This window comes from Kitasatospora sp. NPDC033851 (assembly GCF_055576085.1).
The window spans coordinates 161,560-216,886 of the sequence record NZ_JBVIRL010000015.1 but is presented as its reverse complement, the minus strand read 5'-3'; the positions used below and the strand labels follow the sequence as shown (position 1 = coordinate 216,886).

53 protein-coding genes and 1 pseudogene (2 of these 54 running past the window's edge) are annotated in these 55,327 nt (G+C 73.2%); 27 read left to right on the top strand and 27 right to left on the bottom strand.

Going from position 1 to position 55,327, the window contains the following annotated elements:
• Positions 1-24: the 5' end (the start) of a M20/M25/M40 family metallo-hydrolase gene (locus ACZ51D_RS26950; RefSeq protein ID WP_396289119.1), read on the bottom strand. 1,203 nt of this gene lie to the left of the window's left edge; only the first 24 of its 1,227 coding nucleotides appear in the window; it begins with the start codon at positions 22-24; the stop codon falls past the left edge of the window.
• 180 nt (positions 25-204) lie between these two features.
• Here ACZ51D_RS26950 and ACZ51D_RS26945 point away from each other — a divergent pair, with 180 nt between their 5' ends.
• The 5 genes from ACZ51D_RS26945 to ACZ51D_RS26925 all read left to right on the top strand — a co-directional run bounded on the left by ACZ51D_RS26945 (position 205) and on the right by ACZ51D_RS26925 (position 4,875).
• Positions 205-747: an ArsR family transcriptional regulator gene (locus ACZ51D_RS26945; RefSeq protein WP_465615225.1), complete on the top strand. Its 543-nt coding sequence runs from the start codon at positions 205-207 to the stop codon at positions 745-747.
• 242 nt (positions 748-989) lie between these two features.
• A complete protein-coding gene (locus tag ACZ51D_RS26940; RefSeq protein WP_465663739.1) occupies positions 990-1,661 on the top strand; it encodes an NAD(P)H-binding protein in 672 nt (223 codons plus the stop codon).
• 461 nt (positions 1,662-2,122) lie between these two features.
• On the top strand, positions 2,123-3,391 hold the full coding sequence (locus ACZ51D_RS26935) for a helix-turn-helix domain-containing protein (protein WP_465663738.1): 1,269 nt from the start codon (positions 2,123-2,125) through the stop codon (positions 3,389-3,391).
• The gene (locus ACZ51D_RS26930; protein ID WP_465615221.1) at positions 3,388-4,203 is read left to right on the top strand and encodes a class I SAM-dependent methyltransferase; all 816 of its coding nucleotides are present in this window, start codon (positions 3,388-3,390) and stop codon (positions 4,201-4,203) included. Before ACZ51D_RS26935 ends, ACZ51D_RS26930 begins: the two co-directional genes overlap by 4 nt.
• 9 nt (positions 4,204-4,212) lie before the next feature.
• Positions 4,213-4,875, top strand: coding sequence for an O-methyltransferase (locus ACZ51D_RS26925; protein WP_465615219.1), 663 nt, complete (start codon positions 4,213-4,215; stop codon positions 4,873-4,875).
• A 114-nt stretch (positions 4,876-4,989) separates the two neighbouring features.
• On the opposite strand, the gene ACZ51D_RS26920 is transcribed toward ACZ51D_RS26925, so the two are convergent.
• From ACZ51D_RS26920 to ACZ51D_RS26880, 9 genes are all read right to left on the bottom strand, one after another.
• Positions 4,990-6,084 carry an HAD-IIIC family phosphatase gene (locus tag ACZ51D_RS26920; protein WP_465615217.1) on the bottom strand — a complete coding sequence of 365 codons (1,095 nt, stop codon included), beginning with the start codon at positions 6,082-6,084 and terminating at the stop codon, positions 4,990-4,992.
• A complete protein-coding gene (locus ACZ51D_RS26915) occupies positions 6,081-7,217 on the bottom strand; it encodes an acyl-CoA dehydrogenase family protein (protein WP_465663737.1) in 1,137 nt (378 codons plus the stop codon). Before ACZ51D_RS26915 ends, ACZ51D_RS26920 begins: the two co-directional genes overlap by 4 nt.
• Positions 7,210-7,506 (bottom strand): acyl carrier protein, encoded by a 297-nt coding sequence (locus ACZ51D_RS26910; protein ID WP_360497305.1) that lies wholly within the window; start codon positions 7,504-7,506, stop codon positions 7,210-7,212. The genes ACZ51D_RS26915 and ACZ51D_RS26910 overlap by 8 nt, the downstream gene beginning before the upstream one ends.
• Positions 7,503-8,360, bottom strand: a complete 858-nt coding sequence (locus ACZ51D_RS26905; protein WP_360497308.1) for a 3-hydroxyacyl-CoA dehydrogenase family protein — start codon at positions 8,358-8,360, stop codon at positions 7,503-7,505. Before ACZ51D_RS26905 ends, ACZ51D_RS26910 begins: the two co-directional genes overlap by 4 nt.
• Positions 8,339-10,843, bottom strand: a complete 2,505-nt coding sequence (locus ACZ51D_RS26900) for a type I polyketide synthase (protein WP_465663736.1) — start codon at positions 10,841-10,843, stop codon at positions 8,339-8,341. The genes ACZ51D_RS26905 and ACZ51D_RS26900 overlap by 22 nt, the downstream gene beginning before the upstream one ends.
• A 73-nt stretch (positions 10,844-10,916) precedes the next feature.
• On the bottom strand, positions 10,917-15,281 hold the full coding sequence (locus ACZ51D_RS26895) for a MupA/Atu3671 family FMN-dependent luciferase-like monooxygenase (RefSeq protein WP_465663735.1): 4,365 nt from the start codon (positions 15,279-15,281) through the stop codon (positions 10,917-10,919).
• Complete coding sequence (locus ACZ51D_RS26890) at positions 15,278-20,272, bottom strand: amino acid adenylation domain-containing protein (protein ID WP_465663734.1); 4,995 nt, start codon at positions 20,270-20,272, stop codon at positions 15,278-15,280. Before ACZ51D_RS26890 ends, ACZ51D_RS26895 begins: the two co-directional genes overlap by 4 nt.
• Before the next feature lie 14 nt (positions 20,273-20,286).
• The gene (locus ACZ51D_RS26885) at positions 20,287-20,511 is read right to left on the bottom strand and encodes an MbtH family protein (protein WP_360497320.1); all 225 of its coding nucleotides are present in this window, start codon (positions 20,509-20,511) and stop codon (positions 20,287-20,289) included.
• A 433-nt stretch (positions 20,512-20,944) separates the two neighbouring features.
• Positions 20,945-21,805 carry a LysR family transcriptional regulator gene (locus ACZ51D_RS26880; protein WP_465663733.1) on the bottom strand — a complete coding sequence of 287 codons (861 nt, stop codon included), beginning with the start codon at positions 21,803-21,805 and terminating at the stop codon, positions 20,945-20,947.
• A gap of 140 nt (positions 21,806-21,945) precedes the next feature.
• Between ACZ51D_RS26880 and ACZ51D_RS26875 the strand changes: the two genes are divergently transcribed.
• Entirely contained in the window at positions 21,946-22,455 is a 510-nt protein-coding gene (locus tag ACZ51D_RS26875) for a nuclear transport factor 2 family protein (protein ID WP_465615204.1), read from the top strand.
• Between the two features lie 106 nt (positions 22,456-22,561).
• Here ACZ51D_RS26875 and ACZ51D_RS26870 read toward each other — a convergent pair whose 3' ends face one another.
• Entirely contained in the window at positions 22,562-23,413 is an 852-nt protein-coding gene (locus tag ACZ51D_RS26870; protein ID WP_465663732.1) for a LysR family transcriptional regulator, read from the bottom strand.
• An 81-nt stretch (positions 23,414-23,494) separates the two neighbouring features.
• Here ACZ51D_RS26870 and ACZ51D_RS26865 point away from each other — a divergent pair, with 81 nt between their 5' ends.
• Positions 23,495-24,391, top strand: coding sequence for an MBL fold metallo-hydrolase (locus ACZ51D_RS26865; RefSeq protein ID WP_465663731.1), 897 nt, complete (start codon positions 23,495-23,497; stop codon positions 24,389-24,391).
• A gap of 106 nt (positions 24,392-24,497) precedes the next feature.
• Here the strand turns inward: ACZ51D_RS26865 and ACZ51D_RS26860 are convergent, their stop codons facing one another.
• Positions 24,498-24,992: a hypothetical protein gene (locus ACZ51D_RS26860; protein WP_465615198.1), complete on the bottom strand. Its 495-nt coding sequence runs from the start codon at positions 24,990-24,992 to the stop codon at positions 24,498-24,500.
• Positions 24,993-25,124: 132 nt separating this feature from the next.
• Positions 25,125-25,565 carry a VOC family protein gene (locus ACZ51D_RS26855; RefSeq protein ID WP_360497336.1) on the bottom strand — a complete coding sequence of 147 codons (441 nt, stop codon included), beginning with the start codon at positions 25,563-25,565 and terminating at the stop codon, positions 25,125-25,127.
• Between the two features lie 98 nt (positions 25,566-25,663).
• Here ACZ51D_RS26855 and ACZ51D_RS26850 point away from each other — a divergent pair, with 98 nt between their 5' ends.
• Positions 25,664-26,185 (top strand): hypothetical protein, encoded by a 522-nt coding sequence (locus ACZ51D_RS26850; protein WP_465663730.1) that lies wholly within the window; start codon positions 25,664-25,666, stop codon positions 26,183-26,185.
• Complete coding sequence (locus tag ACZ51D_RS26845; RefSeq protein WP_465663729.1) at positions 26,176-26,661, top strand: DUF3592 domain-containing protein; 486 nt, start codon at positions 26,176-26,178, stop codon at positions 26,659-26,661. The genes ACZ51D_RS26850 and ACZ51D_RS26845 overlap by 10 nt, the downstream gene beginning before the upstream one ends.
• 85 nt (positions 26,662-26,746) lie before the next feature.
• Here the strand turns inward: ACZ51D_RS26845 and ACZ51D_RS26840 are convergent, their stop codons facing one another.
• From ACZ51D_RS26840 to ACZ51D_RS26830, 3 genes are all read right to left on the bottom strand, one after another.
• Positions 26,747-27,838, bottom strand: a complete 1,092-nt coding sequence (locus ACZ51D_RS26840) for a VWA domain-containing protein (RefSeq protein WP_465615192.1) — start codon at positions 27,836-27,838, stop codon at positions 26,747-26,749.
• 387 nt (positions 27,839-28,225) lie between these two features.
• Positions 28,226-28,951 (bottom strand): VOC family protein, encoded by a 726-nt coding sequence (locus tag ACZ51D_RS26835; protein ID WP_465615190.1) that lies wholly within the window; start codon positions 28,949-28,951, stop codon positions 28,226-28,228.
• A 193-nt stretch (positions 28,952-29,144) separates the two neighbouring features.
• Entirely contained in the window at positions 29,145-29,969 is an 825-nt protein-coding gene (locus ACZ51D_RS26830; protein WP_465615188.1) for an SDR family oxidoreductase, read from the bottom strand.
• Positions 29,970-30,068: 99 nt separating this feature from the next.
• On the opposite strand from ACZ51D_RS26830, the gene ACZ51D_RS26825 reads away from it, so the two are divergent.
• Genes ACZ51D_RS26825 through ACZ51D_RS26815 form a run of 3 tightly spaced genes read left to right on the top strand, consistent with a single transcriptional unit; the run spans position 30,069 to position 32,501 of the window.
• On the top strand, positions 30,069-30,491 hold the full coding sequence (locus tag ACZ51D_RS26825) for a MarR family winged helix-turn-helix transcriptional regulator (RefSeq protein ID WP_360497353.1): 423 nt from the start codon (positions 30,069-30,071) through the stop codon (positions 30,489-30,491).
• 52 nt (positions 30,492-30,543) lie between these two features.
• Positions 30,544-31,551, top strand: a complete 1,008-nt coding sequence (locus ACZ51D_RS26820; RefSeq protein ID WP_465663728.1) for an SPFH domain-containing protein — start codon at positions 30,544-30,546, stop codon at positions 31,549-31,551.
• Positions 31,548-32,501: an NAD(+)/NADH kinase gene (locus ACZ51D_RS26815; RefSeq protein ID WP_465615182.1), complete on the top strand. Its 954-nt coding sequence runs from the start codon at positions 31,548-31,550 to the stop codon at positions 32,499-32,501. Before ACZ51D_RS26820 ends, ACZ51D_RS26815 begins: the two co-directional genes overlap by 4 nt.
• 71 nt (positions 32,502-32,572) lie before the next feature.
• Here ACZ51D_RS26815 and ACZ51D_RS26810 read toward each other — a convergent pair whose 3' ends face one another.
• Positions 32,573-33,118, bottom strand: coding sequence for a hypothetical protein (locus tag ACZ51D_RS26810; protein ID WP_465663727.1), 546 nt, complete (start codon positions 33,116-33,118; stop codon positions 32,573-32,575).
• Positions 33,119-33,389: 271 nt separating this feature from the next.
• On the opposite strand from ACZ51D_RS26810, the gene ACZ51D_RS26805 reads away from it, so the two are divergent.
• The 5 genes from ACZ51D_RS26805 (at position 33,390) to ACZ51D_RS26785 (ending at position 36,802) form a co-directional block, all read left to right on the top strand.
• Positions 33,390-34,043: a GOLPH3/VPS74 family protein gene (locus ACZ51D_RS26805; protein ID WP_465615178.1), complete on the top strand. Its 654-nt coding sequence runs from the start codon at positions 33,390-33,392 to the stop codon at positions 34,041-34,043.
• 291 nt (positions 34,044-34,334) lie between these two features.
• Positions 34,335-34,760: a winged helix-turn-helix transcriptional regulator gene (locus ACZ51D_RS26800; RefSeq protein ID WP_465615176.1), complete on the top strand. Its 426-nt coding sequence runs from the start codon at positions 34,335-34,337 to the stop codon at positions 34,758-34,760.
• A gap of 389 nt (positions 34,761-35,149) precedes the next feature.
• Positions 35,150-35,710 (top strand): carboxymuconolactone decarboxylase family protein, encoded by a 561-nt coding sequence (locus ACZ51D_RS26795; RefSeq protein WP_465663726.1) that lies wholly within the window; start codon positions 35,150-35,152, stop codon positions 35,708-35,710.
• Positions 35,711-35,901: 191 nt separating this feature from the next.
• Positions 35,902-36,195 carry a DUF1330 domain-containing protein gene (locus ACZ51D_RS26790; RefSeq protein WP_465615172.1) on the top strand — a complete coding sequence of 98 codons (294 nt, stop codon included), beginning with the start codon at positions 35,902-35,904 and terminating at the stop codon, positions 36,193-36,195.
• A gap of 394 nt (positions 36,196-36,589) precedes the next feature.
• Positions 36,590-36,802, top strand: coding sequence for a cold-shock protein (locus tag ACZ51D_RS26785; RefSeq protein WP_360497374.1), 213 nt, complete (start codon positions 36,590-36,592; stop codon positions 36,800-36,802).
• A 34-nt stretch (positions 36,803-36,836) separates the two neighbouring features.
• Here ACZ51D_RS26785 and ACZ51D_RS26780 read toward each other — a convergent pair whose 3' ends face one another.
• Positions 36,837-37,085 carry a hypothetical protein gene (locus ACZ51D_RS26780; RefSeq protein WP_465615170.1) on the bottom strand — a complete coding sequence of 83 codons (249 nt, stop codon included), beginning with the start codon at positions 37,083-37,085 and terminating at the stop codon, positions 36,837-36,839.
• 441 nt (positions 37,086-37,526) lie between these two features.
• Between ACZ51D_RS26780 and ACZ51D_RS26775 the strand changes: the two genes are divergently transcribed.
• The gene (locus ACZ51D_RS26775) at positions 37,527-37,796 is read left to right on the top strand and encodes a hypothetical protein (protein WP_465615168.1); all 270 of its coding nucleotides are present in this window, start codon (positions 37,527-37,529) and stop codon (positions 37,794-37,796) included.
• A 173-nt stretch (positions 37,797-37,969) separates the two neighbouring features.
• On the opposite strand, the gene ACZ51D_RS26770 is transcribed toward ACZ51D_RS26775, so the two are convergent.
• From ACZ51D_RS26770 to ACZ51D_RS26760, 3 genes are all read right to left on the bottom strand, one after another.
• On the bottom strand, positions 37,970-38,710 hold the full coding sequence (locus ACZ51D_RS26770; RefSeq protein ID WP_465615166.1) for a VC0807 family protein: 741 nt from the start codon (positions 38,708-38,710) through the stop codon (positions 37,970-37,972).
• A 110-nt stretch (positions 38,711-38,820) separates the two neighbouring features.
• Positions 38,821-39,420 carry a TetR/AcrR family transcriptional regulator gene (locus ACZ51D_RS26765; RefSeq protein ID WP_360497380.1) on the bottom strand — a complete coding sequence of 200 codons (600 nt, stop codon included), beginning with the start codon at positions 39,418-39,420 and terminating at the stop codon, positions 38,821-38,823.
• Positions 39,421-39,634: 214 nt separating this feature from the next.
• A complete protein-coding gene (locus ACZ51D_RS26760) occupies positions 39,635-40,567 on the bottom strand; it encodes an MBL fold metallo-hydrolase (RefSeq protein WP_465663725.1) in 933 nt (310 codons plus the stop codon).
• A 153-nt stretch (positions 40,568-40,720) separates the two neighbouring features.
• On the opposite strand from ACZ51D_RS26760, the gene ACZ51D_RS26755 reads away from it, so the two are divergent.
• Positions 40,721-41,698 carry an AraC family transcriptional regulator gene (locus tag ACZ51D_RS26755; protein ID WP_465663724.1) on the top strand — a complete coding sequence of 326 codons (978 nt, stop codon included), beginning with the start codon at positions 40,721-40,723 and terminating at the stop codon, positions 41,696-41,698.
• Between the two features lie 110 nt (positions 41,699-41,808).
• On the opposite strand, the gene ACZ51D_RS26750 is transcribed toward ACZ51D_RS26755, so the two are convergent.
• On the bottom strand, positions 41,809-42,219 hold the full coding sequence (locus tag ACZ51D_RS26750) for a PPOX class F420-dependent oxidoreductase (RefSeq protein ID WP_465615160.1): 411 nt from the start codon (positions 42,217-42,219) through the stop codon (positions 41,809-41,811).
• Between the two features lie 129 nt (positions 42,220-42,348).
• Here ACZ51D_RS26750 and ACZ51D_RS26745 point away from each other — a divergent pair.
• Positions 42,349-42,744 (top strand): annotated as a pseudogene (locus tag ACZ51D_RS26745) (pyridoxamine 5'-phosphate oxidase family protein); the annotation flags it as partial.
• An 81-nt stretch (positions 42,745-42,825) separates the two neighbouring features.
• Here ACZ51D_RS26745 and ACZ51D_RS26740 read toward each other — a convergent pair.
• The gene (locus tag ACZ51D_RS26740) at positions 42,826-45,018 is read right to left on the bottom strand and encodes an MMPL family transporter (protein ID WP_465615158.1); all 2,193 of its coding nucleotides are present in this window, start codon (positions 45,016-45,018) and stop codon (positions 42,826-42,828) included.
• A 351-nt stretch (positions 45,019-45,369) separates the two neighbouring features.
• On the opposite strand from ACZ51D_RS26740, the gene ACZ51D_RS26735 reads away from it, so the two are divergent.
• Together ACZ51D_RS26735 and ACZ51D_RS26730 are read left to right on the top strand one after the other, a co-directional pair.
• Positions 45,370-46,644 (top strand): sensor histidine kinase, encoded by a 1,275-nt coding sequence (locus ACZ51D_RS26735; protein WP_465663723.1) that lies wholly within the window; start codon positions 45,370-45,372, stop codon positions 46,642-46,644.
• The gene (locus tag ACZ51D_RS26730) at positions 46,641-47,363 is read left to right on the top strand and encodes a response regulator transcription factor (protein ID WP_465663722.1); all 723 of its coding nucleotides are present in this window, start codon (positions 46,641-46,643) and stop codon (positions 47,361-47,363) included. The genes ACZ51D_RS26735 and ACZ51D_RS26730 overlap by 4 nt, the downstream gene beginning before the upstream one ends.
• Positions 47,364-47,489: 126 nt before the next feature.
• Here ACZ51D_RS26730 and ACZ51D_RS26725 read toward each other — a convergent pair whose 3' ends face one another.
• A complete protein-coding gene (locus tag ACZ51D_RS26725) occupies positions 47,490-48,170 on the bottom strand; it encodes a hypothetical protein (RefSeq protein ID WP_465663721.1) in 681 nt (226 codons plus the stop codon).
• A gap of 393 nt (positions 48,171-48,563) precedes the next feature.
• On the opposite strand from ACZ51D_RS26725, the gene ACZ51D_RS26720 reads away from it, so the two are divergent.
• Complete coding sequence (locus ACZ51D_RS26720) at positions 48,564-48,947, top strand: ribosomal protein L7/L12 (RefSeq protein ID WP_465615150.1); 384 nt, start codon at positions 48,564-48,566, stop codon at positions 48,945-48,947.
• Between the two features lie 112 nt (positions 48,948-49,059).
• Here the strand turns inward: ACZ51D_RS26720 and ACZ51D_RS26715 are convergent, their stop codons facing one another.
• Positions 49,060-49,794 (bottom strand): hypothetical protein, encoded by a 735-nt coding sequence (locus tag ACZ51D_RS26715; protein ID WP_465615148.1) that lies wholly within the window; start codon positions 49,792-49,794, stop codon positions 49,060-49,062.
• A gap of 102 nt (positions 49,795-49,896) precedes the next feature.
• Here ACZ51D_RS26715 and ACZ51D_RS26710 point away from each other — a divergent pair, with 102 nt between their 5' ends.
• Positions 49,897-50,169, top strand: a complete 273-nt coding sequence (locus ACZ51D_RS26710; protein WP_465615146.1) for a hypothetical protein — start codon at positions 49,897-49,899, stop codon at positions 50,167-50,169.
• A gap of 92 nt (positions 50,170-50,261) precedes the next feature.
• On the opposite strand, the gene ACZ51D_RS26705 is transcribed toward ACZ51D_RS26710, so the two are convergent.
• Complete coding sequence (locus ACZ51D_RS26705) at positions 50,262-51,191, bottom strand: LLM class flavin-dependent oxidoreductase (protein ID WP_465615144.1); 930 nt, start codon at positions 51,189-51,191, stop codon at positions 50,262-50,264.
• A gap of 89 nt (positions 51,192-51,280) precedes the next feature.
• On the opposite strand from ACZ51D_RS26705, the gene ACZ51D_RS26700 reads away from it, so the two are divergent.
• Positions 51,281-51,751, top strand: a complete 471-nt coding sequence (locus ACZ51D_RS26700; RefSeq protein WP_465615142.1) for a MarR family winged helix-turn-helix transcriptional regulator — start codon at positions 51,281-51,283, stop codon at positions 51,749-51,751.
• A gap of 56 nt (positions 51,752-51,807) precedes the next feature.
• Here ACZ51D_RS26700 and ACZ51D_RS26695 read toward each other — a convergent pair whose 3' ends face one another.
• Entirely contained in the window at positions 51,808-52,839 is a 1,032-nt protein-coding gene (locus ACZ51D_RS26695) for a glycosyltransferase family 2 protein (protein ID WP_360497411.1), read from the bottom strand.
• A gap of 371 nt (positions 52,840-53,210) precedes the next feature.
• On the opposite strand from ACZ51D_RS26695, the gene ACZ51D_RS26690 reads away from it, so the two are divergent.
• Together ACZ51D_RS26690 and ACZ51D_RS26685 are read left to right on the top strand one after the other, a co-directional pair.
• Positions 53,211-54,848 carry an FAD-dependent monooxygenase gene (locus ACZ51D_RS26690; protein WP_465663720.1) on the top strand — a complete coding sequence of 546 codons (1,638 nt, stop codon included), beginning with the start codon at positions 53,211-53,213 and terminating at the stop codon, positions 54,846-54,848.
• A 71-nt stretch (positions 54,849-54,919) separates the two neighbouring features.
• Positions 54,920-55,327 carry the 5' portion of a methyltransferase domain-containing protein gene (locus tag ACZ51D_RS26685; RefSeq protein WP_465615138.1) on the top strand. 411 nt of this gene lie beyond the right edge of the window, so 408 of the gene's 819 nt are visible here — the first part of the coding sequence; its start codon is at positions 54,920-54,922; the stop codon falls past the right edge of the window.

Sequence of the window (55,327 nt, the reverse complement as noted above, 5' to 3'; positions counted from 1 at the left end):
ACCGTGGGCCGCGGCCTCGGCCATGCCCTCGCCGGTCCGGCTCACGCTCGGCCGGGAGATCCAGTCCGCCAGCTCACCATCCAGGTCCCGGCTGCCCACCCAGTCCCGGAGCTGCTCGATCACAGACCCTCCAACCGATTGCACAGAATGAAATCGATAGTAGTCAAGCAAACCAGCGCGGGCTTGGCAAGGTAGGGTGCCGCTGTGGAAGCGACGATCGAAGATCTCAAAGCACTCGGGCACCCGGTCCGCTGGCGCATCCTGCGGCTGTGCCTGGAGCGTGCCTTCACCAACAAGGAGCTGTCCGTCGAACTCGACCTTGCTCCCGCGACGACCCTGCGCCACGTCCGCGCCCTGGTGAAGACGAACTTCCTTGTCCCCGAAGCGGTTTGCACCGGTGAGCACGGCGCGCTGCAACGGCCCTACCGCGCGACCGCACGCTCCCGGGGCCTGATCATCCTGCCCGACGACGCCGGCCTGGCCCAGCAGGTCGACCTGGCCGTGATCGGCGCCCACCGCACCGAACTGATCGCCGCGGGCAAGGACTCCGGCCGTGGCGCCAAGAGGGGCGTACTGCGGTTGCGGCCCGAGTCCGTGGAGTCACTGCGCAACCGGATCCAGGACCTGATCGCCGAGTACACCGACGAACCCGACGGCGAGCCGCTGAGCTACCTGTGGTCACTCGCCGCCCGGCCCCAGCCCGACGTCAGCCCCCGGGACAACGGCGCCGACCCGATTGACCATTGACCGATAGGCGGGACCGATGCTTGACTCATTCACCATTCGAGTGACGCGTTTGAGGTCGCCACGGCGGCCGGCAGGACGACGGCATCAGTTCCTTGTCAGAACGTGCACGTCAATGACGGGCTGGGCCAGGCTGCCGGCCCTGATCATTCGTCACGGCGCAGGCTCGGCGGGTTAGCGCTACACACCCGCAGCACCGAATCCGGGGAAACCCGAAGCACCGATTCCGGGGAAAAGGGTATCGAATGAAGATTGTCATCGCCGGCGGCCACGGAAAGATCGCCCTGCGGTTGACTCGGCGCCTCGCCGAACGTGGCGACTCCGTCGTGGGCATCGTGCGCAATCCCCGCCACGTCGACGACATCGAAAAGACCGGCGGGGAGGCCGTCGTGCTCGATCTCGAGCACGCCACGGTGGACGAGGTGGCCGCGGCCCTTGCCGGCGCGGACGCCGTCGTCTTCTCGGCCGGCTCGGGCAACAGCGCCACCTCCGCACGCCGGGACAAGATGGACCGGGCCGCTGTCGTGCTCGTCATGGACGCGGCGGAACAGGCCGGTGTGCGACGGTTCCTGCACGTCAGCTCCATCAACGTGGGCTGCGCGGACGACCGCGGCATCGGCGAGGGGTACGCCGTCTACCTGCGGGCCAAGCGAGCCGCCGAACAGCACATCTTCGCCCGGAACACGCTCGACTGGACGGTCCTGCGGCCCGGCGTGCTCACCGACGCGAACGGCGACGGAACCGTCGAACTCACCACCGGGAACCGGGTCGGGCCACAGCACGCCAGGTTCGACCAGGTCGCCAGGGAAGACGTCGCCGCCGTGCTCGTGGCGCTCATCGACCGGCCCGACACCGCCGGCCGCATCTACGTGGTGGTCGGCGGCGAGACCCCCATCGACAAGGCGATCGACAGCTAGGGGGTTCCCCCTGGAAAAGGGTCGCGCGACCCGGGATCACTGCGGTTCCTGACGGCACCGCAGTGACTCCGCGAATACCGGTTGCCGTCCGGGCGTCCCGAATCGTATGCAGATCTCGAGAGACCGATTCGGGACGCCGCCACGAATAGTGACGTCACGTCGTTTCGCCCGAACCACCGGGCCGACGGGACGTCATTCACTCACGCACAGTCCAATCCGGACAGTGGGCTCAGCACGAAGGGTCTCATTTTACAGCACAGGGGGGTTACTTTGTTGTGCAGTCAATTGCCAAGAAAAGGCCGGCGGCTCGAGCCGGCGTCGTGATCGCCGGCAACAGCGCCGTCGGCAAGTTACCGGCGAACGAATCGGCCGAACGCCGATTCGGTTCCGTCGCGGTGGCCCCATCGCCACCCCACCGGCCGTCGGGCAACGCCCCGACAGCGCGCTGCACCCACTGGGCAGTGACCGCGGCAGCCATCCCGTACTGGGGAGCGGGCGGTGTCGACACCGCGCACCGGGGCCTGGGCGACAGCGGCAGTGCGGTGGCCGAGGCACACTGGACCGGCTTGCTGCTACTGGACGACTGCACCCACGCGGCACCGGCCGCACACGAGAAAGTACCGCGCGACCGCCCCGTGCCCGAGGGGGCGATCCGGCCGGCGGTGACCACCGTGGTCGTCGCGGCCAGCCCGGCCGGCCGGTTCGACCGGGCGTCGGCGGCCGTGGACCGCCCCGACCCGGGCCAGCCCTGGTTCGCCGAGATCGGCTACGCGCACTGCTTCGCGTTGCTGATGGCCGGCCAGGTGCGCCACGCCTGCCGGATAGCCGAGAACGGGTACCGGGACGAGGTGGCCGCCGGAAACATCGCGGTCGCCGGTGGCTGGTTGACGCTGCGCGGCCAGGTCGCCAACGTCGCCACCGCCATCGCCGACGCGGAGGCCGCTTCGCGCCTGTTCGACGGCGGAAACTCCTGCCTCATGCTGGCACCGCGTCTGGCCGAACTCGCCGTGTTCGGCGACCAGGCCGGCGCACACCAGACCCGGCAGCGCACCGACCAGGCACCCGAAAGTCGCCTGTTCCTCCCGTGGCTGACCCTGAGCCAGGCGTGGACCACGGCGGCCTGCGGGGACACCACACTCGCCGCCCGGCAGGCACTCGCCGCGGCCGACATCGCCATGGCCCTGGGCCAGTACGCCGTCGAGGCCACGGCAAGCTACGACGTGGCCCGTCTCGGCAATCCCAACGCCGTACGACACCGCCTCGCCGCGCTCGTCGACCTGGTACCGGGGCCGGTCGTGCCGGCCATGGCCGGCGCCGCGGCCGCGTTGGCCCGCTCCGATCCCGCAGCCCTGGACTTCGCCACGGCGAAGTTCACCGAACTCGGGATGGACCTGCTCGCCGCGGAGACCGCCACCGCCGCGGCCGCACTACGGCACACCTGCACGCCCCCCGGCACCATCGCGTGTCCGAACGCGACGACCCCGCTGTTGCAGCTCACCGCCCCGCTGGTCGGACTCACCAGCCGCGAGCGGGACGTCGCGCTGCTGGCCGCCAACGGATTCACCAGCCCCGCCATCGGGCACCGGCTGGGGCTGTCCGCCCGCACCGTCGACAACTACCTGGGCCGCGCCTACCAGAAGCTCGGGGTGACCAGCCGCCGCGATCTGGCCCCGCTGGTCGTCGGCGACCGTCCACAACCACCGATCCACGCCGAAGGGAAGCACCGATGACCTCCATGAGCGACCTCGACAAAATATCGGCCAACCGAGAAGGCTTCAACCTGCGAGCGCGGGCACACATGCAGTCCTCGTACTACGACGTGGACAGGTTCAAGCAGGGGCACAACATGCTGCGCCGGCTGGAACAGGAGGAACTGGGCGACGTCCGCGGCAAGTCCCTGCTGGAACTGCAGTGCCACATCGGCGTCAACGCGCTCTCGCTCGCCCGTATGGGCGCGCAGGTGACCGGCATGGACATCTCCGACGAGGCGATCGACATCGCTCGCAACCTCGCCAGGGAGCTCGACCTCGACGCGAGCTTCGTCCAGGCGAACCTCTACGACTTACCGACAGTGCTCGACGGCCAGTTCGACATGGTGTTCACCGGCTACGGCACCCTCTCGTTCCTGCCCGACATCACCGGCTGGGCCAAGGTCGCGGCAGGGTTCGTCAAGCCGGGCGGCACCCTCACGATCGTGGAGATCCACCCGATGCTCACCCTCTTCGGCGACGTCGACGGGGAGCTGCGGGTGGCCCGCTCGCTGTTCCAGTCCCGGGACGTGCACCACGAGATGTCCGCGACCTACGCCGACCGGATCGAGGACGAGGTCGAGGTCGAGACGCACTCCATCTACGGCTGGCGGTGGTCCGTGGAAGAGGTGGTGAACGCGCTCATCGGCGAAGGCCTGACCATCGAGCGCATCCGCGAGGTTCCCTACGACGCGCGCCAGCGGCTCCCGCTGATGGTGCCCGACGGGGACCACAACTGGCGGATCCCGGGCGACCCGATCCCGCTGTCGTTCGCCTGCGTCGCCAGGAAGTGAGTCGCCGCCATGGCAGATCAGATCATGGCGACACCGGAAATCCGCGAGTACGTCCGCGCCGTGTCCCTGCGGGAGGACCCGATACTGGCCGAACTCCGGGCGCAGACCGCGGGGTTGCCGGCCGGCTCGGCCATGCAGGTCATGGCCGAGGAGGGCCAGCTGCTGGCGCTCCTCGTCGGCCTGACCGGGGCCGGATCGGTGCTGGAGATCGGCACCTTCACCGGCTACAGCACCCTGTGCATGGCGCGTGCGCTGCCACCGGACGGCACGGTCGTCACCCTCGACCTCAGTGACCGGTGGCCGGCGATCGGCGCCGACTACTGGAAGCGCGCCGGAGTCGCCGACCGCATCGACGTCCGCATCGGTGACGCGACCCAGACGCTCGCCGCCCTCGCGGACGAGCGCGGCGGCGAGAGCTTCGACCTCGTGTTCATCGACGCGGACAAGGCCAACTACGGGACGTACTACGAGGCCGCGCTCAAGCTCACCCGACCGCAAGGGCTGATCGTCATCGACAACACGCTCTTCTTCGGCCGCGTGGTCGACCCGGACCGCCAGGACCCGGACACCGCCGCGGTGCGGGCGCTCAACGCCTCGCTGCGCGACGACCAGCGGGTGGACGTCTCGATGCTCACGATGGCCGACGGAATCACCCTCGCCCGTAAGAGGTGACGCATCGGCTCACGGCCGGTCGGACGGCGGTAGCGCGACGCGAACGCTCGCAGCCCCTCTCGGATGAGAGGGGCTGCGAGCGTTCGGGCTTCGTGTGCGTCGGCGCGGACGAGGTCAGGCCGTGGCCAGCCGGACGGCGTTGAGCCGCATCGTGCCGGGCGCCGGCCTCGGTGCCGGTGTGAGGTGCAGCCGTTGCGTCTCCCCGCCGTCCGGCGGCGGCAGTTCGGCAAGGCACGCACAGCGCTCGTCGGTGAACCCGGCGAAGCGGTACGCGACCTCCATGATCCGGTTCCGTGCCGTCGGCCGGAAGTCCGCGACCACATGGGCGCCGGCCGTCGCCGCCTCGTCGACCAGCCAGTTCAGCACGGTGGCGCCGGCCCCGAACGAGACGACCCGGCACGAGGTGGCCAGGAGCTTCAGGTGCCACACCGCCGCACCGGTCTCCACCAGCGCGACACCGACCGCGCCGTGCGACCCGAAGCGGTCGCTCATCGTCACCGCGAGGACCTCGTGGCGTGCGTCGTCCAGGAGCGCGCGCAGGTCGGCGTCGGAGTAGTGCACACCGGTCGCGTTCATCTGGCTCGTACGCAGCGTCAGCTCCTCCATCCGAGACAGGTCGCCGGCAGTGGCCCGGCCGATCTCCATCACGAGGCCCAACGAACGCAGGAACTCCTCCGACGGCCCGTCGAACGACTCCTGCTCGGCCTGGCGCCGCACGTTCGCCTGGTACATCTGGCGGCGACGGCGCGAGTCGACCGTCACCGTCGCCGGGGTGAACTCGGGCAGCGTCAGCAGCTCGGACACCGACTCGGCCGGGTAGCAGCGCACCTGCGGCAGGTGGAACACCACCTCCGCGCGTTCCGCCGGCTGGTCGTCGACGAAGGCGATCGTGTGGTGGGCGAACTTCAGTTCGTCGGCGATCTCCCGCACCGACGACGACTTCGGGCCCCACCCGATCCTGGCGGCCACGAAGTACTCGGCGACGCCGAGCTCCTCGAGGCGCTGCCAGGCGGGGCCGTGGTCGTTCTTGCTGGCGACGGCCTGCAGGATGCCGCGGGAGTCGAGACCCACGATGGTCTCGTAGACCCGGTCGTCGACGACCACGTCGTCACCCTCGAGCAGGGTGCCCTTCCACAGCGTGTTGTCCAGGTCCCAGACGACGCATTTGACGGTGGTGATCGGTTCGCTCGGTGGCACTGGTCCGTTCACTGCGCCTCCTCCTGCCGCACTGTGCTGTTCCCGGTCGCCAGGGCGTGTCTGGCGAGTTCGAGTTGGCATATCTCGCTGCTGCCCTCGATGATCTCCATCAACTTGGCGTCCCGGTAGGCGCGGGCGACCACGTGGCCGTCCGACGCGCCCGCCGAGGCCATGACCTGCAGAGCCGACGCGCTCCCCCGCACGGCCTCGGTCGCGCTGACGTGCTTGGCGAGAACCGTGGCGATCACGAGGTCCGGCGACCCCGACTCCCAGCACTCACTGGCCTGCCGACACACCGCGGTGGCGACCCGCTCCGCGGCGTAGAGCTCGGCGACCCTGCGGGCGACCAGCTGGTGCTCCGCGATCGGTTTGCCGAACTGCCGCCGCGACCGCGCGTGTTCCGTCACCGCGCCGAGACAGCCGCGCAGGATGCCGACGCAGCCCCACGCCACCGACATCCGGCCGTAGGCCAGGGCCGTCGTCACCAGGAACGGCAGCGACAGCCCGGTGCCGCCGAGGACGTTCGCGGCCGGCACGCGTACCCCGTCCAGCCGCACCTGCGCGTGCCCGGCCGCACGACAGCCGACCGGGTGCGGGATCTTCTCGATCCGGACCCCCTCGGCGTCCGTCGGCACGACCACCGCCGCCGCGTTGTCGCCCAGCTTTCCGATGACGACGACCAGGTCGGCATAGGCCGCCGCGGTGATCCACGCCTTGCCGCCGTCCACGACCACCGTGTCACCGTCGAAACGCAGCTCGGTGGTCATCGCACCGAGGTCACTGCCGGCGTCCGGCTCGCTGAAGGCGACGGCCGCGAGCCGGCCGCCGGTCAGCTGCGGCAGGAACACGGCCCGCTGCTCCCGGGTGCCGAGGCGCTGTACCGTCCACGCCGCCATGCCCTGCGAGGTCATCACACTGCGCAGGGAACTGCACAGGCTGCCGGCATGAGCGGTGAGCTTCCCGCTCTCCTGGCTGCCCAGGCCGAGTCCGCCGTACTGCTTTCCCACCTCGGCACAGAGCACGCCGGCGGCACCGAGTTCGCTCAGGACGGTACGCGGGATCTCGCCGGCGATGTCCCATCCGCCGGCGCTGTCCCCGACGAAGCGCCAGATGTCCTCGTGCCCTGAGGAGAGTGCGTCAGACATCGCTGTCTGCGGCAGACTCTGCCTGGAGTCGGCCGACGAGCGTGGCCATGCTCTTGACCGTGCAGAAGTTGGACAGCTGCAGGTCCGGTCCGGCGACCGTCACGGAGTAGGCCTTCTCCAGGAACACGACCAACTGCATGGCGAACATGGAGTTGGCGACCCCGGTGGTGAAGAGGTCCTGGTCCACCTCGGGCCTGGTCCGGGTCTGCTCGGCCACGAACCGGGTGATCTCGTCGACGACGGCGTCCATGTCGAAGGGCGCCTTCTCGGTCTGCTGTTCCGGGGTCATGACTGTGCCTCACTGTAGTTGTAGAAGCCACGGCCGCTCTTTCGGCCGAGTTCGCCTCGCCGGACCTTCTCGAGGAGAAGCTCACTGGGACGGCACCGCTCGTCCGCGGTCCGGGCGTACAGCGCCTCCAGGGCGTCGACGAGGTTGTCGATGCCGATCAGGTCCGCGGTGCGCAGCGGGCCCGTCGGATGGCCGAGGCAGCCCTGCATCAGGGTGTCCACGTCCTCGACGGTGGCGGTGCCGGCGCCGACCACCCGTGCGGCGTCGTTGATCATCGGGTGCAGGAGCCGGCTCGTCACGAACCCGGGCGCGTCACGGACCACGACCCCGCGCCGGCCGATCCGGGTCAGCAGTGAGAGCACCGACTCGACGGTCTCGTCCGCGGTCTGGGGGCCGCGGATCACCTCGACCATCGAGATCAGGTAGGCGGGATTCATGAAGTGCGTTCCGATGAGGTCACCGGGGCATTTCACCCACGCCGCCATTTCGTCGATGGGTATTCCGGAGGTGTTGGAGATCAGGGGGGTTCCGGGCCGGACCAGTGCCGATACGCCGGCGAGCACGTCGGCTTTGTTCTCGGGCAGTTCGGTGACCGCCTCGATGACCACGGTCGCGTCCGCGACGTCGCTCAGTGAGAGTGTCGTGCGCAGCTTCGCCGGAGTGGTCCCGGCGGGCAGGGCGCCGGTCAGCTGGGCGTGCCGCAGGCCGTTGGCGGATGCCGCGGCGGCGCGGTCCAGTACGCCCTCGTCGACGTCCACCAGGACGACGGGCAATCCGTGCCCGACGACGAGCGTCGAGATCCCGGTGCCCATGACGCCCGCTCCTACGATGGCTACAAGCTGCTCGTCGTCCATGAGGCCTCCTCCAAACCCAGGGGTTCGTAACTGCCGGAGTCGGGGCCGATCCAGTACCGGCTCCGTTGGAAGGGGTAGCCCGGCAGGGACACGCGCCGCGGTCGCGACGTGCCGTGCAGGGCCTCCCAGTCGATGTCCACGGTGGACTGCCACAGCGTGCCGACGGCGTCGAGCAGGGCGGCGAGGTCGGATCGGTTCGCCTGCGCGGGTGGCAGTGAGGCCACTGCCACCAGGTGCTTCGCGGTGTCCTGCCGTGCGACGGTTTCGGTCAGTGTGCTGCCCGGTCCCACCTCCAGCAGGATCCGGCCGGGCTCGCCGGCCAGTTCGCGCAGGCCGTCGGCGAACGGGGCCGGCTCGCGCAGGTGGCGGGCCCAGTGGGCCGGGTCCACGGCGTCCTGCGGGCCGATCCAGGTGCCGGTCGCTGCGCAGATGTAGGGCACCTGCGGTGGCTTGAGTTCGTGGCGCGCCACCTTGGCGGCGAACTCGGACGCGTGCGCGTCGGGGATCCGGCCGGCTCCGGCGCGGGAGCGGATCTCGGCGCCGGCGACCGTGACGTCGATGGCGTCCGCCAGGTCGATCACGCCGGCCAGGCAGGCGGCCACGTACTGGCCGTCGCCCTCGCCGATCATCGCGGCGGGGTGTACTCCCCACGACTGCCACAGCCGGGCGAGGGACCACTGCAGGGTGAAGGCCGCGGCCGCCACGCCGCGCGGGTCGTCCTGCGGTGCCTTCGGACCGTCCCAGGTGGAGGGGAGGAGCAGGGCGCGCAGGTCGTACCCGAGCAGTGGCCGCGCCAGTTCGGCGCAGCGGTCCACCTGCTCGGCGAAGGCCGGTTCGCGGCGGTGGATCGCCGGGGCGGCGTCGGGCCGGTGCGAGGCGCTGCCGGGGAACATGAAGGCCACCTGGCGGGCTTTCACGTCGTTGGCGGTGTCGACGGCTCCGGGCTTTGCCAGCGCCCGGAGGGCGGCTGTGGCTTCGGCCCGGTCGCGGCAGACCAGGTGCCGGCGGTGGGGGAAGGCGCGGCGGCCGACCTGGAGGGTGTAGGCGACGTCGGCGAGGTCGAGGTCGTCCTGGCGGTCCAGGCGGTCGGCGAGGTTGTTCGCCGCGTCGGCCAGGGCCTTGCCGGTGCGTGCGGACAGGACGAGCAGTTGCCGGTCGTGTGTGTGCGGTGCGGAGGCCTGCGGTGTCGGTGTCGGTGCGGGTGCCTCTTGGAGGACCACGTGCGCGTTGGTGCCGCCGACCGCGAAGGCGCTGACGCCGGCGCGTCGCGGTGTCGCGGCGCGCGGCCAGGGGCGGGCGGTGGTCGGGACGTAGAAGGGTGTGCGGTCCAGTAGGAGCGCTGCGTTGGGCGTGTCGTAGTTGATGCTCGGCGGGATCTCGCCGTGTTCGAGTGCCAGTACGGCCCTGGCGAAGCCGGCCGCCCCTGCGGCGGCGTCCAGGTGGCCGATGTTGGCCTTCGTCGAACCGATCGCGCAGTAGTTGCGCTCCTTGGTGTCGAAGGCCTTGGTGAGCCCGGCCACCTCGATGGGGTCGCCGAGTGGGGTGCCGGTGCCGTGTGCCTCGATGTAGCCGATGGTCTCCGGCGGGACGCCGGCGACGGCCTGGGCGGTGGCGATCACCTCGGCCTGTGCCTGCATGCTGGGCGCGTTGAATCCGAATTTCGCCGAACCGTCGTTGTTGACCGCGCTGCCGAGGATGAGCGCGCGGATGTGGTCGTTGTCCGCGAGCGCGTCGCTCAGCCTGCGCAGCGCGACGACCGTGACGCCGTAGCCGGGGACGGTTCCGCTGGAGGCGGCGTCGAACGGCCGGCAGTGGCCGTCACGGGCGAAGATGCCGCCCGCGACCACCGGGTAGCCGCCGATCAGCGGGACGGGCAGTGCCACTCCCCCGGCCAGTGCCATGTCGCATTCGTGGCTCAGCAGCGACTGGCAGGCGAGGTGGATGGCGACGAGCGAGGTGGAGCAGGCCGACTGCACGGTCATCGCGGGGCCGCGCAGGTTGCACAGGTAGGCCGCCCTGGTGGCGAGGAAGTCCTTGTCGTTGTAGGGGCGGGCGGAGAAGGCCGCCAAGGATCCGCGGAACTTGGCGTTCGCGAGGAGGTTCAGCGGCAGGTACTTGCTGGCGAACTGGCCGGCGTAGACGCCCACGGCGCCGTCGAAGCGCGCCGGGTCGTGCCCGGTGTCCTCCAGGGCGTGCCAGACGGTCTCGACGAAGATCCGCTGCTGCGGGTCGCTGATCTCGGCCTGTTCCCGGCTGTACCCGAAGAACTCCGCGTCGAAGTGGTCGGCGTCCTCGATGACGGCGGCGGCGGGCACGTAGTCGGGGTGGGCCACCATGTCTACCGGCCAGCCGGCGTCGGTCAGTTGCCGGGTGCTGAACCTGGAGACCGACTCGACGCCGTCGCGCTGGTTGCGCCAGAACTCCTCGATGGTGGCGGCTCCCGGCAGTCGTCCGGCGATCCCGACGACCGCGATCGGCTCCATCCCGTCTTCCATTTCGGTACTCACCCAAGGCCCCCAACGGCTCGATGCCGTGTCGAATTGTTCGTTGGCACTGTCACACCCCCGTCCTTCCGGCGCGCCGTGCTGCGTGTCCGGCGACGCGGCGGGCGGCTCCCCGGGCGGCGGCCGCGCCGACCGCCTCGTCGGGCCCTTCGGCCGGCTTGTGGTCGATGGCCTCGGCGAGGGCCCGTGCGGACGGGTACCGGAACATGTCGACCAGCGAGAGCCCGCTGTCCCGGTGTTCGAGCAGCCGGGCCCTGGCCACCACTACGAGCAGCGAGTTCCCGCCGAGGTCGAAGAAGCTGTCGTCCAGGCCCACCCGGTCGACGCCGAGTACCTCGCGCCACACGTCGGTGACCAGCCGCTCGGTCGCGTTCGTGGGCGGCGCGTACGCCGTGGTGCCCTCGGGTCGCGTGTCCGACAGGTCGGGCAGTGCCCTGCGGTCGACCTTTCCGTTCGGGGTCAGCGGCATCGCGTCGATGGGGTGGAACGCGCTGGGCACCATGTAGGTGGGCAACCGTGTGGCGAGGAAGGCGCGCAGTTCGGCGCCGGTCGTCGGTCGGCCGGTTGCCGGAACGTGGTAGCCGATGATCCGTTGTTCCGCGCCGGTGCCCCGGATGACGGCGACCGCCGAGCGGACCCCTTCGTGTTCGGCGAGTGCCGTCTCGATCTCGCCGAGTTCGATCCGGTGGCCGTGCAGCTTCACCTGGTCGTCGAGCCGGCCGAGGAACTCGAGTGCGCCGCCGGGCGTCCAGCGGGCGAGGTCGCCCGTTCGGTAGACCCGGGCGCCGGGCCGGCCGGCGAACGGATCGGGCTGGAAGCGTTCGGCGGTCACCTCGGTACGGTTGAGGTAGCCGCGGACCACGCCGCCCCCGCCGAGCAGCAGCTCTCCGGGTACGCCCGTCGGGCACAGCCGCATGTCGCGGTCGACCACGTAGGCGCGGACGTTCGCCAGTGGCCGCCCGATGGACACCGGGCCGCCGCCGGGCGGGGCCTGGGACGTCGTGGCCCAGACCGCGGCCTCGGTCGGCCCGTACATGTTGTGCACGGTGCCGGTGACGGCGTCGGCGAGCTCGCGGGCCAGGTCGGCGGGGAGCGCTTCGCCGCCCACCAGCAGCCGGCTGAGCCGGGGCAGTTCGGCGCGAGCGTCCTGGTCCGCGAGCAGGGCGCGGGCCAGTGAGGGTGTGCACTGCAGGTGCGTCACGGCGTGCTCGCGCAGTTGTGCGGCGATCGGTTCCTCGGCCTTCGCCAGTGCGGCGTCCCGGCGCTCGTCGCTGATGTCCCGGACGGTCGTCAGGTGTGTCAGGGCGTCGAGTGCCGCCTTCTCGTCGACGCCGAAGTCGATCAGGCAGGCGACCTCGTCGACGCCGGCGGCCTTCATCCGGTCCACCATGTCGGCGCAGACCTGCGGTGTGCCGAGCAGGCTGGCGGTGGCGAAGAACCGGTCGAACGCCCGGTCGACCAGCTCGCGCAGTTCCCGGGGCGGCAGGGCCTTGAAGTCCTGGGCGCTGCCGGTGGTGGCGCCGAGCGAGGCGATCAGGTCGAAGGAGGTCTCCAGGTACCGGCTCATCGGCTCCCGGACCAGTTCCCGCACCTCGTCGAGGTCCGGACCGACGAACGTGTGGACCATGACCGCCACATGGCCGTCCCCGGGGTGCCCGTGCTCGCGCCAGGTCCTGCGGTACAGCGCGATCTTCTCGGCCAGTTCCTCCAGGCTGTGTCCGAGGAGATGGGTGAGCACGCCGGTGCCGGCCTCGCCGGCCATCCGGAAGGTCTCCGGATGCTTGGCGCTGGTCAGCCACACCGGCAGCTCCGGCTGGACGGGCCGGGGGAACACCCCGACCTCGACTTCGGCGCCGACGCCGTTGCGCCGCGGCACGTTCTCGCCGCGCCACAGCTTGCGGACCTCCGCGAGGCCGTCCATCATCAGCTGCTTGCGCTTGTCGTACCGGTCCGGTGCGAACGCGAAGTCGTTGGCGTGCCAGCCGGACGCGAGGGAGATGCCGACCCGGCCGGCCGAGATGTTGTCCACGACGGACCATTCCTCGGCCACCCGCAAGGGGTCGTGCAACGGCAGGACCACGCTGCCCGCGCGCACCTGGACCCGTTCGGTGATCGCGGCGACGGCTGCCGCCGTCACCGAGGGGTTCGGGTACAGCCCGCCGAACCGGTGGAAGTGGCGTTCGGGGGTCCACACGGCCGTGAAGCCGTTGCGGTCGGCGAACTTCGCGCCGTCGAGCAGGAGGCGGTAGCGGTCGTCGGAGCCGGCTTGCGAGTCGCTGCCGAAGTAGAGCAGGCTGAAGTCGATGGGGCGGGCGCGGGCCTGGGCCACCGCGGCCGATTGCGCGGCGGCCGAGGCCGACGGCAGGGGCGGTTCGGCGCGCAGCACGACCCGGTGGCCGTGCGTCAGCGCCCACAGCAGCTCGACCACGGAGATGTCGAAGGAGACGCTCGTCACGGCGAGCCAGGTGCTGGGCTCGTCGGCGCCGAAGACGTCGTTCATCCCGGCGAAGAGGTTGGCCACGTTGCGGTGGGTGACCATGACCCCCTTCGGCTGTCCGGTGGATCCGGACGTGTAGATCACGTACGCCAGGTTGTCGGGGGTGAGCACCGCGGGCGGATCGTCGGGCGGGTCGTCCGGTGCCCCGGCCGGATCGGGCACCACGACCTGGGCGGCGCCGAGCCGCCCGGCGGCCGCGGCGGACCGGGAGTCCGCCACGACCAGCCGCACGCCAGCGTCGCCGACCATGAACGCCAGCCGATCGCGCGGGTAGCCGGGGTCCAGCGGGAGATACGCGGCACCCGCCTTGAGGATCCCCAACAGGGTGACCATCAGCAGGGAGGTGCGGCCGAGGTGGACGCCGACCGGCTCGTCCGGTGCCACGCCGAGCCGGCGCAGCCGGCCGGCGAACCGGTCGGCGAGCCGGTCGAGTTCGCGGTAGGTCAGGGTGGCGTCGGCGGCGACCACGGCGACCGCGTCGGGTGTCGCGGCCACCCGCTGCGCCCACACGTGGTGGACCAGGACGTCTGCGGTACCGGTCCGGGTGCCGGCCTGCCAGTGGGCCAAGGTGGCGAGCTCGCCCGCCGGCAGCACCGCCAGTTCGTCGACGGGCCGGTCCGGGGCGTGCGCGGCGGCGGTCACGACCTGGACGTATCGCTCGGCGATCCGTTCGGCGGTCGCGTCCTCGAACAGGTCCGTGCTGTACTCCAGCCGGCCGGTCACGCCGGCCGGGGTTCGCGTGAGGCTCAGCGTGAGGTCGAAGCGCGCCGCGCCGGTGTCGCCCAGTACCGGGTGCACCTGGCAGCCGTCCAGGCGAAGCCCCGCTCCTTCCTCTTCGTAGCGGTAGCTGAACAGCACCTGGAACAGCGGGTTCTGGGCGAGGTCACGGTCGGGGTGCAGCTCTTCGACGAGCTTCTCGAACGGCAGGTCCTGGTGGGCCAGCGCTGCCTTGACTTCCGCCCACAGCCGCCGGATCAGCTCACGGAACGTCGGGCCGGACCCGAGGTCGCAGCGGAGCACCAGGGTGTTGGTGAAGAATCCGATGAGACCGGCCAGTTCGGGCCGTTCGCGGCCGGAGACCGGGGTGCCGACCACGACTTCGTCCCCGTCGACGTGCGCCCGGAGCAGCACCGTGAAAGCGGCGAGCAGGACGCTGTAGAGCGTGATGCCTTCCGTTCTGCCCAGTTCCTCGAGCCGCTGGACCGATGCCGAGGGCAGCTCGAACGTGAGCGCGGCGCCGCGGTGGCTCTGTACCGGCGGGCGGGCGTGGTCGGTGGGCAGTTGCTGGGCGGGCATGCCGGCCAGCTTGTCCGTCCAGTACGCCAGCAGCCGGTCGAGCTCGGGCCCGGCCAGTGTGTTCTGCTGCCACTCGGCGAAGTCGGCGTACTGCAGGGGCAGGTCGGGCTCGTGCCGTTCCTGGCCGTTCAGGGCGGCCAGGTACTGGACTTCGAGTTCCCTGCCGAGCGTGCCGACCGACGCGCCGTCACAGGCGAGGTGGTGCACGGTGAGCAGCAGCCGGTGCTGCTGTTCGCCCAGGCGCAGCAGGCGGGCCCGGATGACCCGGCCGGCCACCAGGTCGAACGGGGTGCCGGCTTCCTCGTCCGCGAGCCGTGCCACCTCGTCCGCGGTGCGGCCGGGTGCGGTGAGGTCGACGACGGGCAGGGGCACGGGGGCGGGTGGCAGGACCACCTGGTGGGGTGTCCCGCCGGTCGAGCGGAAGGCGGTTCGCAGGATCTCGTGGCGTCGCACGACTTCGGTCAGCGCCTGTTCGAGGGCCGTGTGGTGCAGTGGGCCGGTGATGTCGTAGCCGAGCGGGACGTTGTAGATCGCGCTGCCCGGCTGCAGCTGGTCGAGGAACCACAGTCGCCGTTGCGCGTACGACAGCGGAGCCGGGCCGTCCTCTTCGATGGCTCCGCTCACTGCTGCACCTCGGGTTCCTGCGCCGCGCGGCGGTTGCGCGGCCTGATCGGTGCGGGGCCTGATTCCGGTCCTGCCGTCGCGGCGGTCACGGCGTCCGCCAGGCTCGCCACGGTGGGTCGCTGGAGGAACGTGGCGATCGGCACCTGGACGCCGAAGGCGTCGTTCACCTGGGCCACCAGGCGGGCCGCGAGCAGGGAATGGCCGCCGATGCGGAAGAAGTCGTCCGCGCGCCCCACCGGCTGGTCCTGGAGCAACGCTGACGCGAGTTGCGCGACGCGTTGTTCCGTCGGTGTGCGCGGTGCCTGCTCCGCCTCGGGTTCGGCCGGGGTGCTGGGTGCCAGAGCGGCCAGCGCGTCATGGTCCACCTTGCCGTGTTCGGTGAGCGGCAGGGCGGGAAGCACCATGACCGCGTCCGGCACCATGTAGGCGGGCAGCCGGTCCCGCAGGAACGCCAGCAGCTTCTCGTCGGGGGCGGTTTCGCTCAGGCCGTCGCCGCAGGCGTACGCCACGAGTGAGACCTCGGCCCCCGCCGCGCGGGCGACGACGACGGCGTCCCGCACGTCCGGGTGTTCCCTGAGCGTTGCCGCGACCTCTTCGGGCTCGATCCGGAAGCCGCGGATCTTCACCTGTTCGTCCGCGCGGCCGAGGAATTCCAGCTGCCCGTCGGGACGCCAGCGGGCCAGGTCGCCGGTGCGGTAGAGGCGTGCGCCGGGTCGGTCGGTGAACGGGTCGGCGGGGAAGCTCTCGGCGGTGAGCGCCGAGCGGTTGACGTAGCCGCGGGCCACCGCCGGACCGCCGAGGTACAGCTCGCCGCGGACACCGGTGGGCACGGGCTGTCCTTCGGCGTCCAGCACGTGGGCGTCGATGCCGCTGATCGGCCTGCCGATGGGCGGGCGCAGTGCTGCCGGGTCCGGCGCTACGAGGCCGGCCGTGGCCACCACGGTGTTCTCGGTCGGTCCGTAGTGGTTGTACAGCCGGAACGGCAGCCCGGTGGCGGGCGCTGCCGGCAGCACGTCGCCGCCGGTCAGCAGCGCGCGCAGTGCGGTGTCGGCCGGCCACGGCTCGGCCAGTACGGCCGCGGCGACGGGGGTCGGCAGGAATGCCGCGGTGATGCGCTCGCCGCTGAGCCAGCGCACCAGTTCCGCCGGTGCGGCCCGGAATTGCGGCGGGACGACGCTCAGGGTGGCGCCGGCGGCGAGGGTTGGCCAGATCTCCCAGGTCGACGCGTCGAACCCGGGACTGGCGAACAGCGTGGTCCGGTCCTGCGGGCCGAGCGCGTACGCGGCCAGGTGCCAGGCGACCAGGTTCGCGAGTCCCCGGTGCGCCAGTGCCACGCCCTTGGGCCGGCCGGTCGATCCCGACGTGTAGATGAGGTACGCCAGCCGCTGCGGGGTGACCTGGTCGGCGTGGACCGACTCGTCCGTGGCGTCGGATTCCAGGTCGAAGACGTGGAGGCTCTCCGTGGACGTCGGCAGCTGCGGCAGCGTCCGGGGGGTGACGAGGACCTTGCGGACGCCGGCGTCCTGCAGGATGTAGGCGGTTCGCTCGGCCGGGTAGCTCGGGTCCACGGGCAGGTAGCAGCCGCCGGCCATGAGCACCGCGAGTTCGCCGACCACCAGTTCGACGGAACGGTCGGCGTACACGGCGACCGGTTCCTCGGCGGTGATGCCGGACTCGCGGAGCCGGTGGGCCAGCCCGCCGGCGCGCCGCCAGAGCTCTCCGTAGCTGAGCTGTCCGTCCGGCCAGCGCACCGCGACGGCGTCCGGTCGGGTCCGGGCCTGCCGTGCGATCAGTTCGGTCACCGGCTGGGTGTCGGCCGCGGCGGGCCCGCGGGACCAGCGGTCGAGCTGGTCCGCCTCCGCGTCCGGGAGCAGGCGCAGCGCTCCCACGCGGGTGTCGGGCGCGGCCATCGCGTCGGCGAGCAGGGTCAGGTAGTGCGTGACCATCCGCTCCATGGTGGCCTCGTCGAACAGGTCGGACGAGTGCTCCCAGATCATGTAGAGGTCGTCGTCCTCGGGCCGGGCCTCCCGGCCGAGGCGCTGCTCGGCCCGCGGGATCACGATCACGTTGAGGTCGGCCTTGGCCGTGCGGTTCGAGCGTTCGGTGACCTTGCCGGTGAGCCCGCCGAAGTCGACGTCGGGCACCGCGGAGTCGTGGAAGCTGAACATGACCTGGAACAGCGGGGTGCGTGAGGGGTCACGGGCCGGGTCGATGGCGTCGATCACCGAGTCGACCGGGGTGTCCGACCAGGCCAGCGTCTCGGCGACGCTCTGGCGCACCTGCGCCAGCAGCCGGCTGAACGGCTGGTCGGCCGACACCTTGGTGCGCAGGACCAGGGTGTTGACGAGCATGCCGAGCAGCGGCTCCAGCTCGGGGATGTTGCGGTTCGCCGCGCCGGTGCCGACGAGCATGTCCTGCTGGCCGGTGTAGCGGTACAGCAGGGCCGCGAAGCCCGCGTACATGGTGGAGAACAGCGACACCCGGTTCTCGCGGCTGAAGGCCCGCAGTTCCCGGGCCAGTTCGGCGGGGATCAGGATGCGCGGTGCCCGGCCGCGGAAGGTCATCACCGGCGGGCGGGGCCGGTCGGCGGGCAGCTCCAGGATGTGCGGGGCGCCGGCCAGTCGGGCGGTCCAGTGGTCGACGTGGGCGCGCAGCACGTCGCCGCGCATCCAGTCCCGCTGCCAGATCGCGTAGTCCGCGTACTGGACGGGCAGTTCGGGCAGCGGTGAGGGCTTTCCGGCGGCGAAGGCCGGGTAGATGGCGCGGAACTCGGACAGGAACACCGAGAGCGACCAGCCGTCGTGGACGAAGTGGTGTTCCACGTGGAGGAAGGTGTTCTGGCCGTTCCCGTGTCGCAGCAGGACCCAGCGGGCCAGCGGCGGCTTGGTCAGGTCGAACGGCTCGCGAAGCTGTGCGGCGACCACCTCGTCGGCCTGCTCGGCGGGGACGTCGATCACCTTCAGCGAGGCCTTGGCCTGCGCCAGCGGACGCTGGTAGCCGACTCCTTCGACGGCGACGAAGGCGGTCCGCAGGACCTCGTGCCGGCGGACGATCTCGTCCAGTGTCGCGCGCATGGCGTCGACGTCCACCTCGCCCTGCAAGGAGACCGTGGCCTGGAAGTTGTAGGCCAGGTTGCCGGGCGACAGCTGTTCGAAGAAGAAGACCCGTTCCTGTGGCAGGGACAGCGGGATCGGCCGGTCCCGGTCGGCTCGGCGCACCGGCGGCGCGGTCGGGGCGATCACGTGGGCGGCGGGTGCCCGGCCGTCGTCTCCGGCCACGGCGGCCCGCTGGTCGATGATCGCGGCGAGGGCGGCGACGGTGGGCGCGTCGAACAGGTCGGGCATGCTCACCACGGTGTGCAGTTCCGCCGCGATGCGGCCGGCCAGGCCGGCGACGAGCAGCGAGTTGCCGCCGAGTGCGAAGAAGTCGTCGTGGGCGCCGACCTCGGTGCCGCCGAGCAGCCTGGACACGATTGCCGCCAGGGCCACCTCGGTCGGGGTGCGGGGCGGCGCGGCGACGTCGGCCAGGCCGGCCGCGGTCCGGTCGGGGGCGGGCAGCGCGGCGCGGTCGACCTTGCCGTTGGGGGTCAGCGGCAGCGCGGGCAGCACGACGACCGCCGCCGGCACCATGTAGGCGGGCAGCCGGGCGGCGACGAAGTCGACCAGCTCGGCCGTGGGGACGTCGGTGACCACGTAGCCGACCAGGCGCGCGTCCGGGCGGCCGGAGTGTTCGACCGCCACGAAGGCGTCCCGGACGCCGGGGTGCTGCTTGAGGACCGTGGCCACCTCGCCGGGTTCGATCCGGAACCCGCGGATCTTGGCCTGGTCGTCGTAGCGGCCGATGTACTCGAAGACCCCGTCCGGCCCGCGGCGGACCTTGTCGCCGGTCCGGTACATCCGCTGCCCGGGGGCGCCGATGTCCGGCACGAACGCCGCGGCCGTGCTCGCCGGGTCGTCCAGGTATCCGCGGGCCACGCACGCGCCGGCCAGGCACAGCTCGCCGGCTTCGCCGTCGGGCACCGGGTCGAGCCCGTCGAGCACGTAGCAGCGCACGCCGTCGACGGGCACCCCGATCGGCGGCGGCACGGGTCCTCCCGCCAGCACCTCGCCGGCCGTCACCTTCACCGTGCCCTCGGTCGGCCCGTAGAGGTTGATCACGGTGAACGGCAACCCGTCCGGCACACCGCGCTGCATCGCCGAGCCGCCGGTGTGCAGGAAGCGGAGCACCGTGTGCGCCGGCCAGGTCTCGTCGAGGACGGCCTCGGCCAGCGGTGTGGGCAGGAAGGTCACGGTGATCTGCTCGTCGGCCAGCCAGGCGGCGAGCGCGGGGGGCGAGGTGCGCACCTCGGCGGGCGGCACCACCAGCGTGGCGCCGGCGGTCAGGGTGAACCAGATGTCCTGGACGGACACGTCGAATCCGGGACTGGCCAGCAGGGTCGACCGGTCCTCCCGCCGGGTCCGGTAGGTCTTGTGGTGCCAGTGCATCAGGTTGGCCAGGCTCGCGTGGGTCACCGCGACGCCCTTCGGCCGGCCGGTGGAACCCGACGTGTAGATCACGTACGCCAGTTCGGCGCCGTTCAGTGGGGGCGGTGCCAGGATGGTCGCGTCGGACGGTTCCTCGGTCAGATCGACCACCAGGACGTCGTCGCCGAGCGGTGCCCCACCGGACACCAGCGGCGCGGTGCTGAGGACCGCGGCGGCGCCGGAGACTTCCAGCAGTTGGCGGATCCGCTCGGCCGGGTGGGCCGGGTCCAGCGGCAGGTAGGCCGCGCCCGCCAGCAGGGCGGCCAGCTCGGCGACCACCAATTCCGCTGACCGGTTGGCGTAGACGGCCACGACGCTGTCCTGGCCCACCCCCCGCTCGGTGAGCTTGATCGCCAGAGCGGACGCGTGCGCGGCAAGGCTGCGGTAGGTCAGCCTCAGGTCGCCGTCCTGCACCGCGACCGTGTCCGGTGCCTCGGCCACCCGGGCGTGAAATTCATTGAGCACCATCTCGCACGTATCCTTCACTGCTGAGAGTGGGCGGCTAAACCGGCGTGCTTCACGGCCTGGCGCAAACTCAGCGGGCGCATGTCCGTCCAGACCTCGCCGATGTGGGCCAGGCATTCCGCCTTGGAACCGCTGACGCCGTCACCGCGCCAGCCGAGAGGCAGGTCGCGGTCGGCGGGCCAGATCGAGTACTGCTCCTCGTCGTTGAGCACGACCACATAGGACTGGGTGTCGCCGTCCATGGGTTCCTCCGGTTCGGCGGGATACGGGTTGATCTGCTGCTGGTCGTGCCCCTGCGGCCGTCATGTCGGGCGTCGCGGCCGTGGACGCGGGGTGACGGGCATGGTGAGTGCTGCGGGCACGGTTAGTGCTGCGGGAGGTCGCGAAGACAAAATGCGTTCGGAGCCTCGCAGCCGAGTTCTCCTTCGAATGCGGCCCGGAAACGGCTGGTTGCCACCTCGGCACCATCAAGGCAACCGGACCGACCCCGCACCCGATGACCGACGAGCACCGGTCGCGTGCGGACTCCGGGACCACCGCTGTCGGAGAAAACCACCCCCCATGCGTTCCACTCCAACAGCATGGGTCGCATCGGTTCGCGGCAATAGAGTATGGCAATTACTCCGGCAGTCCGTTAGATCAAGGATTGGGCGGATAGGCGGTATTCGCTTTCGCTCACCGCCGGTCGCCGGCCAGGTCGGCCGCGGCCTCGGCGAACGCCCGGACGCGGGCGGTGGCGTGGCCGTCGGGCCAGATCAGGCCCCACTCGAGCGGCGGCGCGCCGTCGAGGGGGACGTAGGCGACGTCGGGGCGCGGGTAGTAGCGCCGGGCGTGGGCGCCGACGGGCAGGACCCCCTGCCCGGCCCCGACGAACATGAGTGCCTCCTGGACGGTCTCGGCCACCGGGCCGGGCGCGGCGGGTGCCCGGTCCGGGCGCTGCGGCGGCACGGCGACGGCGTCCGGCAGCAGCCGCACCACCGGCTCCTGCGCCAGGTCCCCGACCGAGACGCCGCCCGGACGGTCGAAACGGTGTCCGACGGGGACGGCGAGCATACGGGCCTCGCGCACCAGGACCGGGCCGCAGCCGATGCCGGGCTCGTGCACCGGGAAGGGCCCCAGGCACAGGTCGACGTCGCCGCCACGCAGCCAGCGGATCGTCTCCGTCATCCGGGCCTCCCGCAGGTGTACCTCGCAGTCGGGGGCCCGTTCCCGGAACAACTCGGCCACCCCGATGAGGAGTTGCCCGGCGGCGGCACCGACGTAGGCGACCCGCAGGCTGCCCGACAGGCCCCGCCCGGCGTCGACGGCTCCCTGCAGCGCCGCCCCGACGGCCGCCCAGGCGGGCCCCAGATCGTCGGCCAACCTGCGCCCGAGCGGCGTGAGTTCGACCCGGCGGCTGGTGCGCTCGAACAGCGCCGCCCCCACCCGCCGCTCCAGCTTGCGGATCGTCTGGCTGACCCGCGCGGTGGATACCCGCAGTCTCTCGGCGGTACGCCCGAAATGCAGCTCCTCCGCGAGCGTCAGAAACGACTCCACTTCGTACCGCTCGATCACACGCCACCCCGTCGTTAAGCCCGAGTTCACGATCATTGCGCAGAGCGCCGTTGTTCGCCAACGATCACGGCGGCAGAGTGGATCACGTCGAAACCGGCCTCTCCCACCCGACGGAGGACACCATGACCACCAACCCGCTGCAGGCCCTGACCGCGAAGCCCGACGACACCGCCTCGGTCGTCGCCGAACTGCGCGACCGCGCCGAAATCACCGACGCCCTCTACCGGTTCGCCCTCGGCCAGGACCTGAAGGACCGCGAACTCTTCGCCTCGGCCTTCACCGCCGACGCGGAACTCGACTTCCGCCCCGCCGCCGCCCGCTGGGGCGGCGAGCCGCCCCTGATGACCGGTCGGGACTTCATCGTCGACACCATCCTGGCCATGTTCACCGGACGGGTGGACACCACCCACCAGGTCACCAACCCGCGCATCGACATCGACGGGGACACCGCCCGCCTCACCGCCCTGGTCGAGGCCCAGCACCTGCTCACCGCCGACCCGGACACCCACGCCCTGCTCAAGAACCCCTACACCCTCGACCTCGTGCGCGACGGCGGCCGCTGGCTCATCCGGCGGATGCGCATCGACAACACCTGGTACACCGGCGACCCCGCGGCCGTCTTCGGCGCCTGACCGAACGGAGACCGGGACCGGAAGGGGAAGGGGAAGGGGAAGGGGAAGGGGAGCAGGCGGCGGCCAGCAGGGAGCAAGCGGCGGGCAGGGGCGGGCCGGGAGGGGTTCAGCGGCGGTAGGCGGCCGCCGCGATGCGGACGAACGAGGGGATCAGCGGGTTCGTGTCGCCCTCGTTCCACACCGCCACCACCCGGCTCGGCGCCACGCCGGCCAGCGGCACCACGGCCAGCCCCTCGGGCACCCCGTGTCCGAGAGGGGCCATGCCGACCGTGCCGTTCCAGAGCACGGCCTGCCGGCATTCCTGGACGGCCCGCACCACCGGCCCCTCACGCGGCTCACCGCAGTTCCAGTACGACTGCCACAACGGGTCCGTGCCGTCCGGGAACCGGAACCAGCGCCGGGCCGCCAGGTTGGCCAGCTCCAGGGACGCGTGGCGGGCCAGCGGGTCGTCCGCGCGCAGCACCACACCGACCGGGTCGGCGCGCAGCTCGCGCACGGTCAGGCCGCGCTCGTCGAACGGCGCCCGGGTGAGGGCGATGTCGACCAGTCCGTCGCGCAGCCCGCAGGTCGGATCGGTCAGGTCGGCCTCGCGGATGCGGACCTCGACGCCCGGGTGGTGCTCGCGGTAGGCGGCGGCCAGCCGGGCGGCGCCCGGGTCGGTGCCGTCCCCGAGGAGGCCGACGGTGACGGCCGCGGGGCCGGCCTGCGCGGCCACGCGTGCGCGTACCCGGTCGGCCCGGTCGAGCAGCTCGCGGGCCTCGGCCAGCAGCACCGCCCCGGCGGGGGTGAGGGTGACACCCGCGGCGCGGCGGTGCAGCAGGGTGGCGCCGAGGCTCGTCTCCAGCTGTCTGATCGCCCGGCTCAGCGGTGGCTGGCTCATGTGCAACCGGGTGGCGGCACGGCCGAAGTGGAGTTCCTCGGCGACCGCGACGAAGTAGCGCAGTGTCCGCAGCTCCATGCTGCGACGATACCCGTTCGGTATCGGGGGTTTCCGAACCGGTCTTGGACGGCCGGGCCGCCGGGGCGGTGGAATCGAAGCATGACCGACACACTGCTTCCCGACCCCGCCGTACACGTCTCCGGTGCCCTGGAGATCGCCCCCGACCTGCTGGCGATCCCGAACCGCGGGATCCCGCTGGTCCCCAACATCGGCATCATCGGCGGCACGCGGGCCGTCCTCGTCGTCGACACGGGCCTGGGCACCGCCAACGCCGAGCAGGTCCTCGCCCTGGCGTCCGAGGTGGCCGGGGGGCGCCGGCTGTACCTGACCACGACGCACTTCCACCCCGAACACGCCCTCGGCGCGCACGTGTTCGACGGTCAGGCCACCTACCTCGCCAACCGCGCCCAGGCGGACGACCTGCGGACGAAGGGGCCGGGCTACCTGGAGATGTTCCGCGGCTTCGGCGGGCCGGTGGCCGACCGCCTCGACGCCGGCGTCCGCGTGCCTGCCCCCGACGCGGTCTACGACGGCGGGTACGACCTGGACCTCGGCGGCCGCACCGTGCGGCTGCGGCCCACCGGCCGGGGCCACACCAAGGGCGACCAGGTGGTCGAAGTACCCGACGCCGGTGTGTTGTTCACCGGGGATCTGGCCGAGACCGGACAGTTCGCGATCTTCCCCTGGTTCCCGCCGCACGACACCGACGTCTCCGGGGTCGGCTGGCTGGCGGTGCTGGAGCGGCTGGCCGCCGGCCGGCACCGGGTGGTGGTTCCCGGTCACGGCGGCGTCGGCGGCCCGCAGGTGCTCGCCGACGTCCGCGACTACCTGCGCGAGCTGCGCGACGAGACCTGGCGGCGGCGCGACTCGGCGATGGACGAACGCGCGATCACGGCCGAGGTCCGGGCGCTGTTGATCGAACGCCACCCGCAGTGGGCCGGACAGGAGTGGATCGAGAAGGGCGTCGGCTGCCTGTGCGCCGAACACGCCGGGTGACCCCCCGAGGGTCGGCTCCCGCTGCTGCCGTCGCGCGGTCCCGTCGGCCGCCCGCGCCACGGCGTCACGGCCCTGGGTTCACTGCACGGGGTTCACGGCCCTGGGTTCACGGCCCGCCTCGCACCGATACCGTGCCGTGCAGGACCCGGCCCGCCGCCCGCTGCTCCTCGAGCCACCGGGTGAACGCGTCGATCCGCGCCTCGGGTTCTTGCCCGGGCGGTCCGGCCGGCCCGGTCCGCGGCGGCACGATGACCACCACGGCTTCGCCCCGCTCCCGGGCCGCCGCCAGCCAGCCGGGCGACGCCTCGACCCGTGAGCCCGGCTCCCACCCCTGGCGGCCGCCGACCAGCAGGAGCCGTTCCACCCGGCCGTCGGCGACCTCGACGGCGCCGCTCGTCGGCGGGGGCTCACCGGCGGCGACCACGAAGCCGCTGTCGACCGCGGCCTCCACCAGGTCGGTGTGAAGGGCCGCGCCGACCTCCACGATCAGTTCCGCGACCGGCGGACCCTGCGCCGCCTCGCGGACGACCAGCGCCCACACCACCGGTTCCCGGGCCGCACCGTCACCGTCGCCGTCGCCGTGGTCCGTCTCGTGTGCCATGACTGCTCAACGAGCCGCATCCGCCGACCGCCCGGGTTTCACACGACCGGCCGACGGCGCCCGCAGGGGCACGCGCGGGATCCGGGGCGGCGGGGGGTGCGGCGGGCGGTGCGGCGAGCGAGGTTCGGCCGGTCAGCCCCGGGCTGGCGCGGCGGCGACGCAGAACTCGTTGCCCTCCGGGTCGGCCATCACGATGTGGTGCCCCTCGAACTCCTCCAGGACACTCCCGCCCGCTTCCACCAGCCGCTCGGACTCCGCCCCGATCCGCGCCCACCGCTCCCCCGGGCTGCCGTGGCCCGGCACCCGGATGTCGATGTGGAGCCGGTTCTTCGCGCGCTTCGGCTCGGGGACCCTGAGGAGGCAGAGCCGGGGCCCGGCCCCGTCGGGGTCGCAGAGCCAGGCGCCGTCGTCCGCGCCGTCGCCCTCCGGGAGGTCGAACTGCGCGAGCCACTCCTCACGGGTCCGGAACGGGGCGGGCGGCGGCTCGTCCACGTACCCCAGGGCCGTCTTCCAGAACTCGGCGAGGAGTTTCGCGTCCGCGCAGTCAAGGGTCAGATCGATTCCGGCTGCCATGGCAGGACCGTAGTACGAACCTGCGACAGCCGCGGCCGAGCAGGCCTGCCACACGGCGACGTCTTTCGACCGCCGCCCGGGACCGCCACAATCACCGTATGACGACCGCCACGGACGCGCCGCCCGCGCACGACACTGCCGTCGGCCTCGCCCGGGGGTTCCTGACGGGCGGTGTGATCGGGGTGTCGCTCGCCGCCTTCGTCGTCGGCTGCGTCCTCGAGCACCCCCCGCTGCTCGTCACGGCCCTGGCCCTGCCCACGGCCTACGGCCTGCTCCTCCTGCTCGCCGGTGCGCCGCGGCGTGCCCGGGAGGCGGCCGTCGCGCCCCGCACGGCGCTCGCGGTGATCGAGAGCATGGAGGCCGTCCCGGGCGAGGTGAGCGATGTGCCGGTGCGGTTCGATCTCACCGTCGCACCGCAGGACGCGCCCGCGTACCGCGTCGGGATCACGCAGGACATCCACCTCTCCGAGCTGCCCGACTACCGGCCGCGCGGCGTCCTGGTGGTCCGGTACCCGCCGGACCGGCCGTTGCGGGTGCGGATCGTGACGCGGCCGACACCCGAGTGGGAGGAGCGGGCGGCCGGGGCCCGCTGGGCTGGCCGAACTTCGCGGTGTTTCTGATCTACGTCGGGGCGGTGGTCGTCGCCGCGGTCGACTGGGGCTGGCCCTGGGCGCTGATCGGCGTCGGCGGGCCGTGGGCCGTCTTCGGTGCCTGTCGGCTGCCCGGGAACATCCGCGACACGCGCCGCCGTCGCGAGAAGCTGGCCGCCATGGTCGCCGCCCAGGGCCGTGTCGTGGCGGTGCTCAGGGATGTCAGCACCGACGCGGAGGGCGGCACCTCCACCAGCATCACGCCGGTCGTGGCGTTCACCGCCCGCGGCGGTGCGGCCGTCACCGCCCACTGCGCGTCGGGGGTGCCGGACCCGGCGGGCGCGTACGGCCGGGAGGTCACGGTCCACTACGCACCGGACGACCCGGCCGTGTTCACGCTGGACCGCGCGGGCGAACTCCGCTCCGTGGGAACGGACACCGCGGTCAACGTCGTGGCCCTTCTCGTCGTCGCGGCGGCGGCCGTCGTGGGAGCGGTCCTGCTTTGACGGCGCCGCGGCCCGAGGACGACGAGTACCCGGACGCCCGGACGCCTGCCCCGCGATGACGGCCTGGCCGCGGTGACGGCTGCCGCTACAGGATGACGAGCAGCTTGGTGTTCGGCACCAACTTCCGGTTGACGGAGGTCGATTGGACGAACACGGTGTACGCCGGGTTGTCGCCCGGCTTCACCGTGGCTTCCGACTCCGGCAGGCCGAGGAGGCGGCGGGCCGCCGGGCCCGAGAACACCCGGCCCGTCATCCGGCCGGTGGCCGGGTCCTTCTCCGCCACGGCGAGCTGCTTGCCGCCCTGGATCTTCTCCCGCTTGGACAGCTCGTAGAAGGCGCAGCCGGAGGTGTACGCGTGGCCGGCGCGGGTGACGAAATCGCGGATGGGTGTCTGCTCGTCGACCGGGATCAGGATGTACTTGCCGGTGTCCAGGGCGTCGAGATTGGCCTTCACCTCGGCGGTGTTCAGGTCCTGGCCCATGGCGAACAGGTTCCTGGTGCCGCGTACGCCCTGTTCGCGGCCCCGCAGGAAGCTCGTGGCGGCCGTCTTGACGGTGCCGATGGCCTCCTCGACGCCCTTGCTGGAGTCCGCGTCCCAGATCGCGATGTTGCCCGCCGGGAAGCCGTACTCCTGGGCGGTGCGCTTGGCCAGGGAGTTCGGGACCAGGATGGCGGAGGTCCAGTGGTCGGGGAGGTCGTCCATGGCGCCGTGGATGCGGTCGATCCAGGTGCGCAGGACGGTCTTGCCCTTTCCGGCGGGCACGCGGGTGTGCATCTGGCCGGTCTGGGAGTAGCCGGAGGCGTTCTCCTCGCCGTCGGTGACGACCACTTGGAGGAAGGAGTGTTCGCCGTAGCCTTCCCAGATGTTCTTCAGGTCGTCGATGGACTTCACGCCTGCTTCGATCAGCGCCGTCGCCCCGTTGTCGACCTGGTAGAGGCCTCGCAGGGACGGCAGGTGCTTGACGTCCATGTCCCAGACCAGGTTCTGCACCTCGTGGTCGAAGGCGTAGAGGCTGATGCGGGTCTCGTGGCCGAGGCGGTCGGACTCCTCCTGCAGGCCCTTCACGAACTCGTCGACCACGCGGACGAGTTGTGCCTGGTGCTGGCGCATCGAACCGGACTTGTCGACCACGAGCGAGACGTGGTTGACCTTGTGCTTGATCCTGTTCGCGGACATGGCTCTCCCCGATTCCAACGCCTCTTCCGACGCCTTTTCCGGCGCCCCTCCGACGTTGTTTCCACCCTATGAGGGGGCTCTGACATCGGGTTCGGGGCCGGGTTCGGGGCCGGGTTCGCGCGGCTGCCGGCCGTCCGTCGGGGGCGGCCGGGACTTCGGGGGGCGGGGGCGTCCCGAGGTCCCGGCCGTGGGAGGTACCGGCCGACGTGGGGGCGTGGCCGGTGTGCTCAGCAGCCCGGCGAGGGGGTGGTGGGGCTGCTGTGACGGGAATGCTAGACCCGGCCGGGATCTCTGAACAGGCCTGTGACCTGCTATTTTCCGGGCGCGAACATGCCAGGGTCGGGCCCGGGGCGGGAACCGGCCGGAAGCGGGCCGGCCGGCGCGGGGTCAGCTGTCGGCGCGCGGGGCGAAGACGCCGAAGGTGGCGCCCTGCGGGTCGCGGATCACCGCGAGCCGCGGGCCGTTGTCCATCTCCACGTCGACGGGCCCGTGCAGGACCTCGGCGCCGAGGCGGGTCGCGGTCGCCGCGGACGCGTCGACGTCGGCGACCGCGAAGAACGGGTTCCAGTGAGACGGGACCTCGGGCGGGATGGAGGCGTCCATGGCCATGACGCCGCCGAACATCCGGTCGGCCAGGCCGACCATCGGGTAGGTGTCGTGCGGCCAGACCTGCCAGCCGAAGAGGTCCTTGTAGAAGGTGAGCGCGGTGTCCTTGTCCCGGGTCGACAGGTCGGCCCAGCCGAAGGCGTTCGGCTCGTCCACCACGCCGAAGCCGGCGAACCTCCGGGTCTGCCAGACGGCGAACGGCGCGCCGGTCGGGTCGCTGAGCAGGGCCCAGCGGCCGAGGTCGCCGACCTCCATCGGGCCCATCCACACCTGGGCGCCCGCCTTCTTGGCGGACTCGCAGGTGTCGTCGACGTTGTCGGCGGCGAAGGACAGCAGCCACATCACCGGCTGCTGGGGGTTCATCAGCGGGGCCACGGCCGCGGCGGGCGCGCCGTCGTGGGAGAAGGTCGTGTAGCCGCCGTACTGCGGGTCCGGGTCGGCCTGGGCGGTCCAGCCGAACAGTTCGCCGTAGAACTGCTCGGCTGCGGGGAGGTCGCGGGCGCTCAACTGTGCCCAGCACGGGGAACCAGGGACGATCTCGGTTGCCTTCAACGCACTGCCTCTCGACGCGGTTTCCTGGGACTGCCGCCACGGACAGCGCCGACGGTTTCGCCGTTCCCGCTGGTCAGGCGGCTGGCGGTGAGCCTAGTGGACCGACGGCCTCCCGGCCGGGCACCTCGCGCAGCGCGTCGGGTGCGCGTTACCGGGCGACCCAGGTGGCGGTGAGGGCCTGGACGGCCGATCCGTCGAGGTCCCCCAGCTTGGTCCCGGCGAAGGCGCGCGCGGCGTCGGAGGTGAGCAGCCGGAAGGCGGGCCGTTCGGCCGTGAGCTGGTCGACGATGCGCGCGGCCACGTCCTGGGAGGTCTGGGCGTTGGCGAAGGCGTCGCGGGTGCGGTCCAGGTAGGCGGACAGGGCCGGGGCGTACGGTCCGGCCTGTTGCGGGGCGTCGGCGGTGAGGCCGACGTTGGCGACGAACTCGCTGGCCACCGCTCCCGGTTCGATCACGCCGACGGTCACGCCGGTGGTGGCCGCGACCGGCGCGAGGGACTCCATGAAGCCTTCGACGGCGAACTTGGCGGCGCAGTAGGCCTCGTTGAAGGGCTGGCCGATGACGCCGCCGACGCTGGTCACGGTCAGCACGCGGCCGCGGCTCGCCCGCAGCAGGGGCAGGGCGGCCTTCGTGACGTGCAGGACGCCGAAGAAGTTGACCTCCATGACGGCGCGCACGTCCTCGACGCTCTCCTGTTCGAGGGTGCCGACGTGGCCCGCGCCGGCGTTGTTGACCAGCGCGTCCAGCCGGTCGAGGCCGGCCAGGCAGGCCGCGACGGAGGCGGGGTCGGTCACGTCCAGGGCCCGGACGTCGACGGTGACGGCGGCTTCCTCGGCTGCGGCGAGCAGTGCGCCGGCCTTGGCGGTGTCGCGCATCGTGGCGATGACGTGCCAGCCGGCGCGGGCGGCGGTGACGGCGGTGGCCAGGCCGATGCCGGAGGAGGTGCCGGTGATCAGGACGGTCTTGGTGCTCATCGTGAGGCCTCTCATATGCTTATGGTTCATAACCAATATGAATCATAACTATGTGAGGTGACATTCAACCCTGTCAAGCACCTGGCTACGCTGGACCCCATGCCCGACTCATCGGATGAGCTCACCAGGGAGGTCGTCGGCCTCTTCGCGGCCGTCAACCGTCGCTACACCCAGGAGTCCGAGGCCGCCGCCGCGGCCCACGACCTGACCCCACTGCAGGCCAAGGCGCTGCTCGCGGCCGAGAGCCCAGTCCCGACGCGCCGCATCGCCGAGCGGCTGCACGCGGAGCCGTCCAACGTGACCGTGATCGTCGACCGGCTGGAGTCGCGCGGCCTGGTCGAGCGCAGCCTCGACGAGACCGACCGCCGCGTCAAACTCGTCGCCGCCACCGCGGCCGGCCGCACCGTCGCCGCCGACCTGCGCGCCCGGATGCCCTTCGCGGCGCAACCGCTGGACCGGCTCACCGTGCGGCAGCGCGAGGCCTTGCGCGAGCTGCTGCAGCTGGTCTTGTCGTCACCTTGACGAAAACCGGGGGTGCCCAATATCGTCGTCATGACGAAAAGGGGTTCCTCCGATGGCCGACATCACCAGACGGTTCGGGATGCGCCACCTGCGCGCCGTTCCCACCGCGCACATCCGCCACCTGCGGCGCGGCCGGGTCGCCCACGACGGGGCCGGGCTGGCGTTCTGGTTCCGGCCGCTGACCGCGGCGATCTCCGAAGTGCCGGTGGACGACCGGGAACTCGCCATGCTCTTCCACGCCCGCACCTCCGACTTCCAGGACGTCAGCGTCCAGGCGACGCTCACCTACCGGATCACCGACCCGGCCACCGCCGCCACCCGCGTCGACTTCGGGATCGACCCGGACACCGGCGCCTGGCGCGCGGCGCCGCTCGACCAGCTCGCCACGCTGCTCACCGAGACCGCCCAGCAGCACGCCCTCGGCCTGCTCGCCCGCACCCCGCTCGCCGCCGCCCTCGCGGACGGGGTGGACGCGGTGCGCGAGCGGATGACCCAGGGTCTGGCCGGCGAGCCCCGGATCACCGAGACCGGACTCGCCGTGATCGCCGTCCGGGTGGTGGCGCTGCGCCCCGAGCCCGAGGTCGAACGGGCGCTGCGCACCCCCGCCCGCGAGCTGGTGCAGCAGGAGGCCGACCGGGCGACCTTCGAGCGCCGCGCGGTGGCCGTCGAGCACGAGCGCGGCATCGCCGAGAACGAGCTCGCCAACCGCATCGAACTCGCCCGGCGCGAGGAGCAGTTGCTCGCCCAGCAGGGTGCCAACAGCCGGCTCCAGGCGGAGGAGGAGGCCGTCGCCGACCGGGTCCGCACCGACGCCGAGGCGCAGCGCCGCACCCGGCTGGCGTCCGCCGAGGCCCAGGCCGCCCGCGAGCTGGGCGAGGCCCGGGCGTCGGCGGAGGCCGCCTGGCTGGCGGCCCACCAGCAGGCCGACCCGGCGGTGCTGCGGGCGCTGGCGCTGATGCGGCTGGCGGAGCACCTGCCGCGGATCGACAGCGTGACGCTCACCCCGGACGTGCTCACCGGGCTGCTGGCCCGCCTCGGCGCCGGCGGGGAGCGGCGGTGAGCCTCGCCCCGCGGGTGGTGCTGGTGCACCGGCGCACCGAGTACGAGGAGCTGGTGGCCCGTCACGGCACGCCCGGGCAGGCCGCGTTCTTCCTGGCCTCCCGGGGCCGCTCGGCGCGGGAGGTCGAGGAGCGCCACCGCCGGGCGGCGGCGGCGCTCGCCGAGGCGGCGGCGGCCGTGCCGCTGGACTGGCGGCGCAGCCGGGTCGAGCGGGCGGACCTGCCGCGTTTCCTCTTCGAGCCCGGGGACGTGGTGGCCGTGGTCGGCCAGGACGGCCTGGTGGCCAACGTCGCCAAGTACCTGGACGGCCAGCCGGTGATCGGTGTGGACGCCGACCCGGGCCGCAACCCCGGTGTGCTGGTGCGTCACCGCGTGGACGGCCTCGGCGCGCTGCTGCGGGCGGTGGCGCGCGGCGAGGGGGCGCTGGAGGAGCGGACGATGGTCGAGGCCGTCGCGGACGACGGCCAGCGGCTGCTCGCGCTGAACGAGGTGTACGTCGGGCAGCCGGGCCACCAGACGGCGCGCTACCGCCTGGGCACGGACGGCGCACCCGACGGCACTGGGGCACCCGACGGCACCGGGGCACTCGACGGCGCCGGGGCGGCGGAGGCCCAGGCCTCCTCGGGTGTCCTGGTCGGCACCGGCACGGGCGCCACCGGCTGGTGCCGCTCGGCCTGGCTGGAGCGTGGCGGCCCCGTCGCACTGCCCGCCCTGCCCGCCCCGGGCGCGCCGGCCCTGGCCTGGTTCGTCCGGGAGGCGTGGCCCTCCCCCACCACCGGCACCAGCCACGTGCACGGCCTGCTGGAGGCCGGGCGGCAGCTGGTGCTCACTGTCGAGTCCGAGCACCTGGTCGCCTTCGGCGACGGCATCGAGGCGGACGCCCTGCAGCTCGCCTGGGGCCAGAGCGTGCGCCTCGGCGTCGCCGCCACCCGCCTGCGCCTGCTGGGGTGACGCGGACGCCGGCCTCTGCCGAGCGCGGCCGAGCGCGGCCCGGGGCCGGCGGGGGCCAGGGCGGGCGGGGGTCAGGGGGTCTCGTGGACGATCCAGAAGCGGGACCGGCGGTACGCGGGGCCGTTGGGGTCGTCGGCCGCGACGCGGACCGGGGTGTGCAGGCACAGGACCCGGCCGCCCAGCCGCTTCTCCTCGGCCGCCAGCCACCGGGACTGCCAGAGCATCGCGCCCGCCATGCCCGCCAGGAGCATGCCGGCCGGGATCCCCGTCGTGTAGCTGAGCGCGAGTCCGATCAGCAGCACCAGGAGCAGGGGCGTGGCGAGGCCTCGGGAGAACAGGTCGAAGGTCTTGTCCCGCGCGACCGTCTGCGCGTCCGGCGGCGGCGGGCTCAGCCGTTCCAGCCGCTCCCGGTACCAGGGCCGACGGGCCTCCAGGAGGCCCCAGAACGCCGTCGCGAAGAGGATCAGGGCAACTGCCGCGCCCGTCACGGGGTCCAGCCGGTGGGCTCCCCCGGTGTAGGCCGGCACGCAGCTCACCAGGCTCACGGGGAGCAGCAGGCACGCCTGGATCCGTACCGACGCGACCGGTCCCACCAGTCGCAGACCGCCACCGCTCACGTAAGCGTCTCCCCCGCACCCATCTCGACACACCCGCCCGACACACTCGCCCGACGCACTTGCCCGACACACTCGCCCGACACACGCTCGACCAAGATCCGCAGGATCCTAGCGGACGGCGGCCGGGAGCACCCCGCCCCACCTGCACTCTTGGGCGCGGGGCCCGCACGCGTCCCCGGTGCGGCGGCCGGCCGGATGCTCCTTCGGGCGGAGGGCGGGTCCGTCCTCGGGGCCGATGGCGGGCGGGCCGGCGCGCCGTATCGTCGGTGCCATGAGCCGAGGACTGCATCTGGACGCCTACCTGCTGGCCTTCGACACCCGGGCCCAGTCCCTGCAGGACCGCACCCGCGCCGGGTTCCTGCTGCGCGCGGCCGCCCTGGCCGAGCTCGCCCACCGGGGCGCCGTCGCCGAGGACGGGGCGGGCCGGGTGCGGGTCGTCTCCGGCGCCGCCACCGGGGACCCCGTCCTGGACGCGCTGCTCGCCGAGGTGGGCGAGCAGCCGCGCAGCTGGAAGTCGTGGATCCGGCGGGGCCGTGAGGACACCCTGGAGGCCGTCGAGGAGCGGCTCGCGGTGCTCGGCGTGGTGACCATGGCGGACCGCGACCCCTACGGCCCGGTCGTGCCGCAGCGGACGGTGGCGATGGACGACCCGCGCGAAGCCCTGGACCTCCAGGTGCGGGTGGCCGAGCTGGTCCGCGGCGGCGCCCCGGTCGCCGGGGCGCCGTTCACCGACGCGGTCCTCGCGGCGCTGGCCGCCCACGGGCACCTGCGGCTGGTGCTGTCCCGGCACGACCGCCGGGCCCACGCCGGGCGGATCGCCGCGCTCACCGAGCGGCTCGCCGACGAGGCCCCGCACCTGGCCGGGGCGGTCGGCGGGCTGGGCCTGACCATGATTGCCGCCCAGGGCGGAATGGGCGGCGGCTGACCGCACCCCCGGCGCCCTCTCCTTCGCGGTGATGCGGGTGTTCCGGGACGAGGACGGCCTGGCCGCGCGGACCCTGGCCGACCGACCGTCGGGCGTGGTGCTGCGCCCCGACCATTCCCCGACGGGTCACTGCGTCTTGTCCTGGGCGGATCCCGCGGACCAGGAGCTTCTGTGGTTCCCGAGCAGTCCAGGCGGAGCCACGACGTCCCCTTCGTTTCGTTTTCCGAAGCAATCTCCGATGGTAGCGTTTCGGAATCCGAAGCATCAATCTTGGAGGCTGGACTCCACGCCATGCCAACCCCCAAACCCGGCAAGCCAGTTCGTGGTTCGACCACCGGTCGCCCCCTCATGGCCGCACTCGACCTGTTCGGACGGCGGTGGAGCCTGCGCATCCTTTGGGAGCTGCGCGGGGGGCCCCTCGGGTTCCGCCCCCTGCAGAAGCAGTGCGACGACATGTCCTCCAGCGTGATGCGGCAGCGCCTGACCGAACTGCTGGATGCCCACGTGGTTCACCAACTACCCGACAGCCGGTACGAGCTCACTCCACTGGGGCGGGATGCCTGCCTCGCACTCGGCCCCCTCGCCCAGTGGTCGGAGCGCTGGGCGGCGATGCTCGACCCGCAACCGGCGCACCGCAACAGCGAGCGGCCCGCCGACGGCATCTCGCGTCCCGACGCCGTGGGCGACGGGACGCTCGAGAGGGGTCCTGCCGGCTGACGCCCGCCCGGCCCGGGCTGACGGCGCACCCGGAACCTCCGCCCGGCACCCAGGTCCTCGCCACGCCGGGTGAGGTGACAGGCGTCGCCGTGCAGAGTGGGCACGCGGGCGCCGGTCGGCTCGCCCGGCCGGGTGCCGAGCACGCTCGATGACATGCGTTCACAACGGCACTGCAACTCCTGGAAGCCTGCCGGGGCTTGGCTCGATTCCCACCGGATGCGCAGCGTCCGGCGCCGCCCGAGCAGATCGAGTGCAGCCATGACCGGGCGCCCTGAATCGGACCCTCGTACCGGTGAACCCGGCCGAGGCGTTCCGGCTTCCGCACCTCCTCCTTGCGCTTCGGGTTTCGAAGCACCATAGTGATTCGAAAACCGAAGCAGGAGGTGCTCGTGCCGCGCATCGAACCGCTCACCCCGCCCTATCCCGCGCCCGTCGACCAGGCACTGCGCCGATGGATGCCTCCCGGCGTGACACACGAGCCACTCACACTGTTCCGGGTACTGCACCGCAACCCGGAACTGGCCTCACGCATGTTCGCCCTGGGGTCCGGCCTGCTGGGCCACGGACTTCTTCCCGCCATCGACCGCGAGATCATCATCGCCCGAGTAACCGCACGCACCGGCTGCGCCTACGAATGGGGGGCACACGCCGCGACCCTCGCCCAGCAGGCCGGACTGAGCCAGGAACAACTCCGGGCCACCACCGCCATCGACGTCGCAGCCACCACCGCGTGGCTGCCTCGTCATGCGGCACTGCTCAACGCCGTCGACGAACTGCACGACACCGCACAGCTCTCACAACCCGCCTGGGATTCCCTGGCCGTCCACTACGAAGACGCCCAACTCCTGGAGTTCCTCGTGCTGGCCGGCTGGTACCGAACCATCAGCTACCTGGCCAACGGGCTCCTCCTGGAGGAAGAGCCCTGGGGCGCCCCGTTCCCGGCGCAGTGAGCCCTTTCCAAACGAGGTTGCAGGCAGGGCTCCATCGCCAACCGATACATCGTCTTGTCTCAACGGCCCACCACAATCAGCCAGTCCCTTGCGAACCGCCCTCGGAAATGCCCGGTGATCCGTCGCCGGGGCCGATCAATCCGAGTGTCGACTCGAAGCCTGGCACGCTTGTCCGAACACAGGAGGTTTCCATGGCCAAGGGCTACTGGGTCAGCGTCTACCGCACCATTTCCGACCCCGAGAAGCTGGCCGCCTACAACAAGCTGGCCGGTCCGGCCGTCCAGGCCGGAGGCGGGCGGGTGCTCGCCCGTGGCGGCCGGGTCCTCGCCCACGACGCCGGAATCGCCGAGCGCACCATCCTGGTCGAGTTCGACACCTTTGAACAGGCGGTCGCGGCACGCGAGAGCGCGGCGTACCAGGAGGCGCTGGTCACTCTTTCCGACGCCGTCGAGCGCGACTTCCGCATCATCGAAGGCGTCGACTGACCGCCGCACTGACGTTCAGGCCGGCCTGGCGGCCCCGCCGGCCTCGTCGGCAGAACTCACGCTCACCCGAAGCGAACCGCGAACCGCGAACCGGTACTCGTACGACAGATCGGTCCAGCGAGCCAACGGATCTGATGCCCAGCGGCACGTCCGGCATCCGTCTGCCGTGTGACCCGTCGGGGCTACTTTCATGTTTTCCCGACGGGCGCACGACCGCGGGCCGATCGCCGTGGGCACCCGTGAGTCGGCGCCGCGCCGATGTGCCGCGCCGGTCCGCCCGCGGCCCCGGCGGCGCGTGATCGGCGCCAGGACGCGCATGACTTTTGGCACCCGTTCCCTCACCGAACGTGAAAGGATCGCGGTCGGCAATGGTTCGTATCGGCTAGGGGAAGACATGGCGGAGCGTCAGAACGGCACGGTCAAGTGGTTCAACGACGAGAAGGGGTACGGGTTCATCACCCCGGAGTCCGGGCCCGACCTGTTCGTTCACTTCCGTGCGATCGAGGGGGGCGGCTTCAAGTCCCTGGTGGAGGGTCAGAAGGTCACCTTCGAGGCCGTCCAGGGCCAGAAGGGGATGCAGGCCGACAAGGTCCAGGTCGTGCAGTAGGCGCCTGCTCCGAGCGGGCGGTCGCGGCCGTGTCCTATGCACGGGCGCCCGCGGCTTCGACCGCCCGCCGGCGGGTCACGCGCCCGGCCGCCGCCGCGGTGACCACGGTGACGAGGGCGCACAGCGCGGCGGTCCCGCCGATCCGCGCCCACGGGAGCACCGTCGACGCGCGGGCCGCGAGCCTGCCCGGCGAAGCGTGCTGGGTCACCGCGGCCAGGACGGTCGCCACGGCGGCGAGGACGGTGCCGACGACCACCGCGCCGGCTGCCTCGGCCGCGGCCACCCCTCACGATCCGGCCGCACCTCGCACCGGCCGGGCCGAGCAGGGCGAACTCCCGCCGCGTCGGCGCCGGCCGACGTTAGGGCCGCGGGCGACGTCGATGCCTCCGGGCCGGCCCCGATCTCGACTCCGAGGAACCCTGACCCGCCCGCGACCGCCGGTGCCGGCGCCGCAGTCCCGGCGCCGCGGTCCCGGCGTCCAGTCCCGTCGTTTTCCCGGGTACGTGGAAGGGCCCACGCGTCTGCTCCGCCCGACTGATCCGCGGGAGGCGCCCGTCGGATCCGCATTCCCGCAGGTCGGCTCGGTGTTTCTGACGAGCTGTAAGGTCCGGTCGGACGGCGGCAGCGCTTGCGGGGGGGGGGGTCGCGCGCATGGCTGTCTGAAGTCGTGGCGGGCCGATCGGCGCCGCCCCTTTCAACGTGAACTCCGTGGAGGAGATTTCCCATGCGTGCTTTCAAGCGTGTTCTGGCCGTCGCCGCTCTCACCACACCGCTCGTCATCGGCTGCGCCGGTCTGGCCTCGGCCCATGAGGGCCTGAGCGCGGACTTCGGCAAGGGCGGGTTCATCGCGAACCAGAACGGCGCCGGCGTCGGCGCTGTCGAATCCGCCGTCTCCCCCGACGGGATCTCGCACGCCGCCTTCTGGATCTGGGCCGACGACAACGGCGTCTCCGGCTCGTTCACGGGTTCGGGCGCCAGCTGGAACAACGGCTGACGAAACCCGCGCCGCCGGCGGTCCGAGACCGTTCACCGCCCGGCCGGACAGGCTCGGGCGGACGGCGGGCGGACGGCGGACGGCGACGCGCGGACCCCGAAGGGATCGATCCGCGCGCCGCCCCGGCCCTCGCCCCAGCCCCCGCCGACGGCTTGCCGTCGGACCTCCTGCCGTCAGACCTTCAGGCCGTGGCGGTTGACGTACCAGAAGTGGAAGCCGAACAGCCCGCCCAGCACCGCCACCCACTGCAGCGAGTTCACCAGCGGCACCAGGTCCACCGGCAGGGTGCAGGCCAGCGTCACCCGGATCCCGGCGTCCACGGCGAACCCCAGGCCCCAGACCGCGGTGAGCGTGCGCAGATGACGGCGGAAGACCGCGTCGTGGTCCCAGTTCCCCGCCCACTCCTCGGCGCCCGCCTCACCGAGCTTGGCGGCGACGATCGAACGCGCCGCGGTCAGCATGAACGGACGCCGCGTCGCCAGGGTGCCCAGCACCCAGAGCCCGAGCACCCCGAACACCCAGCTGTCGCGCACCAGCAGCACCCGGGGGCTGCCGCTGACCATCGACATCAGCGTGCCGACCACGATCATCAGCAGCGTGAAGACCGGCATCACCTCCACCCGGCGGCTGCGCACCATCCCGAGCACCAGCCACGGCACCAGCAGCAGGCCACTGATCAGCAGCGCCGCCCACTGGCTGAACCCCACGCCGTGCAGCACGTAGAACCCGCCGAGCGGCAGCGCCAGTTCGAAGACCAGCGACTTGGCCAGCGCCCGCTTGGCGGCACGGCCCCGCCGGTCCGCGCCCGGCGCGGCGCCCTGCCCGTCGGTTCCCTGCTGGTCGGTTCCCTGCTGGTCGGTCCCCTGGTCGGCCTGCTTGTTCACGATCTCCCCCATCACACTCGACCTTCCCATGGCTGTCTCTCCCCTGTCCTGCTGCGACCTGTCGAGCCCGCTGTTCCCGCTGTTCCCGCTGTTCCGGCTTCTCCGGTTTCTCCGGCTGTCCGGCCGTTCCGGCTGTTCCGCTACGGTTCGGCGCGGGTGGCCCGGTCGAAGATGTCCGCCAGCTCGCGGCCGGCCTCGGCGACGTCGAAGTCCGGATCCCCCACCCAGCGCAGCACCACGGCGTCGATCGACCCGCGCAGCGCGACGAGCATCAGCCGGGGGTCGAACTCCCGGAACTCGCCCGCCTCCTGGGCCGCGCGGATCACCTGCTCCTGGCCCTCCATCGTCAGCTGCTGGGAGGCCCGGTAGTCCGCCGCGGTGGGATCGTCCCCGCCGAGGTTGGGCAGCACCTCGATCAGCGCCTTCAGGTGCCGGGGCCAGAGCGCGAGCAGCTCGACGCTGGACTCGATGTACGCCCGCAGCCGGGCACGCGCCCCCTCGGCCGCGCCGATCCTGGGTGCCATGAACCCCGTGGACACCCGGGTCACCTCGGCGACGACCTCGTGCATCAGGTCGTCCTTACCCGCGAAGTGGTACGAGATCATCCCGGTGCTGCTCAGCCCGGCCTGCTTCGCGATCCGGCTGAACGACGCCTTCGCGTAGCCCAGTTCGGCGACCACGTCGATGGCGGCCTGCACGATCTGCGCCCGGCGCCCCGATTCGGTGAACGTCCGCCCCATCCCCACGCCTCCTTGCCCGTGCAAGCTGATTCTTGCTTGCCTGAGCAAGACTGTAGAGCAATTTGCTCGCCTGAGCAAGAACTTGCGCAGGCGAGCAAAGGGACGTGCGGATGAGCGGGAAGAGGTGCCGGGCGGAAGGTGCCGGGCGGGCGCGCGCGGGGCGCCGCGGCCGGGGTCGGGGCGGGCGCGCGGGGGCCCGCGGCCGCCCGGCCCGTCAGCGCACCCAGTCGGCCGCGAAACCCGCGCCCGCCCGGCTGACCCTCACCGCTCCCGCCCCCGCGAAGTGCGCCGGGATGACCAACTCCCGCTCCGCTGCGGCCCGCTCCAGGATCCGCAGCCGGCTGGCCGCCGCCTGCGCCGGGTCGAGGCAGAAGCAGCTGCTGCACGAGGGGTGTGCCAGCTGGACCGGTGAGTGCATCAAGTCCCCCACGAACACCGCCCGTTCGCCGCCGGACTCGACGCGCAGCACGGACGAGCCGGGCGTGTGCCCCGGCGCCTCCTCCAGCACCAGCGCCGAGTCGATGCGCAGCGACCCCAACCACTCCACGGCCTGCCCGGCCGCCAGCACCGGCGCCACGCTGTCCTCGAACACCAGGTCCCACTCCGCCCACCGCGCCGGGTCCGCCGCGCCGCCGCTGCGGGCCGGGTGCCCGGCGGCCGGGTCGAAGAATTCCCGGTCGGCCGCCGGCAGAAAGTACTGCGCGTTCGGGAACGTCGGGGCCCAACTTCCGTCCTGCTCGGTCGTGTTCCACCCCACGTGGTCGGCGTGCAGGTGGGTGTTCACCACCACGTCCACCTCCTCCGGCCGCACCCCCGCCGCCGCCAGCAGCTCCGGGAAGCGCCCCTCGCGCCGGTGGAACATCGGCGTCGCCGGGCGCTCGCGCCCGTTGCCCACCCCCGTGTCCACCAGCACCGTCCGGCCGCCGCTGCGCACCACCCAGGTCTGCAGCGCGCCAAGGTAGGCGCCGGAGGCCGGGTCGTAGTGCTCGGGTGCCAGGGCGGCGTCGCTGTCTGCGGCGGCGACCCAGGCCGGCTCGCCGAGGTCGGGCACGATCGCCGCCGCCGGCGCGAACGGCCCCTGGAACTCCAGCACCCGGATGATCTCCACGTCCCCCAGTACGATCCGCTCCACGGTTCGGCCCTCCATCTGTTGATCCGTCGGTTCGCTGTCTGCTCGTCGAGCCTAGGAAGCCCGGGTGAGCCGCTCAATGCGCTGATGGCTCGCTCCGATACGCGAACGGCTCATCCTCGGTGCCCGGCGGTCGCGTTCCGGGGACGGCGCCACGGCTACGATGGCCGGGTGGACGTGGTCAGTGACGCGATCGCCGCCGTACGGGCGGGCCGGCCCGCCTCCAACCGGCTGCGGGTGGCGGGGCGTTGGGGTGTCCGGGTCCCCTCCTACGCGGGCGCGGGCTTCCACGTGGTGCTGGCCGGCGACTGCTGGCTGCTCGCCGACGGCGGCGAGCCGCTGCGGCTGGGGCCCGGCGACGCGGTGCTGCTGCCGCACGGCAGCGGACACGCCCTGTCCGACGAGGAGTTGACGGCCGCCGGGGCGGCGCGCCTGCCGGAGCTGGACTCCCTGCTCGGCCCGCACCGGCGCCCGGGCGGCGCGCCCGCGCCGGAGGCCGCACCCGCCGCGAACGTCCCGGACGTCCCGGACGTCCCGGACGTCCCCGGTGCGGCCGACCTGCTGTGCGGCAAGTACCGCCTCGACCACGGGCTCGGGCACCCCCTGATGCGCGAGCTGCCCGAGGTCGTCCACCTGCCCACCCGCACCGGCGAACACCCCGAACTACGGTCCGCCGTCGAGCTGTTGAGCACCGAGCTGACCACCGCCCGGCCCGGCGGCGAGCTCGCCGTACCCGGCCTGATCGACCTGCTGCTGGTCTACCTGGTGCGGGCCTGGACCACCCGGCGCGGCGCCGACGGCTGGGGCGCGGCACTGACGGACCCGGTGGTGGCGGCCGCGCTCGCCGCCGTCCACGAGGACCCGGCCCACCCGTGGACGGCCCAAGCCCTGGCCGCCCGCGCCGGCGTCTCGCGCGCCACCCTCACCCGCCGCTTCACCACGCTCACCGGCCGCCCGCCGATGGCCTACCTCACCTGGTGGCGGATGACCCGGGCCGCAGGCCTGCTGCGCGACACCGCCGACCCGCTGGAGGCCGTCGCCCGCAAGGTCGGCTACGCCAGCCCCTACGCGCTCTCGCACGCCTTCACCCGCCAGTTCGGCACCACCCCCGGCCGCTACCGCACCACCCGCACCGCCCTCGTCGCCTGATCCCGCGCCGCCCCCGCGAACGGCGGGAGCCCGGTGCCCGCGCGGCGGGGGTGGACGGGGCGCGGCGCGCGGCGCGCGGGCGGCCCGGTGACGGCCGGTCAGGCGGCCGGTCAGGCCGCTGCGGTGCCGACCGCCTTCGTGGGGGTGATCCGGACGACGACGCGGAGGACCTCCTCCGGCAGGTCGAGGTACTCCTGGCCGGCGCCCGGGCCCTCGTACTGTTCGGCGAGGGCGACCGCGACGGCGCGGCCGGTGTCCTCGGCGACGGTGGCGAGGCCGCGTATCTCGACGTAGCGCAGCGGGTTGGCGGGGTCGTAGACGGTGAGGCTGGCGCGGGGGTCGCGGCGCAGGTTGCGTTCCTTGCGGCGCCCGGCGGCGGTCGAGACGAGCACGTCGTCCCCGTCGCGGCCGACCCAGACCACCGAGGTCTGCGGGCTTCCGTCCGGGTTGAGGGTCGCGAGGACGGCGGGAATCGGCGCGTCGAGCAGTGCGCGGACGGCATCGTTCAGTGTGGTGGTCATCCGGGCGAGGCTAGCGTCGTCCGGCCTTGCGCGCAGCCGGGTTCGGCCGCCTCGGGTTCGCCGTCCGGGTTCGCCGTCCGTGGTGCTTTCCGCGGTGAGCACGGAGGCGGGCAGGAGAGAGTGTGAGGCCGGCTCGCCGGGGACGTGGACCTGTGGCTCGCCAGCGCCTCGCCGGACGGCGTCCCGTACCTGGTGCCGCTGTCTTTCGACTGGGACGGCGAGGCCCTGCTGGTGGCCACCCCCGCGAACAGTCCGACCGGCCGCAACCTGGCCGCGGGCCGTACCGCCCGGCTGACCCTGGGCCACACCCGCGACGTCACCGTGGTCGACGGCGAGGTGGAGGTCCTCGCGATCGACGCGCTGCCCGGCCCGGGGGGCGACCGGTTCGCCGCGCGCACCGGCTTCGACCCGCGCGAACTCGCCACCCCCTACCGCTGGTTCCGCATCACCCCGCGCCGCGTCCAGGCGTGGCGCGAGGCGGACGAGCTGGCCGGTCGGGAGCTGATGCGCGGCGGCCGCTGGCTGGTGTGGCGGGCGGTCGGTCGAGCGGGCGCGAGCCGGGGGCGGTCCCGCCCCCGGCTCATCGGTCAGCGCCCCACTCGCCGGTCAGGGCACCGGGACGCGGTCCGGCTCCGGGGCCGGCTCGGCCCGGTGGTGGTGGCGGGCCGGGCGGACGGGCCACCAGAGGGCGCGGCCGAGCAGAGCGGCGAGGGCCGGCACCAGGACCAGGGACAGGACGGCGGCGGAGAGCAGGATGCCGAGCGTCAACGCGAAGGCGACCTGCTCGCTGCCCGGGGTCGCGGCGAGGGTGGCGAAGGAGCCGGCCAGGACCAGGCCGGCCGTGGCGATGGTGGGCGTGGTGTGCCGCACGGCGCGGGCGACGGCGGTGCGGGGCGGGCCGGGGCGGTGCATCTCCTCGCGGATCCGGTCGGTGATGAGGATGTTGTAGTCGGTGCCCAGCGCCACGACGAACAGGAACAGCACCAGCGGGAGGGTGAAGCTGACGCCCGGTTCGCCCAGCCCGTGCTGGAACAGCAGGGTCGCGGCGCCGAGGGTGGCGGCGAAGCCGAGCCCGACGGAGAGCATCAGGACCACCGGGGCGAGCAGGCTGCGCAGGAGCAGCAGCAGGATCAGGGCGATCAGGGCGGCCGCGACCGGGAAGACGACCGCCAGGTCGTGGTCGACGGCGGTGGAGATGTCGGCGAAGATCGCCGCCGTGCCGCCCACGTGGGCGCTGGTCCCGGGGGGTGTGTGGGCGGCGACCGTGGCGCGGACCGGGCCGGCGGCCAGGTCGCGGGCGCGCCCGCTCCGCGGGTCGGCGGTCAGGTAGAGGTCGATCCGGGCGGCGCGCCGGTCCCCGTTGAGGACGGTCCCGCCCACCTTGCCGACGCCGTCGACCTGGGTGAGGGCGCGGGAGAGGCCGTCGAGCCGGCCGGGGTCGAGGGTGGTGCCGTCCGTGGTGACGACGTAGACGCTCGTCGGGTCGGAGACGCCGGCCGGCAGGGTGCGGGAGATCTCGGCGGCGGTGGCGGCGGCCGGGGTCTCCTCGCCGGCGCCGCCCAGGCCGTAGTCCATCCGGATCCCGGTCATCCCGGCGGCCAGCGCGCCGAGCAGGGCGACGGCGGCGAGCAGCATCGGCAGCGGCCGCCGGGCGACGAGCGCGCCGAAGCGGGCGGCGAAGCCCTCGCCCGGCTGCCGGCGCAGGCTGCGCGAGGGCCAGAACATGCCGCGTCCGCAGGCGGCGAGCAGGGCGGGCATCAGGGTGAGGCTGCCCAGCAGCATGACCAGGACGGCGACGGCGATGGCCGGGCCGAGCGAGCGGAACTGGCCGAAGCTGGCCACGCCGAGGGTGGCGAAGGCGGCCACGATGGTCAGCGCGGCCGAGGTGATCGCGGTGCCCACCCGGGCGGTCACCTGGGCGGCGGCCTCGCGGGCGGGCTGCTCGGGCCGGGCCCGCAGGTGCTCGCGGAAGCGGAAGAGCAGGAACAGCAGGTAGTCGATGCCGATGCCGAGCAGGACCACGGAGACCAGCCCCGGGGTGGAGGCGTCGAGCTTGAGGCCGGTCAGCGTCGCGACGCCGGCCACGGCTCCGCCGGCCACGCCGCCGATCATGGCGACGGCGAGCAGCGGCAGCAGGGCCGCCGCCACGCTGCGGAACACCAGCACGTTGAGCAGGACGATCAGCCCCATGAGGAGCGCGCTGCCGATCGTCGCGGCGGTGCGGTGGGAGTCGGCGGTGTCCGCGGCGTCGGCCAGTCCCCCGGTGAACCCGGTGCGCATCCCGGCCTCGGCGAGCTGGGCCCGGGTGGCGTCCCGGAAGGTCCGGTAGACGCCCTGGACGCCCTCGTCTGCGGCGTTGCCGGTCAGTTCGACGGCGAGCAGTTCGAAGCTCCGGTCGGGTGCCACCATGGCCGGGGCGACCCGGGGGGTCTGGGAGTGGTCGGGGACGAGGAAGGCCGGCTGGTCGTCCTTCCTGGGCATGACGACCCGGCGCTGGGCGAGCTTCGCCGCCTCGGCCTCGATCCGCTGCTGGTCGGCGGCGCCGAGCGCCTTGCCGTCGGTCCTGGCGACCAGCACGGTGACCGTGGTGGCGTCGGGCCTCATCCCGAAGTTCTCCTCGGCGATCCGCAGCGCGGCGGCCGAGTCGTAGCTCTTGGGCAGGAAGTCCCCGGTCTGGGACTGGGTGACGCGGGCGAGCAGCATCGGGCTCAGCCCGGCCAGGGCGATTCCCAGCACCACCCAGAGGGTGATCACCCTCCACGGGTTCCTGGTGGAGTATCCGGTCAGTGCGCGGATCACGATTTCCTCCGGCGGTGGACGCGAGCGTCCGCAAGGTCAGTCTCGGCTCCGGGGGTTCCCGGCCGGGTTCCAGACCATCACCCGGGGTGGGGTGCGGACGTCCTTGCGACGGACGATCCGCACCGGGGCCCCAGCTCCTCGGCCGGGCCAGGACCCGGGAGCGTGGTCCTGGTCCGCGCTGTCGTGATCGGCCGTGGGGACCATGCCGGGGCGGGGTGGGCCGATGCCACAATGGCGGTCATCGGCCCTGATCAGGGCTGATGAGGGACCGGCCTCGGCGTCGGGACCGGTGGCGGTATCGGGTATCGGGTGTCGGAGGCGCGGCGGAGGCCGGGCACGGAGGGGGAACGGATGGGCGGGCGTCAGCGCCCCGCCGCGGATGCGGCACACGGGGCGGGCCGGAGCCCGGGGCCCGGCGGCGTGGTGGACCCGCCACCGGACGCCGACAGCGCGCCGTGGACCCACACCGATGCGCTGGTGGCCGTCGGCGCCTGCACGCTCGACCTGCTCAACTACCTGCTCTTCAGCGAGTTGGACGGGGTGCGCAGGGTGAGCGCCCCGGGCCTGCTCCTCATCGCGCTGTCGGCCCTGCCGCTGCTCGTCCGGCGCCGCCACCCGGTGCCGGCGCTCGCCGCGGTCCTGGCCATCGAGGCCGCGCTCGACCTGTCCGCACCGGCGAGCACCCACTTCGGCGCCGTCCTGATCGTCGGCCTGTACTCGGTCGCCCGGGCCCGCACCGGCCTGGCGACGGCCGCCGCCGCGGCGGCGACGACGGTGCTGACCGTTCTGAGCCAGAGCCACCTGCGCGTCCCGTCCTGGCAGGCGCTCGCCGCCACCCCATGCTCCTGCCTGCTCGTGGCCGGCGCCGGCCTCGCCGTGTCGCGCTGGCAGCGGGAGGTGACGGCCAACCGCAAGCTGCTGGCCGACCAAGCGGTGGCCGACGAACGCCGCCGCATCGCCAGGGAGTTGCACGACATCGTGGCGCACCACATCACCACCATGCAGCTGATGGCCGGCGGCGCCCGGGCCAACCTCGCCCACCCGGAGGTGGTCCGGGACGCCCTGGTCACCCTGGAGTCCTCCGGGCGGCTGGCCCTGCGGGAGATGCGCCAGCTTCTGGACGTCCTGCGGGCCGGCGACGAGCCGGACACCGCCCCGCCGTCGCCCCAGCCCGGGGCGGAGGACCTCGGCCGGCTGGTGGACGAGTCCCGCGTGGCCGGCCTGCCGACCGACTTCAGCGTCCACGGGCCCCCGCGCCCGCTGCCGCCCACCGTCGGCCTGACGGTGTTCCGGATCGTCCAGGAGAGCCTCACCAACGCCCGCAAGTACGCCGGGCCCGCCCGCGCGACCGTACGCCTGACGTACGGTCCGGACCGGGTCACCGTCGAGGTGCGCGACGACGGGGGAACGGGCGACGGCGACACCACGCCCCGGGCAGTGGCGCCGACCGGCGGCCGCAGCGGGTACGGCCTGATCGGCATGCGCGAGCGCGTCGCCCTGCACGGCGGCACCCTGCGGACCGGCCCGCAGCCCGAGGGCGGCTTCGCCGTACTGGCCGACCTGCCACTGGCCCCGGACGAGACGGCCGACGCGGCCGTCCAGCACGGAACGGCGGCGGCCCGGTGAGCGCGGCGGCACCGGGCATCCGGGTCCTCATCGCCGACGACCAGCCGCTGGTGCGGCGCGGCCTGTCACTGATCCTCTCCCCCGACCCGTCCTTCGAGGTGGTGGGCGAGGCCGAGGACGGGGAGCAGGCCGTCGCCGCCGCCCGCCTGCTGCGCCCCGACGTCGTGGTGATGGACATCCGGATGCCCGTGCTGGACGGGGTCGGCGCGACCCGGGAGCTGGCCCGCACGCTGCCCTCCTGCCGGGTCCTCGCCCTCAGCACCTTCGACATGGACGAGTACGTGGTGGCCGCGCTGCGCGCCGGCGCCCACGGGTTCCTGCCCAAGGACGTCTCGCCGGAGGAGCTGGGCGCGGCGATCCGCACCGTCCACACCGGCGAGGCGGTGGTCGCCCCGCGCCTGCTCACCCGGCTGATCTCCACCTACGTCCGGGCCCCGCTCGGCTCCCCGCCGCCGGTCACCGACACGGGCGCGCTGACACCCCGGGAGGTCGAGGTGTGGCGGCTGATGGCCACCGGCCTCGACAACACCGAGATCGCCCGGGCCCTGGACATCAGCCTGTCGACGGTGAAGAACTACATCACCAGCATCTTCGGCAAGCTCGACGTCCGGGACCGCGCCCAGGCGGTCATCGCGGCCTACGAGTCCGGCCTGGTCACCGCCCATACGGGAGACGTGCGGGGGGCCGCGGGTAGCGGGGGCGCAGAATGGCCTGGCTGAGGAAGTCCACCGCGCGGTCCGCCGGCGACCACGCGGATCTCACCTCCTTCGCCTGCACCGCCGTGCGCTGCCGGCACGGGCTCCTCGTCTGGTCCGCCTGAGCACCTCGCCGCCGGGCGGGCCCGACTACCGGCCGCCGGCCGTCTTCGGGGCCTCCAGTTCGGTGTGGTGGACGGTGAAGCCGCCCCGCAGGACGGGGGCGAACGGGGCCGGGGCCATGCAGGTGCCCACCACCGGCTGGTAGGGCTTCCCGTCGGCGTCCACGTCCATGTTGGCTATGCCCCAGGAGAACCCGAGTCGGCCGTCGTCGTGGCCGCTGCCCTGGTAGATGCTCAGGCCGATCCGCTGGCCGACGTTGCCGACGTCCGACGTGGTGACGACGGCGGTCAGCGTGGCGACCGGGCCGCCGGTGGTCAGGCAGTCCACCTCGGCCTCGGCGCTGTAGACCTTCCCGGTGTCGGCCGTGCGGTGGGAGAAGCGGACGGTGCCCCGGGCGTCGGTGGGCAGGCCGTCGGCCACCTGGGTGCCCGGGAAGCGGTGGGTGTACGGGGCCGCCTGGGCGTTGACGGTGAACCAGATCTCGTCGGCCGGGGCGAAGGCGTACGAGATCCGGGCCGTGCCGCTGACGCTCGCCGGGCGCGCGGCCCGTCCGTCCTGGTGAGCGGGCGGGTTGGTGGCGGTGGCGGAGGCCGGGGCGACGCCCGTGAGCGCCGCCAGGGCCAGCCCGGCAGCGGCGGCGCCCCGGGCGGCACGGGTGACGCGGGTGATGCGGGTGCCGACGCGGGCGCGGATACGAATGCGGAACATGGTGGACTTCCCTCCCCCTGGCAGCCCCGGTGGCCGCCGTCTCGATGCCCCCAAGCCTGGCCGCCGCACCCCCTCGCGGACATGTGCCGATCGGCATAAAAGTCCCGCTCTTCCCGCCCTTCTGCCCTGCCGATCGGCAGGGCAGAACACCCGGGGCGGACGCTCGTACGACCGGTGCGGCCCGTCCGCCTTCCGGCGGGAGGTGCGCAGGAAGTCGGACGGGCCGACTTCCTGCGCGGGTTCGGCGGGCCCTACGCGCGGGAGTCGGCGCCGGCGGCGCGGCGGTAGGTGGTCACGTGGACGCCCGTCTTGCCGCGAAAACCCGTGGCCGACGGTCCGCCAGGAAGCTTGACTGGCGGCGGGCACCGGCGCCGACCCGACGAGGAGGGATCCATGGAGGACCCGGACTTCACCGTCCTGCTGACCGGTCCCTCCCCCGGCGGCGCGGAAGCACTCAAGGCGGTCCACGCGGTCACCGGGCTGGGCCTGTGGCGCAGTCAGCAGCTGCTGGACGGCGCGCCCACCACCGTCGCGTCGGGCGTCCCGTACGACCTCGCGGCCCCCGCGGCGCAACGGCTGCGCGAGGCCGGGGTACCGGCCGTCATCCGGTGCGGCTGGTGCCGGCGCACCCTGCCCGACGACGACTCCCCCGTCGAGCCCGGCCCGTGCGCGTCTCCGTACTGGCCCGCCGCCCATTGCCAGGCCAACTCCCTGACCAGCTGCGACTGCGGCTTCTGCGTCGAATACGGCCCTCTGCCCGGCCACGCCGGCCGCTGAAGCCGCTGAAGCCTGAAGCAGAGGCAGCCTGCGGCCACAGGGCCCCGGCCCGACGGCCGGGTTCGCGGCCCGCGACGCAACCGGCTGCCATCCACCTCACGTACGGCGCCGGTCAGCGGCCTCGCCACCACCGTCGGCGTGGGGCCTCCGCCGGCGGCGCGCTGTCGGGGGTCGGACCGGCAGGGGTCGGGCCGGAGGGGGGCGGGCCATCGAGAGCCGGGCCGGCGGGGGTCGGGCCGGGGAATGGGGGCAGGGTCCGGAAGCTGTCGTCGAGGACGGTGCTCGCGCCGACCCGGGTGAGCGTTTCCCGGACGAGGGTCAGCGGGTGTGTCGGGAAGTGGGCGTCCCATTCCTGGAGGTCGGCGACGTGGTACGGCAGCGGGCCGCGCAGGTCGGGGTCGTAGGGGTGGGGGCGGACGAAGGCGTCGAAGCCGACCCGGTCGGCCACCACCGCTTCGCGCATGCCGCTGACCGGGCCTTCGGCGGCCTGCACCTTCAGCACCACGCTGCACCGGTCGCGCGGCACCGTCCACGCCCCGACGAACACCTGCCCGCGGCCGGCCGCCTTGGGGATCTTGACGAGCTGCCACAGGCCGGGCACCCCGCCCAGCTCGCGCACCTGCGCCTCGATCAGCGCGGCCCCGCTCTGCGCGGTGTTGCGGGCCAGTTCGCGCAGCAGTCGCTCGCCCGCGTCGAGCGGGGCCACCAGGTCCGGCACGAGCGCGAAGTCGTGGACGGACAGGACCACCCCTCGCGCGTCGTCCCACACCCGGTTCGTGCCCCCGGCGCCGCCCTCGTCCGCGCGTGGGACGAAACCGGCCAAGTCCAAGCTGATGATCGCACTCATGGCGGTCATCATCCCGCCCCGGGCCACCCGGGGCACCTCCCTTGCCCCGCCGGGCGACGGCCGTGGTGATCGTCACCGGTCCGCACCCGCGAGAATGGACGGGTGACCGACAGTCAGCTCCCCCGAGGCATCACCGCCCTGATCCCCAGTGCCCCCGCCCCGGCCACGCCCGGTGAACGGGCGGCCTCGCAGCTCCTCCACCTGCGGACCGCGGAGGTACCCCTCCCGCTCCTGGCCGCGGCCGCGGAGCTGATCGCCCCGCAGCTGGAGAGCGCGGACCCGGTCACCCGCGAGGCCGCCGCCGACGTCCGCGCCCGCCTGCTCGCCACGCTCGACGGCGCCGGGCCGCGCGCCGTCCGGCCGGGCACCGGCTGAGGCGGGCACCGGCTGAGGCGGGAGGCCGTGCGGGCCGGGGGCGGGGTCGGTCACGCCCCCGCGCTGCGCGGCCGACGCCCCGCTCCCCCGGGTCAGCCGTTGCGCAGCGGCCGGATGATCTCGTCGACCAGCCACCGGGCCACGCCCGGCGGGTAGGGGCTGCGCAGGCTGAGCACGAGGTGGGTGAAGCCGGCGGCGGTCAACTCGGCGAGGGCGGCCCGGTCCTGGGCCGGGTCGTCGTAGGAGACGATGTACTGGACGGAGCGCGTGATCGTGCGCGGGTCGCGGCCGATCGCGGCGCAGTGGGCGTCGAGGACGCGGCTGCGTTCGCGCAGGTGGTCGACGGTGTTGTGGGGCGGGCCGGGGATGTTCCAGATGTCGGCCTGTTCGGCCGCCAGGCGCAGCAGGCGCGTTCCCCAGCCGCCGATGAGGATCGGTGGGCCCGGGCGCTGGACGGGCTTGGGGTGGTTGCGGTTCCCGTGGAGGGAGGTGTAGCGCCCGTCGAAGTCGAAGACGTCCTGGGTCCACATGCCGCGCAGCACGGTGAGGGTTTCGGCGAGCCGGTCGATGCCTTCGCGGGGCGGGACGAGGTTCAGGCCGTATCCGGCGTACTCCGCGGCGGCGGGGTTCTCCCCCGCGATGCCGCCGGCTCCGGGCGGTTGGTGGGTGCCGCCGACGCCGAGGCCCATGACGAGGCGTCCGTGCGAGATGACGTCCACGGTGGTGGCCATCTTGCCGAGGAGGGCGGGGTGGCGCAGGCGGTTGCTGGTCACCAGGAGGCCGAGGCGCAGTCGGCGGGTCGAGGCGGCGAGGGCGCTGAGGAGGGTCCAGCCTTCCAGGACGTCACTGTCCTTGGGGCCGGCGATGGGCATGAGGTGGTCCCATAACCAGGCGTCGGCGATGTCGGGGAGGTCGTCGGCTTCCTGCCAGACGCGGAGGATGTCGGTGTAGGGGACGCGCATGGGGGTGGTCTTGAGGCCGAAGGTGATCGGCTGCGCGGGTGGTGCGGTCGACGGCGTCATAATCGTCAGCCTAATTGATCGTCAGCCATGCTGACCATCAATGGGGCTGAGATACTCTCGCGGATATGTCAACGGATATGTCAAGCGATGTGGACTCCGGGCCCCTGTCGGCCCGCCTCGGCTACCTGCTCAAGCACACCCACCTGCGGTACGCCGAGGCGTCGGCCCGGGCGCTGGCGCCGCTCGGCCTCGACGGCCGTGAACTGGCGGTCCTCGCCGTCCTGGGGGCGGAGGTGCCGCTCTCCCAGCAGGACGCGGCCGGCCTCCTCGGCGTCGACCGCACGACGATGGTCGCCCTCGTCGACGCCCTGGAGGCCAAGCGCCTCGCCGAGCGCACCCGCAGCCCCGAGGACCGCCGCAAGAACGTCGTGCGGCTCACCCCGCAGGGACGGGAGCTGCTGGTACGGGCCGAGCGCGTCCACGTCGAGGCCGAGGCGCGCTTCCTCGCGCCGCTGGCCCCGGCCGAGGCGGACCTGTTCCTGCGCACCCTGCGCACCCTCGGCGCCGGGCCGGAGGCGGACGGCGGCGAGGCGGACGGCGGCGGAGCGGACGGCCGGTAGCACCGCGCGGCACGGCGGCCATAGCCGTCGCCGTCGCCGTGGCCGCGCCCCCGGCCTCAGGTGCGGGCGGCGGCCTGGCGGGTGCGGCGGGCGAGGCGGTGCAGGCGCTGGACGGCGACGAAGCGGTGCATCCGGTCGGCCAGCGTCAGGCGGTACTTGAGCCGCAGCTGGCTGTTGAGCCCGGCCAGCCGCTCGGGGCCGATGGCCCGCAGCAGCCGGCTGACGTGCTGCTGGTAGGCCTCGCGGTAGGCGCGGTCGCCGTCCGGGACGGACCAGAAGAACATCGGGATCTCTTCGACCAGGCAGTTGTGGTCGTAGGCGCGCAGGTGCTCGGTGAAGGCCGGTTCGGGGCGGGCGAGCAGCCATTCCCGGACCAGTTCCATCGAGCGGACCCGGTCGACGAGGCCGCGCGGGTCGGTCTTCTTCTGGGTGATGGACAGGTCGCCGTCCTCGCGCACCCGCCAGTGGTAGATCGGTTCGGCGAGCACGTCGACCCGCTTGGCGAGGAAGTGGTGGGGCACGCTGACCGGGGCGTCCTCGTACAGGATGCCCTCGGGGTACAGGATGCCCGCGGCGTCGAAGAAGGAACGCCGGTAGACCTTGTTCCATGCGGTGCGGTCGGTGACCAGGGCGGGCAGTTCGCTGACGTGGGTGCCCAGCCGGCTCTCGCGGAAGGCGCGGCGGTGGCCGTGCGAGGGGGTGAGGCCGGTGGTGCGCAGGCGCAGCGCGTTGCCGGTGACGAAGTCGGATCCGCTCTCGTCCAGCGTGCGGATCATCAGCTGGTACGCGTGCGGGGGCAGGGTGTCGTCACTGTCGACGAAGGTCAGGTACTCGGTGCCGGGGGTGAGGTGGCGCCAGCCGGTGTTGCGGGCGGCGCCGAGGCCCTTGTTCTCCTGCCGGACCAGCCGGAAGCGCGGGTCCCGGTCGGCGTAGGCCTTGGCGATGGCGGGGCCGTCGTCGGTCGAGCCGTCGTCGACCAGGACGCATTCGAAGTCCTCGAAGGTCTGGGCCGCGATCGAGTCGAGGCACTCCTGGAGGTAGCGCTCGACGTTGTAGATCGGGACGACGACGGACAGGCGGGGGGCCATCACGCGGCCTTTCGCTCAGAAGCGGACGGGGCCGGACGGCCCGGGCGGGTACGCACCGCCGACGGCCGATCACCGGCAGTGGCCCGAATGTAGGGATTGTACAAGGCCGCTGGTCGAACGATGAGTGGAGTCCAGGGTGCGGATCGGTGGAGCAGCCGTGTCCGGCGTTCACTGTTCGCCGACGCCCGGTACTCGTACGGAGGACCCCGCCCACCGGGCCCGGACACGGGACCTGGACACCGGACCTGGACACCGAGGCCCCCGGCGGGCCCGGCCGAGGCGTCCGCCGGCCCCGCCGGGCGGAACACCAGGGCGGAGGGCAGCCTGGGGATACGGCGGCACCGCCGGTGCCGGGCAGCCGAGGAGCGCGCGTGGACGACACCGACGTACTGGTCGTGGGGGCCGGACCGGTGGGCCTGACCGCCGCCGCCGAGTTGTGCCGCCGCGGCGTGCGGTGCCGGATCGTCGACCGGCTGGACGCCCCGCAGCCCTACGCCAAGGCGGTGGGGATCCAGCCCCGCACCCTGGAGGTCTGGGACGCGATGGGGCTGGTGCGCCGCGTCCTGGACGAGGCGGTGCCCCTGCTCGGCCAACTCGCCTTCGTCGACGGCGCTCCCGGCCCGCGCATCGACCTCGACCTGCCCGCCGACGTGCCGTACCGCTTCGCGGCACTGCCCCAGGACGCCACCGAGCGGCTGCTCGCCGAGCACCTGGCCGGCTACGGCGCCGTCGTCGAGCGCGGCACCGAGGTGCTCGGCCTGCGGCAGGACGACGACGGCGTGCACGCCGCCCTGGCCACCCCCCGGGGGCCGCGCGAGCTGTCCGCGCGCTTCGTCGTGGGTTGCGACGGCGCCCACAGCACGGTGCGCCACGCCGCCGGGATCGGCTTCGGCGGCGACGCCTTCCCCGAGCAGTTCATGCTCGGCGACGTCGAACTCGACTGGGACCTGCCGCCCGGCTACGCCGTGCGCGCCACCCGCGCCGCCGCCGACGGCACCGCCGCGGACGTACTGGTGTGCGTCCCGCTGCCCGGTCGGCGCCGCTACCGGGTGTCCATGACCGTCCCGCCCGAACTCGCCACCGCCGCCGACCCCGTGCGCGGGGTCGCGCACGGGCTGGAGGGCGGCCACGCCCCCGAACTGCGGCACATCCAGCAGGGCTTGGACCGGCTGGCGCCGCGCCCCGTCACCGCCTCCGCGCTGCGCTGGTCCTCGGTCTTCCGGATCAGCCACCGCCTCGCCGACCGCTACCGCAGTGGCCGCCTGCTGCTGGCGGGCGACGCCGCCCACATCCACCCGCCCACCGGCGCCCAGGGCATGAACACCGGCATCCAGGACGCCTGGAACCTCGCCCTCACCGTCCGCGGTGCCGCCGCCGACACCCTGCTCGACAGCTACCACGCCGAACGCCACCCCGTCGGCCGGGAGGTCGTCGCCCGTACGGTGCGCCACGCCCGCGCGGGCTTCGACGCCGACCCCGAGGACCCCGCCACCCCGCTGCTGCGCGAGGCCCAGCTCCTGGTCGGCTACCGCGACGGACCGCTGACCGAGCCCGCCCCGGGCACCCGCCCCGCCCCCGGCGACCGCGCCCCCGACTGCCCCGGCCTCACCCGCCCCCTGACCGCCTACCCGCAGCGCCTGCACGAGCTGCTGCGCGGCACCCACCACATCCTGCTGCTGTCCGCGGGCCCCGCCACCGACACGCGGACCCTGCGCGCCTGCGCGGCCGCCGCCCACGCCGCCGCCCACGGCCTGCTCGACGTGTACGCCGTCCTCGCCCCGGACTCCCCCAGCGCCCCCGCGTCCCCCACGGCCTCGTCCCCCGCCGCCCCGGACGGCCTGCGCCTGCCCGTCGTCCGCGACACCGGCGCCGCCTTCCACGCCGCCTACCGGCCCGGCGACGGCGAGGCCGTCCTCATCCGCCCCGACGGCTACCTCGCCGCCCGCCTGCCCGCCGCCGACCCGGCCCGTCTGGTGGCCCACCTGCGTCGCACCTTCGCCCCGGCCTGACCGCCCGGCCTGCGCCGAGGGCTTCCCGGGCGTGCCCTGCGGCGGGCGGGCGGCTGCCTAGAGTGGGCGCCATGAGCGACCCGCGCCCCACCTCGGCCTTCCACGCGGCCAACGCCGACCCCGCGGCCACCGACCGGCTGACCGCCGCCCTGGACGTCCAGGGCGCCAACGCCGGTGTGCGGCGGCTGCGCGAGTGGGCGCACGCGCGCCTGGCCGCGCACCCCGGCGAGCGGGCGCTGGACGTCGGCTGCGGGACCGGCTCGGAGACCCGGGTGCTGGCGGCGGCGGTCGCGCCGGGCGGCGACGCGACCGGCCTCGAGCCCAACCCCGGCCTGCGGGCCGTCGCCGAGCGGCGCGCCGCCGACGCGGGCAGCCCGGCCCGGTTCGTGGACGGCGACGCGCTCGCGCTGCCGCTGCCCGACGCCGACGTGGACGTCGTCTGGTGCGAGCGCGTCCTGCAGCACCTGGACGACCCGGCG

Coding starts and splice junctions, on each gene's coding strand:
- ACZ51D_RS26840 (WP_465615192.1), bottom strand. CDS start 27,838: ATGTCCGCGAACAGGATCAAGCACAAGGTCAACCACGTCTCGCTCGTG.
- ACZ51D_RS26890 (WP_465663734.1), bottom strand. CDS start 20,272: ATGGTGCTCAATGAATTTCACGCCCGGGTGGCCGAGGCACCGGACACG.
- ACZ51D_RS26825 (WP_360497353.1), top strand. CDS start 30,069: ATGCCCGACTCATCGGATGAGCTCACCAGGGAGGTCGTCGGCCTCTTC.
- ACZ51D_RS26855 (WP_360497336.1), bottom strand. CDS start 25,565: ATGGCAGCCGGAATCGATCTGACCCTTGACTGCGCGGACGCGAAACTC.
- ACZ51D_RS26720 (WP_465615150.1), top strand. CDS start 48,564: ATGGAGGACCCGGACTTCACCGTCCTGCTGACCGGTCCCTCCCCCGGC.
- ACZ51D_RS26770 (WP_465615166.1), bottom strand. CDS start 38,710: ATGGGAAGGTCGAGTGTGATGGGGGAGATCGTGAACAAGCAGGCCGAC.
- ACZ51D_RS26860 (WP_465615198.1), bottom strand. CDS start 24,992: ATGGCACACGAGACGGACCACGGCGACGGCGACGGTGACGGTGCGGCC.
- ACZ51D_RS26760 (WP_465663725.1), bottom strand. CDS start 40,567: ATGGAGGGCCGAACCGTGGAGCGGATCGTACTGGGGGACGTGGAGATC.
- ACZ51D_RS26875 (WP_465615204.1), top strand. CDS start 21,946: ATGACCACCAACCCGCTGCAGGCCCTGACCGCGAAGCCCGACGACACC.
- ACZ51D_RS26830 (WP_465615188.1), bottom strand. CDS start 29,969: ATGAGCACCAAGACCGTCCTGATCACCGGCACCTCCTCCGGCATCGGC.
- ACZ51D_RS26725 (WP_465663721.1), bottom strand. CDS start 48,170: ATGTTCCGCATTCGTATCCGCGCCCGCGTCGGCACCCGCATCACCCGC.
- ACZ51D_RS26905 (WP_360497308.1), bottom strand. CDS start 8,360: ATGGACGACGAGCAGCTTGTAGCCATCGTAGGAGCGGGCGTCATGGGC.
- ACZ51D_RS26930 (WP_465615221.1), top strand. CDS start 3,388: ATGACCTCCATGAGCGACCTCGACAAAATATCGGCCAACCGAGAAGGC.
- ACZ51D_RS26735 (WP_465663723.1), top strand. CDS start 45,370: ATGGGCGGGCGTCAGCGCCCCGCCGCGGATGCGGCACACGGGGCGGGC.
- ACZ51D_RS26885 (WP_360497320.1), bottom strand. CDS start 20,511: ATGGACGGCGACACCCAGTCCTATGTGGTCGTGCTCAACGACGAGGAG.
- ACZ51D_RS26900 (WP_465663736.1), bottom strand. CDS start 10,843: ATGGAGCCGATCGCGGTCGTCGGGATCGCCGGACGACTGCCGGGAGCC.
- ACZ51D_RS26870 (WP_465663732.1), bottom strand. CDS start 23,413: ATGGAGCTGCGGACACTGCGCTACTTCGTCGCGGTCGCCGAGGAACTC.
- ACZ51D_RS26695 (WP_360497411.1), bottom strand. CDS start 52,839: ATGGCCCCCCGCCTGTCCGTCGTCGTCCCGATCTACAACGTCGAGCGC.
- ACZ51D_RS26805 (WP_465615178.1), top strand. CDS start 33,390: ATGAGCCGAGGACTGCATCTGGACGCCTACCTGCTGGCCTTCGACACC.
- ACZ51D_RS26910 (WP_360497305.1), bottom strand. CDS start 7,506: ATGACCCCGGAACAGCAGACCGAGAAGGCGCCCTTCGACATGGACGCC.
- ACZ51D_RS26925 (WP_465615219.1), top strand. CDS start 4,213: ATGGCAGATCAGATCATGGCGACACCGGAAATCCGCGAGTACGTCCGC.
- ACZ51D_RS26800 (WP_465615176.1), top strand. CDS start 34,335: ATGCCAACCCCCAAACCCGGCAAGCCAGTTCGTGGTTCGACCACCGGT.
- ACZ51D_RS26775 (WP_465615168.1), top strand. CDS start 37,527: ATGCGTGCTTTCAAGCGTGTTCTGGCCGTCGCCGCTCTCACCACACCG.
- ACZ51D_RS26705 (WP_465615144.1), bottom strand. CDS start 51,191: ATGACGCCGTCGACCGCACCACCCGCGCAGCCGATCACCTTCGGCCTC.
- ACZ51D_RS26865 (WP_465663731.1), top strand. CDS start 23,495: ATGACCGACACACTGCTTCCCGACCCCGCCGTACACGTCTCCGGTGCC.
- ACZ51D_RS26790 (WP_465615172.1), top strand. CDS start 35,902: ATGGCCAAGGGCTACTGGGTCAGCGTCTACCGCACCATTTCCGACCCC.
- ACZ51D_RS26850 (WP_465663730.1), top strand. CDS start 25,664: ATGACGACCGCCACGGACGCGCCGCCCGCGCACGACACTGCCGTCGGC.
- ACZ51D_RS26765 (WP_360497380.1), bottom strand. CDS start 39,420: ATGGGGCGGACGTTCACCGAATCGGGGCGCCGGGCGCAGATCGTGCAG.
- ACZ51D_RS26940 (WP_465663739.1), top strand. CDS start 990: ATGAAGATTGTCATCGCCGGCGGCCACGGAAAGATCGCCCTGCGGTTG.
- ACZ51D_RS26750 (WP_465615160.1), bottom strand. CDS start 42,219: ATGACCACCACACTGAACGATGCCGTCCGCGCACTGCTCGACGCGCCG.
- ACZ51D_RS26820 (WP_465663728.1), top strand. CDS start 30,544: ATGGCCGACATCACCAGACGGTTCGGGATGCGCCACCTGCGCGCCGTT.
- ACZ51D_RS26715 (WP_465615148.1), bottom strand. CDS start 49,794: ATGAGTGCGATCATCAGCTTGGACTTGGCCGGTTTCGTCCCACGCGCG.
- ACZ51D_RS26785 (WP_360497374.1), top strand. CDS start 36,590: ATGGCGGAGCGTCAGAACGGCACGGTCAAGTGGTTCAACGACGAGAAG.
- ACZ51D_RS26915 (WP_465663737.1), bottom strand. CDS start 7,217: ATGTCTGACGCACTCTCCTCAGGGCACGAGGACATCTGGCGCTTCGTC.